The organism is Flavobacterium sp. KKT103 (genome assembly GCF_055640565.1).
Genome location: NZ_CM145766.1, coordinates 2,595,215 through 2,652,885, shown reverse-complemented (window position 1 = coordinate 2,652,885; position 57,671 = coordinate 2,595,215). Strand labels below are relative to the sequence as shown.

Below are 57,671 nucleotides of genomic sequence, written 5' to 3'. Positions count from 1 at the left end.
AAAATCCGAAGAGAATTGTTGAAAGGACATTAAAAACATTAAAGCAACATTATTGCAATAATAAAGATAATTCATATATTTACAATTGTATTATAATAAATGGGAGAAGTCGAAAACCCAAAAAAGAGTAGACATAACAATTAATACTTGAAAAGATGGTAATTTCAAAAAAAGCTTTAATTGCAGCAATTCTTTCTGCAAAAAGCGTTGGAGGAACACACTGTAGCAAATGCGGTCACTGTACGGCTACACTTTAATTCAAAGAACGGGAGTTGTAGTTCGAGCTGCTTCTCCCGTTTTGTTTTACCATTAATACTTGAAAAGAAATGGAGCAACAAAATTACAAAGAAATAGTTGATATTGACCAATCTCAACTTGATAATATGCTTTTATATGCGAATGAAAACATCATTTCCAGATTTATGGATATGTATAATGTGGATGAAGCTGAAGCTGAGGATTTATTTAAGGAGACCCGTAAATTTCTTTTCATTTGCCAATTAAAAGGAATATTTATTCCCGATGATTTGTTGATTCTTGACGAAATGTGGCACAACTTTATTTTGTTTACAAAAGAATACCACTCGTTTTGTGATAAATATTTTGGAAGATATTTTCATCATCTTCCTGCATCCAAAAAAGAAAAAGAAGATCACAAAATAAAAAACGAAATAGATCCTGATGTAGCAATGAATGAATATCTTCAGAAAATGGAACATCTTATGAGTACTACTTATGACAACCTGGGAGAAGAAACTGTAATAAAATGGTTTACTGAGTATCCTGTAAAATACAGCAAAGAAAGCATTAAAAAACTGAGAAAAGAATGAGCATTTTTCCTAAACGAACGCTCCCAAACAAAGGTGTAACTATTCATTGGAACTTCAACACTGCTCATTTAAAAGGGATTCATATATTTCCTTTTGTACGTATTGGTGTAAAAAGACCCGATGGAGAAGTTACAATGCTTTATGAAGGTAATATTCTTGCTTTACCTGACCCAAAAGAAGAAGTTTCAGAAAACAAAGCTACCAAATACAAATACCTGAATAAAAACACACCTCTTCTGGTTTTAGCAGATTATCTATCTGGACAATCTAAACGTGAAGTTTTAGTAGATATATTAAGTGCCATTCAATCTGGACGGCACTATTATTTTTATTATAACATTCCCGACGATGCGCCTATAGGAAAATATGAATTGATATCCGAAGTGCATAGTAATGGGGAAATTCGATATTCTAAAACAGCTTCCGATGATTTTTTCTTTGTCGAAAAATTAGAAATCAAAGAAGTCCATAGACAATCAGAAGGCTTTATCGCTATTGTTCAAAATCTTTCTACAGAACCTATTCCCGTAAAAATTGTGGAATGCGTAGAGGATGAAAAAGGCTTATCAACTCAATTACAAGTATTTGAAATACCTGCAAATACTGAATTTCCGATTATTTATCATTCTGAAAAAACATTTTTGCTTTATAATGAAGAGCGCGAAATTATTCCTTTGATAGAAGGTTCAGGAATAGTAAGCCTTCGAAATCAACAATTGCTTTCGCTGTCTAAAAAAGAAGTATCAGAAGAAGTCATTTATGTGATTCCAAAAGATACTGATGAAACTTTTAAGCTCAATACTATTTCAAAAGAAATATGGTTAAAAGCAGATGGTCTCAATACTAAAGAACTATTTGAAAACAATAATACATACAAGGAAGTTTATAAGGAATTAGTGCAAAGTGGTTTGATCCAAGAAGTAAAGCTATGAAAAAACCATTGGATATAAAAAATGATAATCTATGGAGGCTGATGTGGACTATGTCTCTGCCAGGTATTATTGCTACAATTGTAATTTCGCTCAACACTTTCATAGATTCCCTTTATATTGGTTATTTTATTGGAGCCGATGCACTTGCCGGAATTTCGTTGGTTATTCCTTTAACCATATTAATCACGGCGGTTATGGTTATGATTGCCTCTGGATCTGCATCGGTTTTGAGTCGGGCTATTGGATCTGATAATAAAGTTATTCAACAAAAAGTATTGAGTAATCTCTTTACAATGTCTGTTATTGCTTCAGCTTTGCTTATGCCAATCGGATTCTTGTTCTCTGATGAATTATTATCAATGATGGGAGGAACAGGAAAAGTGTTGCGATATGGGTCTGATTTTTATAAGATATGGTCTTTCGGTATTTTCTTTACTATTTTTGGTCTTTCTGCAAATGGCCTTATTCGAGCCGAAGGAAAAATAAAACAAGCGATGCGTTTTTCTATTATTTCGGTAGTATTGAATATTATTCTTGCTCCCATATTAATTCATTATGCAAATTTAGGAATACAAGGCGCTGCTGTTGCCAGTATTATAGCAATGATAGTATATGCATTTCTTACTCTACGCTATTTTTTATCTGGAAAAGCCTCTTTCGAAACAGGTAAAATCCGGTTTAAGATTGATACTGAAATGCTCAAAAATGTCTTTACAGTTGGGTTGTCTGCTTTTTTTATTCAGGGAACCAATTTTATTCGTCAGGTTTTTATTTTTAAAACTGTGGCACACTATGGCACTGATTGGGACTTGGCTTTTTTTTCAACTGTTTTCAGAATATTTACTTTCTCGGTTATGCCTGTTTTTGGACTATTGCAAGTATTACAGCCAGTTGTAGGTATTAATTATGGAGCTGGCAATTACGAAAGATGTGTAAAAGCCGTTGGGGTATTCCGGGCTGGGGGCATTTTATTTCTTTTGCTTATATGGATACCATTAATGCTATTTCCATCTTCAATTGTTTCTATAATGCTTCCTGACCAAGTTCTTTCTTTACAGGAAATTGAATACTTCCGTACCATATTATTTATTATCCCCTTTTTTCCTATTGGAACAAGTGGAATTATCTTTTTTCAGGCTATTGGAAAAGGCAAGAAGTCTAGTTTTATATCCATTGGAAGGGAATTGATTTTATTTATACCTCTTATACTTATTTTACCCTTTTATTATGGCACAAGCGGAATCTATTATAGTATCGTTATCGAAAACTTTTTATACCTGACTATACTATTCTTATTAACCTCTTATGAGTTTAAAAAATTAAAAGTTAATGCGCTCGCTACAGGATAATAAAATCTAGAAAAAATGAATAGTAGAATGAACAGTAGTTGGAATAAGCATTACCAAAAAATTAAGAAAAAAAAGCTATCAGCTTCTGCAACTCTTGTAAAAGCTATCGATTTATTTGATAAAGAAAAAGTAGATTTTCTAATTGCCTGCGATCTAGGCTCTGGTACAGGAATAGATACCATTGCACTTATCGAAAAGGGATGGGAAGTAATTGCTATTGATAACCAAACGCAGGCAATAGAAGAATTAAGAAATGGTATTCCAGTAGAATACAGTTCTAAATTGATTTTAATTAAAGGCAATTTTGAAGTCATTACACTTCCCAATGTTATGCTTGTAAATGCCTGTTTCTCGCTCCCTTTTTGTCATCCTGAAAATTTTAATATTTTGTGGCAAAAAATTGTACAATCTATTTTGCCGAATGGTCGGTTTGCAGGACATTTTTTTGGAGTTAATGATTCCTGGGCAAGTGATCCGGAGAAAACCTTTCATACTAAAGAACAAATTTTAAATCTTTTTACTGGATTTGAATTGGAGTATTTTGAAGAAGTAGAAAAAGCGGGCAAATCAATTGATGGTAAAGAAAAAAATTGGCACGTGTTTCATATTGTGTCAAAAAAAATATCTTAATAACGGTTTTATAAAATGAAAAACCCATCCCGGATTACCGTTGATGGGTTTTTATCAGATTAAATAAATTCTAAATTCTTCTTAACATTCTGTTGCTCAAAGCAAAAATAAAGGCAGATAATAATCCCAACAAGGCATAACATACAAGAATAGTTGTCGAAATCGAGGCAGTATTTTTATACTCAAAAACAGGAAAGGCATCATAATCTTTCTTGGTTAATGATCGGTCAAAAAATAATGCCGGATAATAAACAGCATTTAGGCTATCGTGCAGCGTTTTTGTCTGCCATACAAACGAGTGGTTGGCAAGCGCATCATTACTAGCCAGAGAGGTAAAAACACCATCTATTGCTGCAGTAGGATTAACTAAGCAACTAGAGTTTATTAATTCTTGCCTTTGCTCAATATTTTCAAAATAATCCTTGACTTTTATCGTGTTAGCATCATCCAAAAGTCTGTGATAACCCAAATAAACCGAAAACATAAATGCTGTTGTTTCTGGATTTATATTAGCATTTTTATACTCTGGATACACTTTTCCAAATTGTTTTATCAGTTTTATTCCATAAATAGGATCATCAAACTTCGAGCCTTGTGGTCTTCTGGACATTCTACTAATCGCGGTGTTATCTACAGGAATTATTTTCTCGATTAATGCAGTAGATAAAGTTGGAATAACGATGCAGGTCATAGTCCACATTATTCCACAATATAAAGCATTCGTACTCGTGGTTTTACCCATCGAATTGATACAATATACCACAGATAGCCAAAAGACAAAATATAAATTGGCTCCCACAAAAAACAGAAAATCGTTTATTGTCGGATTTTGATTGAAACAACAATAATTTACAATCAATCCTATAAAAACGATAAAAACAACCATCAATTCAATAATCAAGCCTACTAACAAAAATTTAGATTTTAGCCATTCTTTCTTCGAAATCCCCTGACTGTTTATCAACCGCCAGTTGCCATTGTCTAACTCGTTGGAAAGCGAATTAAAACAAAGGATGATTATCAGTAATGGCAATAAATAAATAATCCAAAAACTAGTATCAAAGTGTCCTGCTAATGACCGCAACGGATTGGCAATTTCTCCTTGTTTGAATAATTGCATAAAAAAACTCTCAACCTTTACCGTATAATAGTACGGAAACACATCGGCTTGACCAATACAAAATAGAGAAGTACTTGATGGGGTTTTGAATACTGGCAAAGTAATATTCCGATTGGAAGATAATAATCCTGTAACATTTTCATAGTCTTCTTTGCCCTTTGCTGTGGTGGTATCTGCATCAAAACCCCGAATAAGTACAGCTAAATCCTTTTCTTTTTCGGTTCTAAAGCTTTCAATTGTATCTATTTGTTTGCTCTTGAAAACAAAACCCTGGTACAAACCATACATTCCTACTGCTAAAAACGCAAAAAGAATCACACTATTTATGGAGTGTTTTTTGAAAAGCCAAAATTGGGTTTTTAATGAAATTTTCGAGTACACTGTATTACTATTTTTCATCTTTATTTTAACTATAAATTAAATTAATTCGGCTTCTGAACATTAAAATAAGTAATGAAATACTCCAAACGAGCAACCAAATATTTTCTATAATTACCGATTGCAGCAACCAAATAAGCGATTTGTTTTCAATATGTAAATCTGTAATAGCTTCATATTTTCCTTTTTTTACCCGATACGTATCGAACGAATTGTAGGCAGAATTGTCTTTCATATCATTGTTCATATTTTGAACAAATGACCTGCGGTAATTTTCGGATTGGGTCTGAAAATCAATTTCAGATTCCAGTCCTGCATTACAGGTCGTCATCGATAAGTTCCGTATCAAGATATATGGGCTTGCAATCCCCATCCAGGTCTGTACCTTTTTTTGATTTTCGAGTGTCGAAAATATTTCTTTGAAATGCAAATCGTACGCTTTACTAGAGTATTCTTCACTTTGTTGCATAATAAAACCTTCAAAATTAAAAGGCAACTGTTGCACACTATCTACTTTGTATTTTACTAATAAATCCTTTTCAATCTTTAAAGCTCTATCACTTTTGGGGTCGTGTCCGTCCAGACCGTTGTCTATCGATTCCTTTATTCCTTTTTTTAATTCATAATTAGTAATCAAAGGATAAATGTTTTCGGCTAAATTGGCCGACATTCTAGGCATAATAATATTGGTAAACATCCAAATGAGCAATAAAAGGGCAATAGAAGTTCCAATTTTTTTAATATTTGCCGAAACCAAAACCCCCAACAAACACCAAATAAGGCAATAAATAGAATAAACCGCAAGAAGATAAAGCAGTGCTACTCCATTTAAATCTCCATCAAACAATTGATAAGATAAGAATGCGGTAAGCAAAAAATATGGAATAAGGAAACTTTGGAAAAGGATAAAAGTCGCCAGCACTTTTGAGAAAAGTACTTTTCTAAAGGATACCCCCTGAGCCAACAGCAATTGCAATGTCCCTTTTTCAAACTCTCCGTTTACGCTATTGAAAGTAAATAAAATGATGAACAATGGCAAAATCAATTGACAAATCAAGGCAGGACTTAACCAGCCAAAACGCAATCCCGTATCGCTTTCCTGGCTTTTGCTAAACAAAAAATCATTTTGCCTATGCGGTTCCATATACACGGATGTTCCCGTGTATATGGTTAAACCTGGATCCAGACATTGTAGCGACGTGGGCTTTTTATAGGCATAATTACCAAAATGGGCCGCCATATGAGGGTGCTTTAACTCCTGACTCAGCCACTCTTTTCTGGAATCTTCCTGCGCTTTTAATCGTGTATCCAACAAATGCGATTGATAGCTTAACTGATGCACAAGAGCGATTATACTAATGAGGATTAAAAACAGCGTAAGCCATCTTACTTGCCTATTTCGTCGCCATTGCAGCCATTCATTTTGGATTAAATTAGATATCATTACTTTTTTATTTCTAATTTATTTTTGTAAAACCATTACAAACTCCTGAACTTAAATCAAATTCTTTAGCAACTGCACCACCATTAATTTTATAAGAATAAACAGAATTACTGTTTGCGGCAGAAACGTTGAAATATATTTTATCATCATCCCATTTGGTCATAAATGTGTTGTTTCCAAATATTTTTGGTAAAGTAGATGATATGTTTCCAGCTGAAGTTTTTGCGGTCAAATCAATTTTATAAATTTCTCCTGCTGCATAAGAATCATAATTTGCATCCGTATCAAAAGGATATGCCACAGGATCTGAATATCGGATGGTAAAGGTCAATCCGTTAGCAAAATGATACAATCCCAAGCAAGATTTTCCAGTTGCGGTATCAAGGTTGAAGAAATAACTAGGATCGAATTCAGTTGTACCACTTTTAATTTTCAATACACCGCTTGGTTTTCCATTATTAGCAAATCCTAATACATAAATGTCGTTATTGGTATCTTTAATCATTGTATTGGGACTAAAAGAGGAAGCCGTTCCTCCAACCCACATTTCGCTACTACGGTCATCTTCAATTAATTTTTCGACCTTGTTAGTTGTGCGATTAATGATACCCACAAAAACTTTATCCTCTAGGTTCATAAAGCCTGCATCTTGATAATTAATCCCCATATAAATAAAATTATCTCGAATAATCATCCCTTGATAGTAAACTTCAGTTGCTCCCGTTTTTTGCAATCCAGTTAAATCTACTGTGGTAATTATCTGCATATTGGTTGGATTGAATTTTATTAATTTCGGTACTCCTCCAAATCCATTGGCAGCCGCATAGGCTTCGGTAGCACTTACAAATTCTACTGCTCCAAAAGTTTTTAAACCCAGTACAGAAAAATTGGCCGTTTCTCTCGGTACGCCATTTTCATCAAAAACATACTTTCGCAAAGTAGCTGGTGCACCAAATGTGGTCATATAAATATCCGAACCATATTTATACATCATTCCTGAACTGGCTAACTCGGCGGCCATTGAAGTGCCCAGCGTTCCTACAGGAAACTGATTAGTACCAAATAAATAGGTGGTTTGATTGGGATAAATTCCACCCGTAGTAGATAACGCATAATTTACTTTATTGGGGTTTGCTGGTTCCGAGTCTTTTTCGCAAGAGGATAGACTAACTAATGCAACAGCGGCTACAAATAGCATTGATAAATTTTTCATTTTAATTTTTGTTTAGTATTAGATTTATAGATTCGTATTTTAAAGCTGAAGGCTCTTCCAGGCAATTGTACCCGAAAGTTGTCGTAGGTTTTTGAGTTAGTCAAGTTGGTTACTTCAAAGGAAAACGAGAGTCCTTTATCAGCAATAGCATAAGAAACCCCTGTATTTTGCAAAAACTGTGTGGGAATTCTGTTTTTTAATTCTATGGCACCATCTACTTCCCAGTACAGGAAGTATTCGTGGGTGTAAGTTGCATTGAGCCAAACGTGCAGTGGATTTTTTTTGTTAAACATCGATTCATTTTTATACAAAATTCCTGCATTTGCAAAAAGATAAGGGATGTTTGGAAGCCTTGCATTTTTATAGCGTTCGTTATTGATACCGCTATTCTCTATGACAGATTGGTTTCTTAAATCCTGATAAGTAATGTTGGCGTTTAAATGGATATCGTCAACAGGAATATATTTTATACTGCCTTCTGTACCCAATACCCTTGCACTCAAAAGATTTTGATATTGACCACCAAATTGGGAGGTACGCAGGTAAATGATATTGTCAACGTCCCTATAAAAACCGGTTAACTCCGATTCAATTTTATTGGAATGGTACAAGAAATTCACATTTATGTTTTTGCTTGTCTCAATATTTATATTTGGATTGGCTTTTATCAACATTAAATCTCCAAAAGCTTCCTCTACTTCGGGTAGGCGTGCAGCGTGTTCATAGGAGGTTTTAATTTGAGCATTGTCATTGAGATTGTAGGCTAATGCTAGGTTGTAGGCTGAAGCGTGAAGTGATTGCTTAATGATTGTTTGAGTTGTCCACTCTATTGTATAGCCCGATAAGTTTGCGTAATAATCTTTGAAAGCTGTCGAAAATTTTAATCTTGAATTTAATAAATTCCCTTCAAATCCTATTCCCGCAATGTTTTTCAGCATTGCAGAAGGAGTGTCAAAATAATCGATTCCTCCATAAAAATTTTGCGCAACAGTATCCTTTCCTGTTCGTTTATAATCTTGCAAGGTGTTACTAAAAACGAATTTCAAATTGGGAGCAACTGCATAAATACTTGTAATCTTCCCGTTAAAAACATTGGTGTAAATATTTAATAAATTGCCAGAAGAAGATATTTCGCCACCGCCCATTTTTTTATCAACAACAACGCCTTCCCAATTGTACACATTTTGGGATGTATCTGTAAAAAGTCCGTTCAATTTATTGTAAGACAGCAATCCCGAAAGATGAATGTTTTTGAAAATATTATTTTTTTGGTATTTAAGAATACCACTTAATAAATTTTCTTTGTAAAATGCTTGACCGTAAGGCTGTGTTTGTGTTAGGTTGTTTTGTATTTCGTCATAAGTTCCCGTTTGTATTATACTCAAATTCAATTGGTCTGCAAAACGAATATCGGTAACTCCTGTTTGTAGTTTTAGGTTATAATTTTTGTATAAATCGTGAAAACGTTTTACATTTTTTTTCTCATTATTACCAAACTCGTTAGGAACATCGGCATCAATACGGTAATCATTTTGCGCATAGTTGGCATTGGCTTGAATAGCGGCAAAAAAGTGATTGGACAGCTGTTTTTTTGCCGAAAAATTCAGTCGGTTAGTATTGAAAGAACCTATGGAATAGGACGCATCATAATAGTCTTCTTTTTCTTTTCGAGTTATAATATTTATTGCGGCACCAAGAGCATCTGCACCCAAATCTACAGGCAGAACCCCTTTATAAACTTCTATTCTTTCTATTTGTTCTACAGGATAAATGTTCAGTAGTTGTGTTTCGCCCATATTATCCTGTGGCAGACCGTCAATAAAATATTTAATCTGTTTTCCTGTACTGCCATTAATAAAAATTTCAGTTTTTGCTCCAAAACCACCGTCTTGTTTTATTTTTATTCCAGAAACCTGCCTCATTAAATCTAATCCTGTGGCATTGGTATTATAAAATGGTTTTGCCTCAATGATAGAAACATTAACAGGTCGTTGCTTTATAACTTTACTTTTGCTAGCCGTTATTTGTACCGCTTTAAGAATATTTGTTGTTTCTTTCGGTTTTGTTTTTAAAGAATCTGTTTGGGAAAATACGTTGAAACATAAAAAGCAAAATCCTATTATAACTGTATATATTTTCATAGTTTATTCTTCGAAAAAGGAGATTCAAAAATTGTTTTTTTAGATAGTTTCCAGATACAATTTTTGTAATTCATTGGCATTTATATCACTTGTATTTAGAGTATGAATCAATGTTCCTTCTTTCATAATACCAATTTTAGTTCCCACATTTACAGCATTAAAAATATCGTGTGTGGTCATAAAAATGGTCTTACCATCGGCAGCCAATTCTTTGCAGATTTTGGTAAATTCTTCCGTGGCTTTGGGATCAAGTCCAGAAGTGGGTTCATCCATCAGAATAACCTTTGCTTCTTTGGCAACGGCAATGGCAATACCTACTTTTTGCCTCATCCCTTTTGAATAGTTGCCTAATTTTAAATTATGAGACCCAACTTGCAGATTGGCTCTAGTTAAAAAAACACTTAACTCTTCAGCTGAATAATTAAACCCTGCCAAACGACTAAAAAAAGCTAAATTCTCTATTCCAGTTAAGCTACCGTAGAGCTGAACGACTTCGGGTATATAAGCCACATTTTTTTTTGTGGCTGTATCATTTGGTTTTACCTCCTCATCATCAATGCTTGCCACACCACTCGTAGCATTTGTGAACCCTAAAAACAAATTAATAGTTGTAGTCTTACCAGCTCCATTCTGACCCAACAGACAAAATATTTCGCCTTTTTCAATAGATAAATTCAAATCTTTTAAGGCATAAGTACCATTGTAAACTTTGCTTAATTTTTTTGCTTGTAATACAGCCATATAGAAACAGTTTTATAGTTTGAGAATCTGAAGAGTACAATTTTTATTTTTGAACTAATGCAATAATGTTGCAAATATAGAAAAATATTTAATAAAGCAACATTGTTGCGTTAATTAATAAAAACCTAATTTTGAAAAAATTTTCAAACGAAATAAAATATACAGTCACAAACCATAAAACAGAAATGAAAACACTATTTATCAATGTATTAATTGTTTTATCTATAAATGCATCTGCTCAAATAATAACAAAAGACACTGTAAAACAGGATACAAAACAAATATCGATTTATACCAAAAAAACTAATGGAACTATAAATATAGATGGAAACCTTACGGAAAGTGATTGGGCAGAAGCTCCTGCAATTTCAGATTTTATACAAGTAGAGCCCAACCAAGGCGAAAAACCAAAATTCAAAACCATAGTAAAAATACTCTATGATAAAAAGAACCTTTATATAGGCGCGATTTGTTTAGATACTTTAGGAAAGAAAGGGATTCGGGTACAGGATTTCAGAAGAGATTTTGATTATTATCAAAACGATCTTTTTGGTATTGCACTTGACACCTATAACAATAAGAGAAATGCAACCGCATTCCAGACTAACCCATATAGTGCCCAACGAGATTTACAAGTATTCGATGATAATGTTTATGATGTTGATTGGGATGCGTTATGGCAAACCCGAAGTGTTATCAACGAAAATGGATGGTCTTGCGAAATAGCAATTCCCTGGAAAACGTTACGCTATCCTAAAAATGTAAAAGATACTATTAGTTGGGGAATCAATTTTGTTAGAGTTGCCCGTCGTGAAAATGAAACTACAGCATACCCCGGTTTTCCTAGAAGTTTTGATACCTACAGGATGAATTATGCAGTAGAGCTAAAAGGAATTGAACCGCCAAAATCAAATACCAACATTCAAATAAATCCATACTTGATTTCACAAATGGATCGCAATACGCAAAACGGAAATCCATCTGAAAGTGAATATAAAACCAAATTTGGGGGAGAAATAAAATGGAGTCCAAATGCCCAAAGCACGCTCGATTTGACATTTAACACTGATTTTGCTCAAGCTGATGCTGATAGACAAGTAAATAATTTAAGCCGATTTTCGGTTTTTTTTCCAGAAAGAAGACAATTTTTTTTAGAAAATGCAGGTTTGTTTACTGCGGGAAATCAGAATATTTATATCCCGTTTTTTAGTCGAAAAATTGGATTAGATGATTTCGGAAATCCAATCCCCATTGATGCAGGTGCTCGATTTACACAAAAAACTAATAGCTATAGTTTAGGAGCAATTTACGTACATCAGCAAGAGACTGAAACTGCTGCAGCATCTAGTAATTCGGTATTACTATTTAAAAAAAATTATGGAAAACAAAACAATTTAGGGTTTTTAGTAACCAATAAATACAGTGAAATCAATGGCGTTTTAAATTCATTCTCTAATTCATCGGCAACAATTACTGGGTTTAATAGAATAACGGATAAATTAAGTTTAGATTTCAGTATCAGTGGGACAAAAACCAATGGAGAAAACAAAGATGATGGTTATGCCGCAAACACGAGTTTAAATTACACTTCTAATGATTTGGGTGTGGTTTGGAACACAGGTTTGATTTCCGAAAAATACAATCCACAACTGGGATTTTTGAGCCGTAATGATTTTTTTAAAAATTACTTGGATGTTTATTTAAACAAAAGAAAATTATCTTGGTTTCCAAAATTTATTCGCAGTTGGGAACCAGGAGTTAGTTTTGATTTCTATCAGAATCGAAATGATTTTAAACTTCAAGAAGGTTACATCGGAATTTACCCCATTTTTTTTCAATTCAATAATGGCAGTAAAATTGTAGGCACTTATCAACTTAATTGGCAAGCACTTACCGAGAATTTCAGTCCACTGAATATAGAAATCGAAGCAGGAAATTACAAATATCAGGCTGTAAATGTCAATTATCGTTCTGATCAAAGCAGTAAATTATCCATAACTGCCGATTTTACTTATGGCGGATATTATAATGGAAAAATTACAACTTATGTTGCAGGAATCAGATATGCACCCATTCCATATTTTGCCACAACTTTGAGTTATGAACAAAATGAAATTGTCGATTTAGGAATTAATAAACAAGATTTGACTACCAGATTAGTTACTCCCAATATTCGCCTAGCATTAAATCCTCGTTTACAACTCAATGTTTTCTATCAGTATAATACTGTTGATAATCGCAGCCGATGGAATTCAAGATTAAGTTGGGAATATAAACCACAATCTTTTGTGTATTTGGTTTTTAATGAAAACAAAACCAATGATTTTAAACAGGACCAAACCATTGCAAAAATTAGTTTCCTGAAACAATTTTAATTTAACGCAACTATGTTGCGTTATTTAAGTATTGTTTTATATTTGCAACAAAATTGCATTAACAAAAATTCATTTTATATGAAAACATTCTTACTCCTTTCGCTTCTTCTAAATTCATTAATCGCATCAAGTCAAAACGTCCCTGAAGACATTATTAGAATAATGAAATCAGGAAATGGTCGCTCTATTGATACTGCCTTTGAAGTCTATACCGTCGATGAAGAATATAAAATGCTTCGTTTCCTGAAATTGACTCCAATTATGCAAAAGTTGGATATAAAGGATGGTGTTTTTTATGATAGTTTCAAAATAGATTCTAGAACTGTTTATTTTAAAGTGCTATCAAAAACCAGAAAAAATGTTCCAAAGACACAACATTTAAATACTTAAAAAAATGAAAAAACTCCCCGTAACCGTATTATCAGGATTTCTTGGCGCAGGAAAAACCACTTTGCTCAACCACATTCTGCACAACAAAGAAGGGTTGAAAGTTGCTGTAATCGTCAATGATATGAGCGAAGTAAACGTAGATGCACAATTGGTCAAAAACGAAATGACACTTTCTCGCACCGAAGAAAAATTGGTCGAAATGAGTAATGGCTGTATTTGTTGCACCTTGCGTGAAGATTTGATGATTGAAGTAGAAAAATTAGCTAAAGAAAACCGTTTTGATTATTTGCTAATCGAAAGTACCGGAATTAGTGAACCCATTCCTGTAGCACAAACTTTTACGTTTGTTAACGAAGACGAAAATATCGATCTATCTCGCTTTAGTTATATTGATACGATGGTTACAGTGGTCGATGCTTTTAACTTTTTTAAAGATTTTAGTTCTGCCAAAACGCTCGAAGATATCAAAGCTACCAACATTGAAAATGACAATAGAACTATTGTAAATTTATTGGTCGATCAGGTAGAATTTGCCAATGTTATTATTCTGAATAAAACCGACTTGGTTACCGAAAGCCAATTAGAAACCCTAAAAGCCTCCATTCATAAACTAAATCCTGTTGCAAAAATTGTTTGTTCAGAATTAGGAAAAGTCAATCCAAACGAAATCATTAATACTGGGTTATTCAATTACGAAGAAGCCGAAAATTCCGCAGGATGGATACGAGAACTCGAAGGAATCCATATGCCCGAAACCGAAGAATACGGCATTAGTTCGTTTGTTTTTCGAGATCCAAGACCGTTTCATCCACATCGATTTTGGGAATTTATTTCAGACCATTTTCCGCCCACCATTATTCGGAGTAAAGGATTGTTTTGGATAGCATCACGCCCAGAGCAAGCTATCAATTGGAGCCAAGCAGGCGGATCGATGAAAGCCGAAAGTGCCGGCGTTTGGTGGGCAAGTATGTCATTGGGCGAAAGAATGGCTTTTCAAAATTTCGTAGAAAATCAAGAAATTATAGAAGAACGCTGGACATTGGATTATGGCGATAGATTAAACGAGTTGGTATTTATCGGCATTTCTTTCAACGAAAAAGAAGTACGTGAAGAATTAGAAAACTGCCTCTGTACTACTGATGAAATTATGGATTTACAAGATGGTTTTTTCTCGAACAAAGATTCGTTTCCTATTCCTAGAAGCACGGCTATAAAAGGAGAAACGGCTTTTTTGCACGATTAAATTTTATTAAATCATAGTTTTGTTTTAGTTGGTAGAACGGTTCATTATTGTAATGAGCCGTTTTTTTAAGTTAAAAAGCAAACTAAAATACTTTAATATTTACTAATACAATTTGTTATAGATAATTGATTATAATGAAACAAAAATACATTCTAGAAAACTATGATCGAATTCTAAAAGAAATCAAAAATCCAAAGATTATTTTTGGTAACGATTTAACTCCTTTTTTAGAAAATTTTACTTCCGAAAGTTTCCTTATTTACCAAGTAGATTTTATAAAAAAGAATGGTAAAACAAAATACATTTTCAAAAAACCAATCCACAATCCACAATCTACATCCAAAATTCGCAAAATTAGATTTTAAAGAAGCGGATACTGTCGAAGAATTTGAATCTTTTATTCCAAAAATCCTTAATGAGTTAAATATTTCAGGGAATCAAATTAATTTACGTTGGTGTACCAAAAACGAGAATACTTTATATATTTTACAAGAATGTGAAATCGAGAATCTGTCACAAGAAGAACGTTTCTTTTTATACTGTTATCGTTGCCTTAAAAATGAAAATAATAACATCAAGAAAACAAACAAAGAACGGGTTTTTAAACTCAAATCTAAAGAACAAATAGAACAATATATTCATCGAAAACAATATGCGCTTGAGAATTTAGCCCACAGGTTAATCAAGGAAATCAATCCTGTAAACTCATCAGATTTATATCAGTTTTCGAATAACTATGATAGAATTGATTGTCTAAAAATTACTTATATACATCTCGAAAAATTATTTCGTTTTATCGAAAAAGAATACCCTAATTACCTCAACGTAAATATTCAAATCCCTTATCGTTCAACGCTAGTCAAAGAATTTGAAATTACGATTTAGACAAAGCTAGAATTGAAGCAAAAAGTAAAGAACGTTTAGGAGCAATTGAAATCTGGAATTTGATTAAAGCACTTATTCCAGTTTCTTTTTTTAAAAAAGAACAAATTATTACAGGCGATCCGTGTATAGATATTGATATTATAAAAACCATTTATAATGTTAATAATCTTGATGAATTAGCAACTATTCGAGTTCAAAACACTTATGAGAGATTTAAAAAATCAACAAAACTAAAAACCGATGTTGTAAATATTATGGGGTGGGTAAAATTAGTTCAGTTTAAAGCAAAAACCCTTACTGTTGTTCCTTTCAATCACGAAAATAAAGACACACTTATCAAGGAATTAAGAAAAATAATTTTAGAAAATAAAGACGTACTAAATCGGGTACAAGAAGTTTTACACGACAACGGTATAAAATTAATTTATCAATCTAAAGGAGAAAAAACACCTGTTGATGGAGTTTGCTTTTGGAGTGATGGTAATCCAGCAATTAGAATGACTTTGCGCCACAAAAGATTAGATAATTTTGCCTTTACACTATTTCACGAGTTAGGACATATTTACAAACATTTAATCAATAATGACAAAGCAGAATTTATTGATCTTGAAATTAAAAATGAAGAAGAAGAATATAAAAATTCTAACGAAGAGAAAGAAGCAAATCTCTTTTCTCAAAACAGTTTAATTGATAGTGAAGATTGGAATAAATTCAGTGCAAACATAGTGTATAACAACAACGATGAAACTATTAGAGCTTTTGCTAGAAAGGTAAAAATTCATCCTAGCATTGTTAGAGGAAGAGTATGTTTTACATTACATAATTTTAGAACATTTACTGATATAAACCACAATATCAATTAACAAATTATGCTGCTTCAGAAACGACCTAATTTAGTGAAATAGAATAACCAAAATAGTTCAAAAATGGAGAATGAAGATGAAATAGAAACAATGGATCCAGCAATCGAAGAGGGATGGAATGAGTATAGAAATGCGGTAACAGAAAATAAAAATAAAAGTCAAGATGATTTTGAAAAATACATTAATCTTTTGGCTTCCGGAGGCATAATTCTATCTCTAACTTTTTTAGAAAAAATTGCAACAATTGTAAAAATTTAATTTATTTGGTTTTACATTATTGGATTAATTTTATTAGTATCAACACTACTTTCAAATTTATATTCTCATTATAAATCAATTTAAGATGCTGATTTAATAATCAAAGAAATTGATGATAAAAAATACGAATCTATTTTTAAGAATAGTGATAGCCGAAACGAAAAAATAACGCTTTTGAATAAAACTTCAATTTGGAGTTTAATTATCGGAGCCTTTTTTATATTAACCCAAGTTACAACTAATCACTCCTTACGCCTTTATTTACCTCACAAAAAGATTCGTTGCTTTTCATTTTGTGTACTACGGACTTTTTAGAGAAGGCTTGTTTTTTTATTTTCAAGGCATCGTATATACTTTTCAATTTATCCGAGGGTTCGCTGCATTTTTTAATTTCGGTTTGCTCTCCATTCCTATTTTTGGCGGTAGTGTAAACCACTTTTTGGGTGTTGGCAATGCGAATAATTTCGCGCCATTCATAGTTTATTTTTTGACTTTTTAATTGATGCCGAACCGTATTGACTAACCAATAGGCTAAAATTGCAAGATGCAAATGTGCCATCGAAGCATCATCGTTTTTGTGATATATTGGGCGTAAATCCACATCCGTTTTCAGGCATCGAAAACTGCTTTCAGTCTCTCTGATGTTGTTGTAAATCTGCCAAAGTGTTTTTTCATCTCTCGCCTCAAGGCTGGTTTTTATAAAATAAGTACCCGCATTTTCTTGGGCTTCTTGGTCTTGATTTTCTTTTTTTTGATAAGTCAAATCTGTTGCGTTTTCGCCCGATATTCCTACGACTTCTATTTGATAATATTTATTTACCGATGGGTATTTTTCAATTGCTCGCCCAATACGCTGATTGACTTTGTCGTATTTTTTTACGCCATTTTTTTTTGTCAAACTGCTTTTTATTTTTTCGAGTTCCTGCTCAAATCGGGTTTCAAATTGCTTGCGCATAGCATCTTCTTTGCGTTTCTTACCAGGGCTTTTTATACGCAGAATATAATCGGTTTCATTGGTTACTTGTACCCTCACAAGGCTAATCTCTTCCTTGTTTTGGGTTTTTATGCTCTGCAAAACAGCTCCTTGGACAAGGGTATATTCCTTGATTTTAGAGCGGCTAACACAATGTAAGGAAGTTTATTGTAGCTAGCAACGACAAAGCTTTGTTGTTTGTGAACGGCACTTTCGTTAAAGAATTGGCTGCGGGAACCCATTATTTTTGGAACAACAGCATTACAATCGAGGTGAAAACGGTAGATAAAAGACAACAACAATTGGAAATTTCAGGTCAGGAATTATTAACTAAAGATAAGGCAGTACTAAGAATTAACTTTTTTGTGAGATATCAAGTAACCGATATCAAGAGAGCCTTAGTTGACAACAAAGAGTCCGAAAAACAATTGTACATTTTGATGCAATTAGCCTTAAGAGCTTTTAGTGGCAGTCTTACCTTAGATGAGTTATTGAATAAAAAAGATTCTATTACCAACGAAATTTTAGAAGAGACAAAAATTAAGGTTAGTACCTTAGGCTTACTTATTTCTGACGCAGGAATTAGAGATGTTATATTGCCAGGAGATATGAAAGATATTATGAACCAAGTTTTGGTTGCTGAGAAAAAAGCACAAGCCAATAGCATCATGAGAAGGGAAGAAACTGCAGCAACTAGAAGTTTGTTGAATACCGCCAAATTGATGGAGGAAAACGAAATGTTATGGAAATTGAAAGAGATGGAATATGTTGAAAAAATCGCCGATAAAATTGGTGAAATTACCATTTCGGGAGGCGGAAACGTCATCAATCAGTTGAAAGAGATTTTTGTGAAGTAAGTTAAAACCACGGGTAGTAATCTATTCGTGGTTTTTTGAGTTACATCCGAATAAGAGAAAAATAGGTTTATTATTTTAAGGTTTCAATGAACCCTTTTTTAGTATATTTAATTTATATTATTCAAACAATGAAAAAATATCTTGTAATTATAGGAGCGTTTCTTATTATTTTTTCTTGTAAACGTGCTGAAATGCCTGCTGGTCTTTCTTTCTATTTTGAAACGCCACAGCCCATCAATGATTCGGAATTATCTAAAATCCCAAATAGATTTAGAGGTTTGTATGTAAATACCGACTCGACTTATTTGAGGATCAATGAAAATATCATTTTATCAGAAATTAATAGGGAATATAGAATTCATAAAACAACAATGGATTCGCTAAAGCAAGAGTTTGTCTTTGTCGACGGAAAATATATATGGAAATTGGATCATAAAAAATATGATTTTAAAACAATTGGAGATTCGATAGCATTATCGACCAAAGATATCGATACCGTTTTTATGTTTTCAAACACTCAAAAAGCAAAACTGCTTCACGGACAAATTGTTTTAAACACAAGAGATTCTATTTTTTGGACTGCTAAAATTTTGTCGATTCATAAAACAACACTCACTTTAAAACACCTGTATTCTGCAACCGATTTAAAACAAATGGATTCGATAACCAAGACAAAATCAACCATGCTTGATTCTACTTCTTTTAGTCTTAAACCAAGTCGCCGAGAATTCATCAAATTTATCGGTTTAAAGCATTTTGGATTTGATCAAGAATATATGAAAATTACAAAATAACTCTAAAAACAAGAAGAAAGTAGATAGTAAGAGCAACTAGCGTGACAGGTTCTTTGTAGAAATATCAAAATAGATACAGTTTTCAAGAAAATAGAAGCTTATTCCGTTCCCATTACGGAGCATCATTTTTTTTAATAAAAAAAATTTTTAATAAAAAAAACACAAGGAAAAATACGTATATTTATAAGAAAATTATTTTATTTGTTAAACTTTAAAAAAGTGCAAAAAGTAAGCTTTCAATGTTTTTTTATTTTTTTAATTAATGAGAAGTAATCCAATTTTATATTTTTCAATCGCGATAGTAATTCTAATTTTAATAGGAGGTCTTTCTCTTGATACTACAATTAAGTTGCTGAAGCTAGAGAATAGAACTAGCAAGACTTTTGAGCTTTCGCAAGTTTTCGAGCAAACACTAACTTCTACTCAAAAAGCGCAGTTAGCAATTAGGAATTATATTATTAGTGGTAATGTGATGGATTTGAAGAATAGAGATTTAGCACTAAAACAATATGATGCGGCAAATAAAAAATTAGAAAAAGAACTAACTGATCCTTATTTGTTAGCCTATTTAAATACTTTAAACGGATTGCGTAAAAATCGTATCGATGAATATAAAGTAAATTATTCAAAAATGCGAGCAGAGAAAGGTGTAGCTTATTCGCTTTCTTATTTTACAAGGCTTGTAAATTATAAAGTATATGTAACCGAAATACCTAAATTAGTTTTAAAATACAAAACAAGACAAACAGAATTAGAAGATAAATATAAAACTCAAATAGAATCTGATGCTAATACTGTTGTATTTATTATCATTTTTGGAAGTTTAATTTCGATTATAATTGCTATTTATGCTGTTTTTATAATTAGGAAAGATATTGTAATTAGGAAAAAAAATGAATTACAATTAATCGATTTTACTAAAAAATTAAAGAATAGAAACACCCAATTATTTGATTTTTCTAGTATTGTTTCGCATAATTTAAGGGCGCCACTTGTAAATATTTTTATGTTGTCTGAGTTTTTAGAAGATGCAGAAGACGAAGAGGAAAGGAGAGAAGTGTTGGCTAAAATGAAAAAAGTAACCAGTCATATAAATGAAATCTTTACGGAATTGGTTGATACCCTTCAAATTTTAGAAGATATTGACGTGAAGTCGGATACCATAGAGCTTGATTCTTGCTTAAATGCTATTATTTTAGATCTTGAAATTTTGATTAAATCGGAAGAGGCTACCGTAGAGGTTGATTTTTCTGAGGCTCCAGCACTCTATTTTCCAAAAAAATATATAGAAAGTATATTTTTAAATTTATTAACAAATGCTATCAGATACAAGTATCCAGACCGAAAACCGATTATTAAATTTAAAACACAAAAATTAAATTCGAGTATTTTATTATCTGTTTCGGATAATGGTTTAGGTATAGATTTAGAACTGCATAAGGAGCGTCTTTTTAAATTAAGGCAGGTTTTTCATAATCATTCTGAAGCAAAAGGCTTGGGATTATTTATGACCAAAACCCAAGTGACCTCTATGGGAGGCGAAATATGGTTGGAGAGCGAAATAAATAAAGGAAGCACATTTTACGTTGAATTTAAAAATCAAATCAATGAAACAACATAATAGTATAGCGGTGATAGATGATGATGTTATCTATGTTTACATGACCAAAAGAATCATCGAAAAAACACAAACATTCAAAAAAGTGCTGGTTTTTAAAAATGGCTTAGAGGGGTTGAATTTTATTAAAGAGAATTTTAACGATTATAGTTTTTTACCAGAATTAATATTGCTAGATCTTTCTATGCCTATAATGAATGGTTGGCAATTTCTGGATGAATTTATAAAATTGTATCCAAACAACGAAAGCCAGATAAAAATTTACCTAAGTACTTCATCAATTTCGCCTACAGATTTAGAAAGAGCAAAAAAAATAAGTGTAGTGTCAAATTATTTAGTAAAACCAATTTCGAAAGAACATTTTATTGAAATGATAAACAATATTTAAATTGATTTGTAAATTACAATCAAGATACATTTGTTGTAGAGTATGTATTAAATTATTGTCAAACGTAATTAAATAAAAAAATTATGAAAATCATCGCATTTGCAGGGAGCAACAGCAAAAACTCCATCAATAAAAAATTAGCTACATATGCAGTGGTTTTCATTCCAAACTAAATAGAAAGTCGTGGTTGTGACAACGAAAAACCTCCCTTATTGATAATCATCAAGGGAGGTTTAGATTTTTAGGAATAAGATAACTGTTTCTCAATAATTTCATTCAGATTTACAATTTTATTTTGATTCCAGCATTGACTACAAATCCATCTAAAGGAGCATAAATATCTTTAAAAACAGGATTGTTTAGTGGTCCCGTGTAAATAGTTCCAAAGTTGGTTTGTCGAGTATCGGTGAAGTTTTCGAAATTAGCATAGATTGAAAAGTTCTCCCACAATTTCTCGATCATCACTCCAAAAATCCAATAATCGCGACCAATGGTGTTGTCATTTAATGTTTGCTTACTGTAATAATAAGCTTCTAGACCTATTTTCCATTTTTCTTCGACCTCATACATTAAAACATTATTTAAGCGGTGTTTTGCTGTCAAAGGATTTGTGAATTTCAATCCGTCTTTTTCGATCGAAGCGTCTGTAAAAGTATAGCCTATAAACAATTTAAAATCTTTATATTCTAACTTCAAATTAGTTTCAGCTCCTTTTGTATCTAAATAGCCATTGATATTGATAAATTGCAAATCAGTACTTGATATTGGAGTCAAAATTAGCGGTTTATCTACATTGGTGAAAAAGAACAGCTGATTTAGGGATAACGACAAATCATGGGTTAGATTCGTTTTATAATTAACATCAAAATTAAAACCATAGCTTTTTTCTAGTGTATTGCTTTCGCTATCAATTGGTCTGACATTACGGTATTGAATACGCTCACTTTCCTCTGTAAATATAGTTGGTGTTTTGTATCCTAATCCACCGCCAACTCTAGAATTTAGCTTATCTGATATTTTAAACAAAGCGGAGATTCTTGGTAAAAAGGAGAATCCGTAATCACGTACATAATCAGTACGAATACCGGTTTCTACGTCAAGCCATTTAGCAGCTTCTACTGTATTTTGTACAAATGCTCCGTAGGTAATTTGATTGTAATTTCGTAGCAGAGAACTAGTTGTACTATTTTCTGTAAAACTATCCGTGTACAAGTTAGCTCCCGTGACCCATTGAGATTGGTCTCCATTATGGGAATAGGTTATTTCAGAAAATGTACTGTTTTGCAAACCATCAAAAACATAGTTTGGGATAGTAACAACACGGCTAAAATTATTGAAACTATTTTTGAATGTTAAACTTTCTCTTTCGTTAAACGCGTGATTAAGGTTAAACTGAGTGCTAATTCGTTGCGTTTTATTTCTTTCAAAGTAACTGTTAGGATTGGCACTTTCATTTTTGATGAAATTGATATTTCCACCAATTCTATTTTCAAAAACGGTATTTATTCCCAGATTCAAATTAGTCTTTTCATTTAAGTATAAAAATAATTTAGGGTTAAAATTAAAGCGCTCGAATTTTGGTATGGCTGTCAATTGTATATCTGCTGGATCGTATGGCGCATTGCGATCATGTGAGGCAAAAACAGTTAAACCAAACTTTTTGAAACGCTGTGAGTAAAATCCATTTACATCCAAACCCAGCGCAGAGGTTCCGTTTAAAATAAAACGAAGTTCTCGCTCTTCAGTAGGTGTTTTAGAAATAAGGTTCACCAAACCAGCTATTGCACCACCTCCAAATAGGGTAGAAGCGGATCCCTTAATGATTTCGACTTGTTTTAAGTCTAATGGCGGCGTTTGTAATAATCCTAAGCCGCTAGAAGCTCCCGAAAAAACGGGAAAACCATCTTTTAATATTTGGGTATATCTTCCGTCTAATCCTTGGATTCTAATGGACGAATTCCCTGAAGTTGCCGATGTTTGTTGTGTTTGTATTCCGGTACTTTCGTTAAGCATCATTCGGATGTCGCCAGGCTTCATATTCGCTTTTTCTTCTAATTCTTCTCCAGCAATAAATTCAACTCTAGTTGGATTGTTCCGTATTGTTCTTGTTCCTCTAGTCGAAGTAATGATAATCTCCTCCATTTCCTCGGCTTCACTTTCTAAAAAAATAGCAATAAATTCATTAGAAAATGGAATTATAATTGTTTGATTAATTGACTTATATCCTTCAGCACTAAAAGTAAAAACATAAGTGCCTTTAGGCAGGTTTTCGAAAATGGCGGACCCTTGATTATCCGTTAAAGTAATTAGATTGACTTCTTTAATTTTTACTTGCGCGCCTAGTATAGGTTGATTAGATACCAAATCGTTTATGACGATTTTGGTTTTATTTTGTGCTTGCGCCATGCTAACAAAAGCTATGGCCAAAAGCAGGTAGCTGTTTTTGAACATTTTAATTCGTTTCAATTAGTTTATGAGATAGATACACGATCTCCTGACCGTATTTAATAAAAGAGTAAAAACTAATTTACTGCGGCGGTTGCCAGATTTCGTAACGAAACGATTCCTTACCATGAAACTGGTAATAAAAGTTTTGATGATTACTTTGGGTTACTACTTTATTTCTAAAAAGGGTAGCATCAATTTGGAAATGAATTGGAAAACACAAACAACTACCACACGAATAAAAAGGAGTGCATTTACTATCACAATTAGAGTCGCAAGGAGAATCATGATGATCACCAATTCCTTGCTCCGTTGCACAGTCATCAATTACAGGAAGTAATTCAGGAGATACAGACAAGGATAAAATAAAAAGAGATATTAAAGTGACCATTATTTTCATACTACAAATTTAAAGACAAAATTTAGGATTGTACGTTTTCCAATGTTTCTTTTTTAATTTAACTATCAATTAGTATGGATAGTTTCTTTGTGAGTGGAGCAATCCGTATTTTTGCAGTCTGATACAATTAAAATATAATGAACACAAATAGACTTTCACAAACCCATATATCCATCTTAGATTTAGCGATAGTACGTGATGGAGGTACGGCATCGCAAACCTTTAAAAATAGTTTAAATCTTGCTCAAGAGGCAGAAAAATGGGGATACAGTAGATATTGGCTAGCAGAACATCATAATATGCCCGGTATAGCAAGCAGTGCAACTGTTATCTTAATAGGTCATATAGCCGCTGGAACAAACACCATACGCGTTGGCTCAGGAGGAATTATGCTTCCTAATCACGCGCCACTTGTGGTAGCAGAGCAGTTTGGAACGCTAGCAACCTTATTTCCGGATCGTATTGATTTAGGATTAGGTCGTGCTCCAGGAACTGATCAATTTACTGCTGCAGCTTTAAAGAGAGATGACCATGCCGCAATGGAGTTCCCAAGTAATATTGAAGAATTGCAACTTTATTTTTCACAAGGCAATAAAAACGGCCGAGTTCGTGCTATACCGGGTGAAGGACTTGATATCCCCATTTATATTTTAGGCTCTAGTACTGATAGTGCTTATTTGGCTGCTGCCAAAGGGTTGCCTTATGCTTTTGCTAGCCATTTCGCACCAGCTCAGTTAAAGATGGCTATAGCTATTTATAGAAATAATTTTAAACCTTCGGCACAATTGAGTGCGCCACGTGTTATAGCCTGTGTCAATGTTATTTCAGCTGATACTGATGATGAAGCCGCAAGATTAGCTACTTCATTTAAAAAACTTTTTTTAGGAATAATAACAGGCAACAGACAACAATTGCAACCACCTTTTGAGTCGGATGCTGATTTCATGGGGCCCGTTGAAGAAGATGCTTTACAGCAAATGATTGCCTATACTTTTATTGGAGGACCTCAGAAAGTGCAGAAAGAATTGAACCTGTTTTTAGATGAAACGCAAGTTGACGAACTAATGATTGCTACAGCTGTATACGATCATGAAGCTCGACTCAATTCCTACAGAATCCTCTCTGAGATTAAGAATTCTTAGTTTAAGGTTAATGCTCCAAGTATCTCTTCGGACATAAAAGGTCCACCGGGATACTTGGCTGTATAATCTAAATTCAACCAAATTTGATTGCGTTCATCTATGTGATAATGCAATTGTTTCCCCTTGCTTTCTTTAGGAAAAAGAATGTTTTTAATCAAATAATTCACTGTTTCCAAATCATTTCTTGTTCCTATTAATATTTCAGGATAGATATGTCCTTTGGTGTGAATTAGTCGTGGTGTTCCGCCAATCGCGCGAACGGCAGCAGCCATTAAGATAGAGTGATCATCACAATCGCCAGAGAAGTAATCTAATGATTCACTAGCAGTAGCTATATAATCACCATCTTTAGGATCGCTAACGTAGTTCCAACGTTCATTAATTTCCTTAAATACTGCAAAACATTGAATTATTGTTCTGTAATCCGCATAGCCACGAACGTTTTTAAAATTCTGAGTTGTTGCCATTACGGCAAAATTTCTGACTTTGGGATTTTTATATTCAATTGCTCGAAGTATTTTTGATTTGTTTGGAAAAGGAAGTAGTTTAGAAATGATGATATCCTGCGGATTAGGATTGTCCGACATGGTGTAGATCATTGAATCGTAATCTTCGTAAACGCTGTTAAAACCATAATTACCTATAACAGTTCCATACAATAGGACCAGCAAATAAACTACCATACAAATAATGATAATAGTTCTTAATAGTCTTAAAACAAGCTGAATAACTATGATTAAAACAATAAAAAGCAGAATCCGATCTAAATTAAAGGGCCAGTTTAGCTCAATTAAGTTTTGATGAGCAATTATAATAAGCGGAATAGCGATTAAAATATTCAAAACAAAAATAATCACATCGTCCCAAGGTTTTTTTACCTGTAACGTTTGTTTTATTTTTTGAAAAGAAAGGTTTTTAATGGCTATCATACTGTTTTAAAAAATCGCACCGATTAGATCGTTTTTACAATTTCTTCAAAAGTACTTTTTTTATCAATGATTTTGAGGTCAAATAACTGATTTTGGACATTGTTTAACAAATTTTTAGACAATGGTTTTTGTGACCAGTCCGTTAACGAAAGCCATTCTTGAATATCTACCGTTTTTTGCTGGTATTTTTCAGCCAAAATTTGATCAATATTTGGGATATTTTTAAAGCTTTTTGTTTTTTTATTAATGGTATCTAAAATTGTTTTGATGACCTCTGGATGTTGCTCTAAAATTTCCTCACGAACAGCAATCACAAAGCAAGGCCATGGAGTAGGGCAGTCACCCACACGTCTAAAAACGCCTTTATCAACCAATGGTTTGGTCATAAAACGTTCCCACATAAAATAATCAGCAGTTCCCGCAGTCAAAGCTTCTACAGCGCCATCAATGGTATTGATGATTTCAAATTGTAAACGATCAGTATTCCAATTTTGATTCCCTGCATTGACGTAAGCCATTAATTGCGATCCAGAACCAACTCTTGAAATCGCACATTTCGTATTTTCTAAATCAGCGATCGTTTTATAAGAGGAATTTGCAGCTACGTGAATTCCCCATATCAGTGGCGAATCAACATAAACTTGCACAATTTTAGAAGGATTACCAGCAACAATATCTTTTACAATTCCTTCGGTTAGGATTACAGCAATATCCGTTTCTCCAGAGCGTAACATTTGACACATTTTACCGGTTCCCTCAGGAACATCAGTCCATTGTATATCGATGTTTTTTGCTTCGAATTCGTTATTTTCAAATGCTAAATGCCAAGGTAAATTAAAGTGTTCTGGAACTCCAGCTATTTTTATAGTCGTCATTTTAGGTTTGGATTTTTTAGTTCATACCAATTCCAAGTAATATCATCTTCCATATATTGATCCGTCATTTTAAGTCCAATGTTTTGTAAAATTTTGTTAGATGCAATATTATCTTTATGTGCAGCTGCTTCCATTATTGGAATTTTCATGATATTAAAGCCATAGTCCAGCCATGCAAAACTTGCTTCGGTAGCGTAACCATTTCCCCAAAATTTTTCGTTTAACCGATAGCCAATATCATAAAAATTAATTTTATTATTCACCATTTCTCTATTAAGCTTTAAACCTGCCCAACCAATTACTTCATTTGTTTCCTTCAAAACAACCACAAATCGTCCGATATTAGTTTCTTGATATTGTTTTCTAACTGATTCAATAGTGTTGTAAACGTCATTTATATCTAATACAGGTTTATTCCAGAGGTATCTGTGAACATTGGGATTATGATCCATTTCAAATAAAGAGGCAGCATCAGAAAGTTTCATCTCTCTTAAATATAGTCTTTCGGTTTCCAAAATTAGATTCATAATAATAGATTTGTTTTGTAAAGACTTAAATAGCCCTGATAGGAGCGGCATCTCCCGATTTAGAAAAACAAGGCTTTTTTAAGCCGTAGTTTTTATTTATCGGGAATACAGGGGATAGCAGGATTAAGCTCCTAAAATTAATTAGTAGCCAATTTATCTAACGTATAAGCGATTAATTCATCGACTGCTTTGTAGGGATCAGCACTAAATGTTCCATTGGCACGGTTAGCAATTATTGCATTCAACGACAAAGCGTGGTGTCCTAAAAGCCCCGAAAGTCCATATATTGCAGCCGTTTCCATTTCGAGATTGGTGATTCTATTACCTTCAAAAGCGAAATTATCCATTTTAGAATTCAGTTTTTCATCTTGAATGTTCAAGCGCAAAACGCGTCCTTGTGGTCCGTAAAAACCTCCAGCTGTTGCCGTGATTCCTTTGTGCATTTTATCGCTTTCGATAACTTTTTCTAATTTCTCTGAACAAGCAATAACATACGGTTTTCCTTTGCGCAAATCCCAATTAGTATGGCTCACAAAAGCATCTTCGATCGCTACATTGGAGACTTCGTCGATTAAGTAGGAGCGAAGCATATTATCGAGTCCTAATCCAAACTTAGACATCACAAAACTATCTACAGGAATATCTTCATGCAAAGAACCCGAAGTTCCAATACGAATAATGTTTAAGCTCGTTAAATCCTTTTTAGGTTGGCGCGTCTCTAAATCGATATTCACTAAGGCGTCTAGTTCGTTGATTACGATATCAATATTGTCAGGACCGATACCAGTTGACATCACAGTGATACGTTTTCCTTTAAAAATTCCGGTTTGGGTTTTAAACTCTCTTTTTTGAGTGGAAAACTCCACGTTGTCAAAGAATTGTGTGATTTTCTCCACACGGTTTTGGTCACCCACAAATATGATATCATGTGCAATGTTTTCTGGTTTTAAGTTTAAGTGATAAACACTTCCGTCTGGATTCAATATTAATTCTGATGATTGTATCATTTGTTTTTTTGTTTATGGTTTGAAGTTTCAAATTGGTTTAACATTGAGGTTATCCACCCACACGTTTAACTTTGAAACCTTTTAATTTTAATATTTCCATTATTTTGTCTCGGTAATCGCCTTGAATAATAATAGAATCGTCTTTGAAGGTACCGCCAACACTTAGTTTGGTTTTGATTTCTTTGGCTAAGATTTTAAAATCTTCGTCAGATCCTTCGTAGCCTTCAATTATAGTCGTAGCTTTTCCTTTTCTTTTTTCGAATTTACAAATCATAGGCTCTTTTTGAACGTATAATTCATGAGGTACTTCCTCGGTTTTTTCCTCTGGAAGTGGTTCGTGATCTGGAAAAAGGTTTTTTAGTTGGTCTTGTAAGTCCATAATTTATATTTTGTTTCCTCCTTAGTTTATTTAGCTTAAATGGAACGCGGATGACACGGATTTAAACGAATTACCACGGATTTTTTTATTAATTTTTTCTTCATCTATCATCTATCACTTAGATAGTGATTTTTTTTAGTTCGTCGTGTCTTAGTTTAAATGTAACGTGGATTACACGGGTTAAAGCGGATTATTACGGTTTTTTTTATTTGATTTCTTGTTTACTTCTTGTCTTTCAATTTAAGAGTGAATTTTATTAGTTATATCCTTCTTAATTTAGGTGGAACACGGATTTAAACGAATTGTCACGGATATTTTTATAATTTCTTATTATTTTTCATTCCTGCTTCTTATCTTTTTATTAAAGAGTGGATTTTATTAGTTCGTCCTGTCTTAGTCTAAATAATAGACGGATCGATGACGCGGATTTTTTACTTTTTAATAGTATGTCTAGTTTTATTTATAATTGTTTTGAAATACTTTTCTAATAAATTCGGGTTTTTTGTCAAAATTTAAAAGTAAACCAACTTCGCAATTAGTGGATTTTAAATAATTTAATAATTGAAATTCATTTTCTTCTACTAAATAATCTTGTGCTTTTAACTCTAAAATTACTAAATCATTTACTACGATATCTGCGTAATATTCTCCAACTTCAACTTTTTTGTAATATACCTTTATCCTTTTTTGAGCTTCTACTTTAAACCCGTTCTCTTTCAATTCATAATACAACGCATTTTGATACACTCTTTCCAGAAATCCATACCCTAATTCGTTGTAAACATCATAAAAATGTTTTAAAACTGACTGAGTTAACTCGCGATGTAAAATACTACTCATACCATATGCTAATAAATTAATAAAAAACCTTTTCTAAATAATTAATCAGCGAAAATCTGCATGAATCCGTGTCATCCGCGTTCCATTTTTATATTTCAGTACTTATTCGCAATAGTAATCAAAAATAAAAAAGACATCAAGTAAACTCAATGTCTTTTATTACTAGAAGTAAAATTAGGAATTATTTTTTGATTAAACCTAAATCTACTAATCGTTCGTATAGGTAATCACCAGCGGTAATATCTTCAAATTGCTTCGGATTTTCGGCATCAATACAGTTCTCTAAACAATTTAATGGCATATCACTAACTGGGTGCATGAAAAACGGCACTGAGTATCTTGAAGTTCCCCATAATTCCCTTGGTGGATTAACCACTTGGTGTATAGTTGATTTCAATTTATTGTTAGTATGTCTTGACAACATATCTCCCACGTTAATTACTAATTCGTCCGGCTCGGCAATGGCATCAATCCATTCTCCATTGTGGTTTTGAACTTGTAATCCCTTTCCTTGCGCTCCCATTAATAAGGTAATCAAGTTGATGTCACCATGAGCAGCTGCACGAATAGCGTTGGCTGGCTCTGATGTAATTGGAGGGTAGTGAATAGGTCTTAAAATAGAATTTCCGTCTTTGGCATAATTGTCAAAGTAAAATTCATCTAAACCTAAACGCAATGCTAAGGCTCTCAAAACGTAAACACCAGTTTTTTCTAGCATTTGGTACGCTTCTTTACCTACGGCATTGAATTTTGGTAATTCATTTACCGTTACATTTTCAGGATATTCCGAAGCGTATTTGGAATCTTCGCTCACATACTGACCGAAATGCCAAAACTCTTTCAAGTCTCCTTCTTTTCTTCCTTTGGCATGTTCAGTACCAAATGAAACATAACCGCGCTGACCTCCAATACCTGGAATCTCATAACTACGTTTTGTTTCTAGGGGTAAAGCGAAAAAATTTCTGATTTCACCATACAATTCTTCTACCAATTGATCATCTAAAAAATGACCTTTTAGTGCTACGAAGCCAATATCTTCAAATGCACTTCCGATTTCATTTACAAATTTTTGTTTACGTGCCGGGTCATCCGACAGGAAATCACGCAAGTCAACACTAGGAATCTTTTGCATACTTTAAATATTTTTTAATAATTTGCTGACCTTTAAAAACCAGCAAATACAAAGATATTGATTATTTTTAGATATTTTTTTCAAAACTTATAAACACTATAAAATAATATAACATTTTTAATCAAAAGTGTTATATTTTTTTATCTTTGAAATGCGAATTAAAGCCAAACCAATGAACTTTGAAAGAAAAAATCTCAGTAACGAAATCCTATTGGATTTATATAAAAGAATACTAAAACCAAGACTTATCGAGGAAAAAATGTTGATTCTTATCCGTCAAGGAAAGGTTTCCAAATGGTTTTCAGGAATTGGTCAAGAAGCTATTTCAGTGGGAGTTACCGCTGTTTTAGATCAGGATGAATACATATTACCGATGCATCGTAATTTAGGGGTTTTTACCGGTAGGGGTATTCCTTTATACCGCTTATTCTCGCAATGGCAAGGAAAAGCTAATGGTTTCACTAAAGGTCGAGATCGAAGTTTTCACTTTGGAACACAAGAATACAAAATAATTGGGATGATTTCGCATCTAGGACCACAGTTAGGTGTGGCAGACGGAATCGCTTTGGCAAATAAATTAAAGAGAAACGGAAAAATAACCGCCGTTTTTACGGGTGAAGGCGCTACATCCGAAGGGGATTTTCATGAAGCGTTAAATATTGCTTCGGTTTGGGAGTTACCCGTTATGTTCGTCATAGAAAATAATGGTTACGGACTTTCAACTCCTACCAACGAGCAATACCGATGCGAAAACTTGGCCGATAAAGGCAAAGGTTATGGAATGGAAAGTCATATCGTAGACGGAAATAATATTTTGGAAGTATATAATTTACTATCTGATTTAAAAGCTTCAATGAAAGTCAATCCGCGACCTATTTTACTGGAATTCAAAACGTTTAGAATGCGTGGTCATGAAGAGGCGAGTGGTACTAAATATGTTCCGCAAGAGTTAATGGAGCAGTGGGCCGTTAAAGATCCCGTTGAAAATTATAGGAATTTCTTAATAGAAAATAAAATCTTAACAGAGGAGTTTGACGAAAGTCTGCGAGCTGAAATAAAAGCTGAAATCGATGAAAGTTTGGCTTTAGCCAATGCAGAACCTGAAATAGAATCTTCTTTAAGTGAAGAATTAAATGATGTATACAAACCATTTATTTATGAGGAAATTAAACCATCAGATGCTAAAGAAAAAATTCGTTTAATTGATGCTATTTCAAGTAGTTTAAGGCAGTCAATGGAACGCCACAGTAACTTGGTTATCATGGGTCAAGATATTGCTGAATATGGTGGTGCATTTAAAATCACTGACGGTTTTGTAGCACAATTTGGTAAAGAACGCGTGATCAATACACCTATTTGTGAAAGTGCAGTGGTTTCGACAGGAATGGGATTATCAATAAACGGTTACAAAGCGATTGTCGAAATGCAGTTTGCTGATTTTGTGTCCACTGGTTTTAATCCAATTGTGAATTTATTAGCCAAATCGCATTACCGCTGGTTAGAAAAAGCCGATGTAGTGGTGCGCATGCCTTGCGGTGGTGGAACCCAAGCTGGGCCTTTTCATTCCCAAACAAATGAAGCTTGGTTTACAAAAACTCCTGGTTTAAAGGTGGTTTATCCCGCTTTTCCGTACGATGCTAAAGGATTGCTCAACGCATCCATTAACGATCCAAATCCAGTATTATTTTTTGAGCACAAACAGTTGTATCGCTCTGTTTACCAAGAAGTACCTATAGATTATTATACATTACCATTGGGGAAAGCTGCTTTAATTAAAGAAGGAACCGATGTAACTATTATTGCTTTTGGCGCTGCAGTGCATTGGGCTTTGGATACTTTAGAGAAAAATCCAACTGTTTCAGCAGATGTTTTAGATTTAAGAACGTTACAACCGCTAGATACCGAAGCAATTTTTAAATCAGTTAAAAAGACGGGTAGAGCGATTATCTATCAAGAGGATTCATTATTTGGAGGAATAGCAAGTGATATTTCCGCTTTAATCATGGAGGAATGCTTTAAATACTTGGACGCGCCGGTGCAAAGGGTAGCGAGCTTAGATTCGCCAATTCCGTTTACAAAAGCGCTAGAAGATCAATATTTGCCGAAAGGCCGATTTGAAAAAACATTATTAGAACTATTAGCATACTAAAAATCGTACTTTAAAACAACACATTTAAGCCGTAATTCATCATTACGGCTTTTTTACGTTTATATGCTAAACTCATTCTTAATTATTCCAACAGATTTTTTACCTTTAAATTCTGAAAAAAGCATTTATGAAAAAAATAATAGTATCGGCCGTACTTCTCACTTTCTTAATTTCTTGCAATAAGAAAGCAGAAACTGTAGTTCCAAAAGACATTAATTTAGCTTTCGAAAATTATAAGGAAGGATTTGTCAGTTCACTTTGGGACGTATATCCAGATTGGGCCGCATATCAAGGTTTTCACAAAGGAGATAGCATTTTGGTGATTTCTGACTCGGTTTTTAAAAAGAAACAACTTGATTTTGCACATGCACAACTTGATTCTTTGGAGCACTATCCTATTAAAAGTCTTTCGGACAACAATATAATTGATTTCTACATTATTCAAAATCAATTAAAAACAGTAATTTTTTCTATCGATAAGTTAAAATCAAATGAATGGAATCCTGCAGAATACAATGTAGGTGGCGCATTTGCTGAAATTTTAAACGGAAAGTACGATTCGTTGGACGCACGCTTGCACAGTTTCAATGTAAAAATGACCAATATTCCCGCTTATTATACAGCTGCAAAGCAGAACTTAAAAAATCCTACTTTAGAACATACGGCATTGGCTATTGCCCAAAATTTAGGAGGTATTGGTATTTTTGAGCAGGATTTGAATGCGGCTTTAAGCAAAAGTAAATTAAGTGTAGCTGAGAAAAAAGAAATGAGTGCTAAGGCAAAAATTGCCGTAGCAGCGATTAAAGACTATGCTAATTGGTTAAAAGAGCTAGATAACAAGACTCCACGTTCCTTTAGATTAGGTAAGGAGTTGTACGATACAAAATTTGATCTAGAAATTCAATCGAGCTATAGTGCTGATTCTGTTTTCGCAAAAGCAGTAGCACATAAAGCAGATTTGCACGAAAAAATGTTTCGCCTTGCAGATACTCTATGGACCAAGTACCTAAAAAAGGAGCCGAAACCAACGGATAAATTGCAATTGATTAAAAAGGTTATTGACAAAATTTCGCTTCAGCATACCACTCCTGCTAAATTTCAATCTGAAATCGAAAAGCAAATTCCTGAACTTGCTGCCTATGTTAAAGAAAAAGATTTGTTGTATATCGATCCATCTAAACCACTAGTTGTTCGCAAGGAACCAGCTTACATGGCAGGTGTTGCGGGAGCTTCGATATCCGCTCCTGGTCCTTACGATAAAAATGCAAATACTTATTACAATGTTGGTAGTTTAAACGGTTGGTCAGCAGAAAAGGCAGAAAGTTATTTGAGAGAATATAATGATTATGTCCTACGAATTTTAAATATTCACGAAGCAATTCCGGGTCATTACACCCAATTAGTGTACAGCAACCAAGCGCCTAGTATTATAAAAGCACTATTTGGAAACGGCGCTATGATCGAAGGTTGGGCTGTTTATGCCGAAAGAATGATGCTGGAAAGTGGTTATAAAAATTCACCTGAAATGTGGTTGATGTATTATAAATGGAACCTAAGAACGACTTGTAACACGATTTTAGATTATAGTGTTCACAGCAAAAACATGAGCAAAGAGGAAGCGATGTCTTTACTAATCAATGAAGCGTTTCAACAACAGGCTGAAGCCGAAGGCAAATGGACTCGTGTTAGTGTATCGCAAGTACAGCTATGTTCTTATTTTGCAGGCTATACAGAAATTTATGACTTTAGGGAATTACTTAAAAAAGAAAAAGGAGCTGATTTTAACTTGAAACAGTTCCATGAAAAGTTCTTGAGTTACGGTAGTGCTCCTGTGAAATACATTAAAGAATTAATGGTAAAGGAAAGCAAGAATAAAAAGTCCTAAAAGAAAAAACCAATTAAAAATTTAATTGGTTTTTTTTAGTCTAAAATTGTCCTAGAAGCCAATAAAGAATAATAAAAAGTATAATAGTTCCAAAGCAACCACCACCTAATTTTTTGGCTCCCCAGCCTGCGAGTATTGTTTTAAAGAATCCGTTCATGATGTAAAGTATTAGTTTATTAATTGATTTATTGTTAAAAATAAATAAAAAAAAGCTACAACCTTTAGTTACATTATAATGTTGATATATAATCTATTAATATTAAAAGAATGTGCTCGTTTACTACAACTGCAAGAGAAAGTCTAAGTTTTAAAACTTTCCTTTATTAGTTCAAAACCAAATTTTGCTACCTGAAATTTTTTAGTAATTAAATTGTATATCGTAAATTTGACAAAAATAATTTGATCAATTAAATGAAGCCTTTAAAAGAAAATCTGCTGATAAAAGACGCCACCTTGCATAAAGTTCAATTTGATACTGAGTGGTTTTTTAATTTGGATGAAATGGCTTTTTATTTAAAAGAGGATTTATCCGAAGTCGAGTTTATCTATCTCCCAATGATAATCGATGGCGAGGAGGAATATGTGAAATGCAGTTCTTTTGAAGACATTATCCGAGGCCGAAAAGAATTTATAGAAAATAAAAGAGGAGCTTGATGTAAGCTCCTCTTTTGGTTCAACTATCGATTGGTTAATTTTGCTTTCTCTTTTCTGATGTCACTGATTTTTCGATTTTCGATTTTGCTTTCGAGCCAAGAAATAATATCAAGATATAAAAAGGCTCTTTTTTCATAGGTATTCTTATCGAGTTCTATAAAACGAAGGCGCATTTTAATGAATTCCTTCTTAATATCGCTCGGATAAATTGAATTTAGGTTTTTCAAAAACTTAATAATCTCCTTTTGAACCTCATGTAAGTCGTTCATTTTAAGTAAAAACTTATAGGTATTCTTTAATTGGTTTTCTAAATAATAATCTTTACCGAGTTCATAATGAGCAATTAAACACAGTAGACGAGCAAAGCACATTAAATCTTCGCGCATGCTTAGATTTTTGTTGTTGATTATTTTTTCAAGATATAAAATACAATCCGCATACTTTTCATTGCCAAAATAAATGCTCGCAATTTTGTAAAAAAACATCATTTCGTGATGTTCATCTAGATGATCATTATGGATTTTAAGTTTATGTAAAATTTCAGGAATTAAGTATTCTGCTTCCGCAAAAGTGCCTTCTAGAATATGAAAATTCAGCTTGTTGTTATAAACGTATAGAAAGGATAATGAAGCAATATTGTCGTTTACAGGAAATCGAGGATCAGCAATCGTTTCTTCTAATCGACTTAGGTTTTCTTTAAACTTCGACATGTATTTTAGCATATACAACGACTCCAATAAATAATGGTTTCCTTTTAGAAAGAAAACCGGATTTAGGAAAATCATGTGCTCATTGTCATAAAACAAAGTCACCCATTTATAGGCATATTTATAACTAGATAAAAAATCTTGCACAAGGAAACTGCGCCACAGATTGGCATTATAAAACCAGTATTTTTCTCTAAAACCAAATTTAGTTTCATCAAATTTAGCGATGTGTTTGTTAAAATAATCATCAATATATTTATACTCCTCATCTGTTTTTACGTATCCAGTTTTAAGCATGATACCATAAAGCTGCAAAGAAAGGTTGGAGAGTTTACTCGATATTGTGTTTCTATAATTAAGCTCCTTGGCTTGAATTACCAATTCATCGGCACGACCTTGGATACTTCGAGTGATATACTGCGATTCTATCAATTTTTCGAACTCTACTATTTCGTATGCCATCAATTTTTCATCGTTTTCTAAAGCGGTGATTTTGGTTTTATCCAAGAGTTTTAAGCTTTGCTTATAGAGTCCTTTATTGTATAAAATGGTAGCAAAATCGATTTGCTCTCGCAGTTGATAACGCACATTTTGACTTGGAATATTAAGTCTAATACTAACCAGTATTTGCTTGTATAGATATGATTTTAAGTTAGATAGCTGTACTTTTTTAATTACACCGCTTTTTAAAATCAGTTTTTCGTCATAGGTATCTGACTTGTCTAAAGTATTAAACAACTCAATGAATTTAGTATTTGAACTGGTCTCTAACCGACTCGCAAAAATTTTAAACTGTCTTTTTTCCGATTTGGACAGTGATTTTATTAAGACAAATAAGAAATCTTTTTGATGGTTAGCCATTGTAAAATAAAGTGGTTTATTTTATTGATTATTAAGTGTTTAGCTAATTAAAAATTAGCTTATAAGCAGTATATTTAGTATAAATTCGTTTTATATTCACTATATGGAAATCTACTTTTGCTATGAAGATGTGAAATTACATTAAATAAATGAAAATGAATAGAGAGAAAGTTCAAATTTTTGATACCACTTTGAGAGATGGAGAACAAGTCCCGGGATGTAAATTAGACACGGCTCAAAAGTTAGTCATTGCAAAACGATTGGATGAGATGGGTGTTGATATCATTGAAGCTGGATTCCCTGTTTCAAGTCCAGGAGATTTTTTATCTGTTTCAGAAATTAGTAAAGTAGTTAAAAACGCTACGGTTTGCGGATTAACGAGAGCGGTAAAAAATGATATCGATGTGGCAGCCGCAGCGCTTAAAAACGCAAAGTTTCCGCGTATTCATACTGGTATAGGAACTTCTGATTCTCATATCATACACAAATTAAATACAACCAAAGAAGATATTATTGAGCGTGCTAAAGCTGCCGTAAAACTAGCCAAATCATACGTCGAAGATGTAGAGTTTTATGCTGAAGATGCAGGACGCACGGATAATGAATTTTTAGCACGAGTCTGTGAAGAAGTTATAAAAGCAGGTGCTACAGTATTAAATATTCCTGATACTACAGGATATTGCTTGCCAGAAGAATATGGAGCAAAAATTAAATACCTGATAGAGAATGTAAAAGGTATTGAAAACGTGGTTTTGTCTTGCCATTGTCACAATGATCTTGGAATGGCTACAGCAAATTCAATTTCGGGTGCCATCAATGGAGCTAGACAAATAGAATGTACAATAAATGGAATAGGAGAAAGAGCGGGAAATACTGCACTCGAGGAAGTAGTAATGATATTCAAACAACATCCTTATTTGAATCTATACACCGATATTGATACAAAGCAATTGAATGAAATGAGCAGATTAGTTTCTGAAAGTATGGGAATGATTGTTCAACCCAATAAAGCAATCGTAGGTGCCAATGCCTTTGCTCACAGTTCAGGAATTCATCAAGATGGTGTAATAAAAAACAGAGCAACTTACGAAATAATGGATCCTTTAGAAGTTGGTGTAAATGAATCCTCAATAGTCTTAACAGCGAGAAGCGGAAGAGCTGCACTGGCGTATCGAGCTAAAAAAGTAGGATACGAACTAACCAAAGTACAATTAGATATCGTTTACACCGAGTTTTTGAAATTTGCAGATATTAAGAAAGAAGTCGTAGATGCAGACATTCATCAAATTATTGAAGTCAGTAAATTGCAAGAAGAATTGATCAGAAATTAGTAGTTAAAAAGAACGTTAGAAAGCAACACAACATTATAGTCATAAATCGTATGAATCTAAAAATAGCAGTATTAGCAGGTGACGGAATTGGTCCAGAAGTTATTTTACAAGCCAAAAAAGCGTTGTACGCCATTGGTGTAATTTACCATCACGAATTTATTTTTGAAGATGCGCTAGTAGGGGCAACGGCAATAGATAAAACAGGGACGTCCTTACCACAACAAACATTAAATCTGTGCCTAAATACCGATGCTGTTTTATTTGGTGCGGTTGGAGATCCTGTGCATGATATAAATCCTGACACAGTAATGCGACCAGCTCATGGTGTTTTAAAATTAAGAAAAGAATTAGGTCTATTTACAAATGTTCGTCCTATTAAAACCTATCCCACTTTATTAAACTCCTCTCCTTTGAAACAGGAAATAATCGATGGTATCGATTTTGTTGTTTTCAGAGAATTGACAGGTGGCGCTTATTTCAGTGAGAAAAAAATAAATCCAGAGGGTACTATTGCCTCTGATTTACTAGAATATTCAGAAGAAGAAATTACTAGAATTGCACATTTGGCTTTTCAATCCGCAGAAAAAAGAAAACAAAAAGTAACCTTGGTTGATAAAGCCAATGTTTTAGAAACGTCCCGCTTATGGAGAAAAGTCGTTTCAAACGTAGCCGAAACCTATCCGGACGTAACTTTGAATTTTTTATATGCTGATACGGCAGCCATGCAAGTCATTTTAAACCCTAAACAATTTGACGTTATTCTTACTGAAAATTTATTTGGAGATATTTTATCCGATGAAGCGAGTGCTATAACCGGTTCTATCGGATTATTGGCATCAGCATCCTACGGAACTTCTAATGCTTTATTTGAGCCTGTACACGGTTCGCATCCATTGGCTAAAGGTAAAAACATTGCTAATCCAATCGCTTCAATCGTTTCAGCTGCTATGCTTTTAGAGCATTTTGGACTATACGAAGAAGCGCAAAAAGTACACGAAGCAGTTTTGAAATCGATAGAATACAATGTTGTTACGATCGATCTAAATCCCGGAACAAGCTTTGGAACTAATGAGGTTGGAGAATTCGTTTCCAATTTTATTTTGAACAAAGATGATTTACTATACTTCAATAATGACAACGTCCATATTGGTCAGTCTACAATTGTTTAAAATAGAAAAACATAATTAAAAAATCAGCTAGAATTACATATAATGGAATTAAATAAATACAGTAAAACCATCACCCAAGACGAAACCCAACCCGCTGCGCAAGCCATGTTGTACGGAATAGGATTAACCGAAGAAGATCTAAACAAGGCGCAAGTTGGAATCGTAAGTATGGGTTACGAAGGAAATACGTGTAACATGCACTTGAACGACCTTGCTAAAGATATTAAGAAGGGTGTGTGGAAGGAAGATCTTGTAGGTCTAATTTTTAACACAGTAGGAGTGAGTGATGGAATCTCAAACGGTACTGACGGAATGCGTTTTTCACTAGTTTCTAGAGACGTAATCGCAGATTCTATCGAGACAGTAATGGGAGCACAATGGTATGATGCATTAATTGCTGTTCCAGGTTGCGATAAAAATATGCCAGGATCTGTTATTGCAATGGGTAGAGTTAATCGTCCATCGATTATGGTTTATGGTGGTACCATTCACTCTGGAAAATGGAAAGGTGAATCACTAAATATTGTCTCTGCTTTTGAAGCATTAGGAAAAAAATTCAGCAATACTATCGAATCAGAAGATTTTAAAGGAGTAATAAAAAATGCTTGTCCTGGTGCTGGAGCTTGTGGCGGAATGTACACGGCGAACACCATGTCATCAGCAATTGAAGCCTTGGGAATGAGTTTGCCTTACAGCTCTTCTAATCCGGCTTTAAGCCAAGAAAAAAAACAAGAATGTATTGACGCTGGTAAAGCCATCCGAATATTATTAGAAAAAGACATTAAACCTAGAGACATCATGACACGTGAAGCATTTGAAAATGCGATCACGATGGTGGCAGTTCTAGGTGGTTCAACAAATGCGGTGATGCACTTAATTGCAATGGCACATTCTGTTGATATCGAAATCACACTAAAAGATTTCCAAGACATTAGTGATAAAACTCCTTTGCTGGCTGATTTAAAACCAAGCGGGAAATACCTGATGGAAGACTTACACGAAGTAGGTGGTGTTCCAGCGGTAATGAAATATTTATTAAAAGAAGGATTGCTACACGGAAATTGCTTGACAGTTACCGGAAAAACGCTAGCTGAAAACTTAGCAGCTGTTCCCGATTTAAATGACGGACAAGAAGTAATTCACGAAATACAAAAAGCTTTAAAAGCAACAGGAAATATTCAAATTCTATATGGTAATCTAGCCGAAGAGGGATGTGTTGCTAAAATTAGTGGTAACGAAGGAGAATATTTTGAAGGTGATGCTATTGTTTATGAGAATGAACATGATGTAATAAAAGGAGTTCGAGCGGGAGAGGTTAAACCCGGAAATGTAGTCGTCATCAGGTACTGTGGACCTAAAGGTGGGCCAGGAATGCCTGAAATGCTAAAACCAACATCCGCAATTATGGGTGCCGGTTTAGGAAAAAGTGTCGCTTTGATTACTGATGGTAGATTCTCTGGTGGTTCACATGGTTTTGTTGTAGGACACGTAACGCCCGAAGCTTTTGATGGAGGTGGAATTGCACTGGTTGAAAATGGTGATATTATTACTATTGATGCCGTGAAAAACACCATCAATTTAAAAATTTCTGACGAAGAGTTTGCAGCAAGAAAAGCAAAATGGGTTCAACCCGAATCGAGTATCAAAAAAGGAGTTTTACTAAAATACATTAGATCAGTTTCAAGCGCATCAACAGGTTGTGTAACTGACAAATAAATCAATGAGCCACAAGCTTGTTGCTATTAAATTATAACCCATGGGAACAAACAAAATATCAGGTGCAGAAGCCGTTATTAGATGCCTTTTAGCAGAAGGAGTAGACTTGGTATACGGTTATCCTGGTGGAGCCATTATGCCAGTTTATGATGAATTATACAAATTTAAAGAACAATTGCATCATGTGCTTGTTCGTCATGAGCAAGGAGCAACACATGCCGCGCAAGGATACGCCAGAGCAACCGGAAAAGTAGGTGTAGCCATCGCTACTTCAGGTCCTGGAGCAACTAATCTTGTAACCGGAATCGCTGATGCACAAATAGACTCGACGCCTATGGTGTGCATAACAGGACAAGTAGGGAAACATTTACTTGGATCAGATGCCTTTCAAGAAACCGATATCATCGGAATTTCGACCCCTGTGACAAAGTGGAATTACCAAATTACGGAAGCCTCTGAAATTCCTGAAATTATGGCAAAAGCTTTCTACATTGCTAAAAGTGGTAGGCCAGGCCCTGTTTTGATTGATATTACTAAAAATGCTCAATTTGATGAATTTGACTTCAGTTATGAAAAATGCACGGGAATAAGAAGTTATGTAGCCGTTCCAAAATTAAAATTAGATAAAGTTGCAGCAGCCGCAGCTTTAATTAACCAAGCTAAAAAGCCTTTAATTGTTTTTGGACAAGGAATTATACTTGGACAAGCTGAGGCATTATTCAAAGAATTTGTAGAAAAGTCAGGTATACCAGCAGCATGGACCATTTTAGGTCTTTCCGCTTTACCAACGAATCACGATTTAAATGTAGGAATGTTGGGCATGCATGGAAACTATGGGCCAAATGTTTTAACAAACGAATGTGATGTTTTAATTGCACTAGGAATGCGTTTTGATGACCGCGTTACTGGAAATTTAGCAACTTACGCTAAACAAGCCAAAGTGATTCATTTTGAGATTGATCCAGCCGAAGTGGACAAAAATGTTAAAACTGACGTAGCTGTAATTGGAGATGTTAAAGAAGCACTTTCCGCGCTGTTACCATTAATTGAGAAAAAATCGCATGTCGAATGGCACAATGAATTTAAAGAAAAATACAAAATCGAACTAGAAACTGTTATTAATGAAGAATTAAAACCGACTAATAACAAAGGAATTTCAATGGGAGAAACTATTGAAATGATAAATAAACATTCAAAAGGGGATGCTATTTTAGTTTCAGACGTTGGCCAACACCAAATGTTTACGTGTAGATACGCTAAATTCAATACAACCAAAAGTAATGTAACTTCAGGAGGTCTGGGTACCATGGGATTTGCGCTTCCCGCAGCAATAGGTGCTAAAATGGGAAGACCAGATCGCGAAGTGGTAGCCATTATTGGTGATGGAGGTTTCCAAATGACCATTCAAGAATTAGGAACCATTTTTCAAACAAAAGTACCCGTAAAAATTGTAGTTCTTAACAATGAATTCTTAGGTATGGTAAGACAATGGCAAGAATTATTTTTTGACCATAGATACGCTTCAACAGAAATGATTAATCCCAATTTTGTTGCAATTGCAGAAGGGTATTATATCAAAGCCAAAAAAGTAACCAAACGAGAGGATTTAGATGGAGTAGTAGCCGAAATGTTAGCTTCAAAAGAGTCGTACTTTTTGGAGGTAATGGTAGAAAAAGAGAATAATGTATTCCCTATGATACCTACGGGAGCCTCAGTTTCAGACATTCGTTTGTCATAAAATAGTTTAAAGTTTAGGGTTTAAAGTTAGTACCAATTGATGAAAGATACTACACTTTAAATTTTAAACATAAGACTTTAAACCTAAAAAATAAAATGGAAAATCAAACATTCACCATTTCTGTTTATTCAGAAAACAACGTGGGATTACTAAATAGGATTTCAGGAATATTCTTGAAGCGTCACATTAACATACTAAGCTTAAATGTTTCTGAATCAGAGATTGAAAACGTTTCCCGATTTATTATTGTAGTCAATACAACTGAAAAATGGGTGCAAAATATCGTTGGTCAAATAGAAAAGCAAGTTGAAGTAATAAAAGCCTTTTATCATGTAGATGATGAGACTATATTTTTAGAAAATGCTTTATTTAAAATTGAATCAAGTCTTTTATTTGATGAAAAACAAATTCAAAATATCATCAAAGAAAGTAATTCGGAAATAGTTACCGTGGCACGAGATTTTTTCGTGATTTCTAAATCAGGCCGACGATCAGAGATATCGGAACTGTATGATAAATTGAAGCCTTTTGGAATTATGCAATTTGTACGATCAGGAAGAATATCAGTTTCAAAAGAAAAAATGGAAATTTCAACATTATTAGAAGAACTAAAACAAAAATAAAAAAAGCAATGGCAAATTATTTCAATACATTACCACTACGATTACAACTAGAACAATTAGGCGTTTGCGAATTCATGGACCAATCTGAATTTGCAGATGGCATCGCCGCTTTAAAAGGAAAAAAAGTAGTGATTGTAGGTTGTGGGGCGCAAGGGTTAAACCAAGGATTAAACATGAGAGATTCTGGTTTAGACATCTCTTATACCTTAAGGCAAGAGGCAATAGACCAAAAAAGAGCGTCTTTTATGAATGCCGCAGATAATGGTTTTAAAGTAGGAACGTATGAAGAGTTGATTCCTACGGCCGACTTAGTTTGTAATCTAACTCCCGATAAGCAGCACACCGCAGTAGTAACTGCTATCATGCCACTAATGAAAAAAGGTGCTACTTTGTCGTACTCACATGGTTTTAATATTGTGGAAGAAGGTATGCAAATTCGCAAGGATATCACAGTCATTATGTGTGCTCCAAAATGTCCAGGTTCAGAAGTTCGTGAGGAATACAAAAGAGGTTTTGGCGTACCTACGCTTATTGCCGTTCATCCTGAAAATGATCCTAATGGCATTGGTTTAGCTCAGGCAAAAGCGTATGCGGTTGCAACAGGAGGACATAAAGCAGGTGTATTAAGATCTTCGTTTGTTGCGGAAGTGAAGTCGGATTTGATGGGGGAACAAACCATACTATGCGGATTATTACAAACAGGATCAATTCTTTGCTTTGATAAAATGGTAGCAGAAGGTATTGATGCGGGTTATGCTTCTAAGTTGATTCAATACGGTTGGGAAACCATTACCGAAGGATTAAAATACGGTGGAATTACCAATATGATGGACCGTTTATCCAACCCAGCTAAAATTGCAGCCTTTAAAGTTGCAGATGAATTAAAAGATATCATGCGTCCTTTATTTCAAAAACACATGGATGACATCATTTCGGGTCACTTTTCAAAAACAATGATGGAGGACTGGAACAATGATGACAAAAATCTATTAACCTGGAGATCAGCGACTGGAGATACAAACTTTGAAAAAACAGCTGCAGGAGATTTCGAAATTACAGAGCAAGAATATTATGACAATGGTGTTTTAATGGTTGCTATGGTAAAAGCGGGAGTAGAATTGGCTTTTGAAGCCATGACGCAATCCGGTATTATTGAGGAGTCAGCTTATTACGAGTCGCTACACGAAACGCCACTTATTGCAAATACCATCGCTAGAAAAAAATTGTTCGAAATGAACCGTGTTATCTCTGATACTGCTGAATATGGCTGTTATTTATTTGATCATGCTTGTAAACCGTTGATAGCTGATTATGTTAAAAACGCGCCAAGCAATTTAATAGGTCGTCCATTTAATAACGGAGAAAACGGTGTAGATAATAAAGTATTAATTGAGGTTAATAGCATCATCAGAAATCATCCGGTTGAAGAAGTAGGAGCATGGCTAAGAGAATCTATGACCGCAATGAAAAAAATAGTTTAAAAAATAAATTAGATAGGAATTACCATAAGGGAGCGCGTTTTAAAGGTTTATAATACTATCAAAAGTTGCTTGTTGTTTTTGAATTAGTTTCAATAAAAGACTTTAAAATGATAATTATGATGCGTTTTACTATCACGTAACTGGCTTAAAGCGATTCGGTTAAGTGAGGTAATTCCTTATTTTTAGTACTATTTCTATTTTAAACAATCACAAGAATAATCCCTTTTATTGTACTCAAAATTGCAGTCCTATCTTTTTTAAATAGCGCTGTTATTTATTGAAACCTCTTTGTACGCCAAATTTCAATCTGTTTGTCCTAAAACGGTTGTAAATTGTAGTATTCTAAAAAATACAGACCTTACTTTTGATAAAATGTATTTTTTTGTTCAAATTAATGATTTTAATTGTTTTTACTTTCAAGCCTTATTTAATACATTTATAAAAAAATAAATAAGCATGAGTTATTATAAAATCGAAAATTTAGAACAATACTTTAAACACTATAATAAATCAGTTCGTGAACCAAGAAAATTTTGGGGAAAAATTGCTGAAGAAAATTTTACTTGGTACCAACAATGGGACAAAGTTGTTGAATTCAACATGGCCGAAGGTGACATCCAATGGTTTACTGAGGCTAAACTTAACATTACAAAAAACTGTATTGACAGACATCTAAATAAAAGAGGAGATAAAACAGCAATTATTTTCGAACCTAACAATCCTAATGAGGAGGCGTTGCATATCACTTATACTGATTTGCACCAACGCGTTTGCAAAATGGCTAACGTTTTAAAAGAACAAGGAATTTCCAAGGGGGATCGTGTTTGTATTTATTTACCCATGATTCCGGAACTTGCAGTTGCAACCTTAGCTTGTGCTAGGATAGGAGCAATTCATTCAGTGGTATTTGCAGGATTTTCAGCTACAGCAGTAGCAACGAGAATAAATGATAGCGATTGTAAAATGGTAATAACCTCTGATGGAGGCTACCGCGGAAACAAAACCATAGAACTAAAAGAAATTATTGATGAAGCTTTAGAGAAATGTCCTTCGGTAGGTTCAGTATTGGTTGTGAAAAGAACCAATACTAGTGTAACTATGAAGGAAGGTAGAGATCTTTGGTTACAACCTTTATTGGATGAGGCTTCAGACAATAGTATTGCTGAAATAATGGATTCAGAAGACCCTTTATTTATTTTATATACTTCGGGTTCGACCGGTAAACCAAAAGGAATGGTTCATACCACTGCAGGTTACATGGTGCAAACGGCATACACATTTAAAAATGTTTTCAATTACGAAGAAACTGATGTTTTTTGGTGCACCGCCGATATTGGTTGGATCACCGGACATTCTTATATTCTATACGGTCCACTTTTAAATGGTGCTACAACAGTAATCTTTGAAGGAGTGCCGTCATATCCTGATTTTAGCCGTTTTTGGCAAATTATTGAAAAGCATAAAGTGAGTCAGTTTTATACGGCCCCAACTGCTATTCGTTCGTTAGCCAAAGAAAGTATAGAATATGTTCAAAAGTACAAATTAGAATCGCTTAAAGTAATTGGATCCGTTGGTGAGCCCATTAACGAAGAGGCTTGGCATTGGTTCAATGATCATGTAGGCGCTAAGCGTTGCCCGGTTGTGGATACGTGGTGGCAAACAGAAACAGGCGGAATCATGATTTCTCCAATCGCATTTGTTACTCCTACGAAACCAACATATGCTACATTGCCTTTACCTGGTATTCAAGCGGTTTTAATGGACGAAAAACGAAATGAAATTGAGGGTAATCAAGTAGTTGGAAGCTTGTGCATCAAATTTCCGTGGCCTGGAATAGCTCGTACTATTTGGGGAGATCATCAACGCTATAAAGACACTTATTTTTCACAGTTTCCAGGTAAATTCTTTACGGGAGATGGCGCTTTAAGAGATGAAGTAGGTTATTATAGAATTACAGGTCGAGTAGATGACGTAGTTATTGTTTCAGGTCACAATCTTGGAACAGCGCCTATCGAAGACTCAATAAATGAACATCCAGCAGTGGCCGAAAGTGCTATTGTAGGCTTTCCTCATGATGTGAAAGGAAATGCATTGTACGGTTTTGTAATTCTGAAAGAAACAGGCGAAATCAGAAATAAAGAAAACCTGTTTAAAGAAATTAACCAACAAATCTCAGATCATGTTGGTCCAATTGCCAAACTAGATAAAATTCAGTTTGTATCTGGTTTACCCAAAACAAGATCAGGCAAAATTATGAGAAGAATTCTAAGAAAAATAGCCGAAGGTGATTTTTCAAATTTTGGTGACATCACTACATTGTTGAATCCAGAAATAGTGGAGGAAATAAAAAATAGTAGAGTCTAATACTCTACAAATACTATTTTAAAGGTTGGTTATCTGTTTCTAAGATGCCAACCTTTTTTTGTTATCTCAAGCCTGAAGCGATCCGTTTCAAATGGTGTTAGTTTTTAAGCTTGCAGTCCATCATTATCACTAGAAAACAAGCTAAAATATATTTCGTTTTAAAGCAATTTATTGAACTAAATCAGTAAATTTACGAGATATGACAAACGATGCAATAGTTATAATTGGTGGTGGTTTAGCAGGACTTATTGCTGCTATACACTTAAAAAATCACAATTATGATGTTGTCGTTATCGAAAAAAATGAATTCCCAAAGCATAAGGTTTGTGGTGAATACATTAGTAATGAAGTCTTACCTTATTTGAGCCTTCTTGGTTTAGATATTCCCTCTTTAAATCCCAAACAGATCGACAAACTATCTTTTTCATTAGTTTCTGGAAAAGCGATTAATATTCCCCTTCCTTTAGGCGGTTTTGGTATTAGTAGGTATGAGTTAGATAAATACTTATTCGATCAAGCCAGTAAAAGAGGTTGTATTGTCGTGCAAGAGACTGTAGAACAGGTCAATTTTATAAATGATTCTTTCACGGTAAGTACTAATTTAAATTCATATTCCGCTTCCATTGTTTTAGGCGCCTTTGGCAAAAGATCAAATCTTGATGTGCAACTAAAGCGAAGTTTTATGCAGCACCAATCCAATTGGTTGGGAGTTAAAGCACATTATCAGTTGGACTTTCCAGATGATTTAGTAGGCTTGCATCACTTTAAAGGTGGATATTGTGGTATTTCTAAAATAGAAAACAACCAAGTAAATATTTGCTATCTTGCTAATTATGAAACTTTTAAAAAATACAAATCTACTTCAGAATATCAAAATAACGTACTCGGTCAGAATCCAAACTTAAATGCTATTTTTAAACATGCTATCCTTCAATTTGAAAAACCTTTAACCATAAGTCAAATATCATTTGAAGAAAAAAACTGTGTAGAGGATCATATTTTAATGATTGGAGACACTGCTGGTTTAATTCATCCTTTATGTGGCAACGGAATGGCCATGGCGATTCACAGTGCTAAAATTGCTTCAGACTTAGTCATAGCTTTTAAATCTGGCCAAATTAAAACAAGGGAAGTACTCGAAACTAAATACGAACAACAATGGAAGTATAATTTTAAGAAACGACTTGAAACAGGCCGATTCTTGTCTCGATTATTAGAGAGAGAAAAACTGGCATCAATGGTATTGCGTATATTGATTGTATTCCCATTCCTCCTTCCATTAATTATAAAAAAAACGCATGGTAAAGCAATTTTATAGCCCTAATTTATGTTTATAAATACAAAATACAGGACAGAGGAACCCGAGATCATGGATGATTTTGCTTTAGAGGGCGAAGTCTTGCGTGACGCTTTAGATAAAATAGCAAAAATTAACCAACTGCTGGGTGGAAACAAGTTAACTTTACATGGAGTTAAAAAACTAATTAGAAAAATTCCAGAGGCCACTGAAATAACGATTGTTGATATTGGTTGCGGCAACGGAGATATGTTGCGAGCATTAGCTGATTATGGCTTGAAGCACAACCGAAAGTTTAATTTAATTGGAATCGATGCAAATAATTTCACTATTAAGCATGCTACTACTTTATCAGTAGCTTATAAAAATATAAGTTACCGCTGCGAGGATATTTTTGAGCAAGCTTTTGATGATTTGAAATATGACATTGTATTATGCACATTAACCTTACATCATTTTAAAGATGCCGAGATTCTTTCAATCATGAGTATTTTTTATAAAAATGCAAAACACGGCATCATAATTAATGATTTGGTTCGAAGTGCACTGGCTTACCGCTTATTTCAAGGATTATGCTTCGTTTTCAAATTAAATGACATGTCGAGAGAAGATGGACTAATTTCCATTTTAAGAGGTTTTAAAAAAGAGGAATTAAGCGCTTTTTCGAAACAATTACTATTTAAAAACTATACCATTCATTGGAAATGGGCTTTTCGATACCAATGGATAATATCAAAAATATGAGCGTAAAAATAAATACAGTTACGAAACAATTACCAATATATTCTAGGACAACTGCTGAAATCATTCCTTTTCTTGATGCTTGGCTTTCAGGTCAAGACGAACGGTTTATTCGGAAAGTAAAAAAAATATTTGAAGGCGCGGCAGTAGATAAACGGTATTCAATAATGGATCCACTTGAAGTATTCACGAATACCTCTTTTGAAGAACGCAATGATATTTACACTAGAGAAGTAATTGATTTAGGCGAAAAAGTATTGCAAAAAGCCTTGGATAAATCAGGTTGGGATCCTAAAAGTTTGGATTATATCATTACCGTGAGTTGCACTGGAATAATGATACCATCTTTAGATGCATATCTTATTAATAAATTACAACTTCGTCAAGACATCGTACGATTACCTGTAACGGAGATGGGCTGTGCCGCAGGAATTTCCGGAATCATCTATGCTAAGAATTTTCTAAAAGCAAATCCGGGTAAACGTGCCGCCGTTATTGCAGTTGAAAGTCCTACAGCCACATTTCAGCTAAATGATTATTCGATGTCAAATATTGTAAGCGCTGCGATTTTTGGTGATGGTGCAGCTTGTGCGTTGTTGTCGTCTCATCCGGATGATAACGGACCTGAAATTCTTGCCGAAGAGATGTATCATTTTTATGACAACGAGCACATGATGGGTTTTAAACTCACTAATTCTGGCTTGCAAATGGTTTTAGATATCGAAGTTCCAGACACTATTGCTTCTCATTTTCCGATGATCATTCATCCTTTTTTAGAAAAAAGTAACTTGAAAATTACTGATATTGATCATTTGATTTTTCATCCTGGCGGAAAAAAAATCGTACAGACGGTGGAAGATTTATTTGCCGATTTAGGCAAAAATATTGACGATACGAAAGAAGTGCTTCGATTATACGGAAATATGTCTAGTGCTACCGTTTTATATGTCTTAGAGCGGTTTATGGACAAGAGCGATTTAAAAGGGTCTAAAGGATTGATGCTTAGTTTTGGACCTGGTTTCTCTGCTCAAAGGGTTTTACTACAGTTTTAAACGAAATGAATAAGTAATAGTAGAAAATAAGTTTTATGACTAGCGAACAAATTCTTTCAAAGTTACCGTATTCTAAGCCGTTTCTCTTTGTTGATGAAATTTTAGAAATCAGCGAGGAGGGTGTAAAAGGTTCTTATGTTTTTGATCCGAATCTTGACTTTTACCAAGGCCATTTCAAAGATAATCCGGTAACTCCCGGAGTGATTCTAACCGAAGTTATGGCGCAAATTGGAGTCGTAAGTCTGGGGATTTATCTGCTAAATAATACAATTAATAAAAAGGTTGCAATTGCTTTAACATCAAATAGTATTGATTTTTTAAAACCAGTATTCCCTGCTGAAAAAGTTATAGTTACCTCCGAAAAAATTTACTTTAGATTCAATAAATTGAAATGTAAAGTAGAAATGAAAAATGAAGCAGGAAATGTGGTGTGTAAGGGAGAAATTGCAGGTATGTTGGTGTCAAAATAAAAATATAAAGCATAATATTATTTTATAAAAAATGAAAAAGCGAGTTGTTATAACGGGCTTAGGTATTGTTGCTCCAAATGGAGTAGGGCTAGATGCGTTTACAGCAGCCATAAAAAAAGGGGAATCAGGCATAAAGCATAATGCCGAATTAGAGCGATTGCAATTTTCGTGTCAAATTTCAGGAACACCTGAAGTAACAACAGAAATGGCTTTGAATTATTTGACCGAATTAGAACTGAGAAATTTTAATTCATCAGGAATTTTATATGGTTTGATAGCTGGTCTGGATGCTTGGAAAGATGCTAATCTACCAATCCATCACAATGAAGAACCTGATTGGGATAGCGGAGCTATTTTTGGGACTGGAACATCCGGAATTGATAAATTTAGAGAAAGTATTTATAAAATTGATGATTTTCAAACGCGTAGGCTAGGAAGCACAGCGGTAGCGCAGACCATGAACAGCGGTATAAGTGCTTATTTGGGTGGGAAACTAGGACTAGGAAATCAAGTATCAACCAATTCCTCTGCCTGTACAACAGGAGTCGAGAGTATCATGATGGCCTATGACCGAATCGTTTCTGGTCAAGCCAAAAGAATGCTTGCAGGCAGTACGAGCGATAGTGGACCTTATATTTGGGGTGGTTTTGACGCTATGCGCGTATGTACGTTCAAGCACAATGCTACCCCTGAAACTGGCTCAAGGCCAATGAGTGCCACGGCATCTGGATTTGTTCCTGGTAGCGGTGCTGGAGCAATGGTTCTTGAGGACTTGGAAACAGCATTGGCAAGAGGAGCAAAAATTTACGGAGAAATACTGGGTGGAAATATCAATTCAGGTGGTCAGAGAGGACTAGGAACAATGACTGCGCCCAACCCCGAAGCTGTTATTCAATGTATTAAAAAAGCAATTGAAAATGCTGGTATAATCGCTGAATCCATCGATGCTATCAACGGTCATCTAACTGCAACGTCCAAGGATAGCCTAGAAATTACAAATTGGTCCAAAGCATTAGGACGCAGCGGTACCGATTTTCCTTATATTAATTCTTTAAAATCAATGGTTGGACATTGCTTATCAGGAGCTGGTAGCGTTGAGAGTGTGGCTACAGTTTTACAATTGCATCATGGTTTTATCTTTCCCAATAGCAATTGCGAGGATCTACACCCTGAAATCACTACTGTTATTGATGCATCAAGAATTCCGAAAGAACTGATTGAAATGAATTTGAATGTCATTGCTAAAGCTAGTTTTGGTTTTGGAGATGTTAATGGATGTGTTATTTTTAAAAAATATAAAGAGTAAAAAATATAAAAATGAATAAAGAAGCAATAATTGAAAAATTAAAAAGTATTGTTAAGCCGTATGTAAGCAATCAAGAAGCTTATGAAAACTTTACGGAAGACACTGACTTTATAACTGATTTGAATATCAACTCAGCAAATTTAGTAGACATTATTTTAGATGTAGAGGATGCATTTCAAATACATATCGACAATGTATCCATGGAAAAAATGTTAGATGTAAAATCGACTTTACTAATCATCGAAACCAAATTAGCGGAGAAATGATTGGCAATGACGTGATTGATTTGGCTTTAGCTAGAAATCAAAGTAACTGGCAAAGATCGGGTTTTCTTGAAAAAATTTTCACGGATAGTGAGCAGCTTTTAATAAAGTCTAGCGCTAATCCTGAATTAGTAGTTTGGAATTTATGGAGCAGAAAAGAAGCGGCTTATAAAATTTTTAATCGTTTAACAGGAACAAGAGCCTTTATTCCTAGAGAGTTGGAATGCGCTTATACCAATAAAAATGAAGGACTAGTAATGTGTCGAGGCAATTGCTTTTTTACCAAAACGAGTATCGAAGATGACTTATTATATACCATTGCAGTAACTAAGCTTTCACAATTTGAAACTATTATGCCTATACTAAATAAAGATTTGATTATAAAATTAGATGGCGTTCCATTTGTCTCCAATCCGGATGCTACACAGCTTCATGTGGCTTCTGTGTCACATCACGGTCGGTATTATAAGGCTATTACAATCCAATAAATTAGGATTTAAAAAAATCTATTTTAATCCTAATCTAGATTTTAATTTCAAAAAAAGCAACGCTATGGTATAGGCAGCTTCGGAAGAGGTGTTTCTTTCACTTTTTGCAACCTTGTAGGTTTCACCTAATTCATCTAAGGTAAATTGCTTATCCGTAATATCATTTAATTTTCGGTGCATGATATCGATATCTAGAGCTTCATTTTTCAAACGTCCACAATCTAATCTTTCTAAGGTAGCATTGATCATATCTACATCAAAATCAATATGATGACCTACTAATGTTGCATTTCCTATATAATCAATAAAAGACTTAATAGCATCAACCTCTCCAAATTTGGGTAATGTACTTTCGATAATAAATTCATTAGACAAATGATTGTCATGTAGAAATTTATATTGCAATAGTACTGCTTCAAAGCTATCCTTTAGATAAATAGCATCGTCAATGATCGCAAAGGCGCCAATAGATAAGATCACATCTTTGCTGAGATTCATTCCTGAAGTTTCAGTAGAAAGCACCACGTAACGATTGGATTTCTTTCCAAATTTAGCCAAGTATTCTTTCCAAAAATCAGGTGATTCTTTATTTATCTGTTTTAACCAGTCTAACATATCTACGAAAATTGAGTTAGTTGAAATTTACTTTTAATCAGTTCTTCTAATTCCCTCATTGGCGCTAAAGCATTTTTCAATTTCTCTTTATCCAATTTGGAAAGTTCCTCTAAGTTGATGTATTGGCCCGAGTTTTCATTTTTCAATCCTTCAAGAGTTCTGAATTTAGATAAAGTTAAAAAAGCCTCAGCGCAATCTAAAAAGATTTCAGCATGTTTAGGGTCATTAATTGCCAATTGTTTAAAACGAACATACGTATTGTTGATACCGCGTATTCCATCACTCAATACAAACAATCGTGCACCATCTACCAAAGGCATAATGGCTCTAGTTTTAATGTCGAATTTGTCTTCATTGGGACCATCTTCTTCAACGATAAACTTTTTGAAAAAGCTCAAAGGAGAATTTTTTCTCAACGCATCGTTTCCTAAAAAATCATAAAATAGCGTGTTATTCTTTGCGTTTTTATAGATCACATCAGTAAGTGCGTCTTCTATTTTTTGTTCTCCAAAAACAAGTTCATATTCAAAGAATATACTACTAATATCATTACTATTTTCACCTGGAGTATTCATCCAGTTGTTGTATTGCTTTATCCAATCAGTCAATGATTTACACCAAGAAATAGTGCTTCCCATATGACCATTCGGGCACAATTCATATCCTACTTTTTCAAGTGTAGCACTAGTCTTTTTACCTAATCGTAGAAAGTAATCTTTAACCTCCCGATATTTATCTGGAGCCACATCCTCAAAGATCAAAATACTGTCCTGATCGGTCAATAACAACTGCTCTTTACGACCTTGACTACCAATGCTTAACCAAGCAAATCGAGCAGGAGGGGAGCCTAAGTCTAAAATAGCCAATTCTACCGCCCTTTTTAGAATAGCAAAATTAATTTCGCTTGCAATATTATTGATATGCGGTAAGGGTATATTTTTTTGAATCGAAGATTGAATTAAATTGGTCAATCGAATGCGAATTTGTTTCAAATCTTTTGACGCATGTGACTTTTTTATTTCTTTAATCAGTACTCCAGGATTACTTGCTTGAGCAGCAATTAAATTTTGCTCCGCAACAACTCCTTTGACCATCGTTGTGTCCGTACCATCTTCAGTAACACACAAATGACTAACATTGTTTTTCAACATGACCAATTGTGCTTCGGCTAAAGAAACATTTTCAATAACACAAACCACTGGCTTCGACATTATTTTTGAAATTGAATCGGTAATTACAAAACGTCCCGTTGCAATTTTAGAGCGCATATCAGTGTCAGTCACAATACCAATCGGTAAATTTTGATCACAAATAATTGCACTATTGATGCGAGTTTCCGACATTAATTGAGCGACTTCCTTAACAGAATTAGTAGCAGTAATTTTTAGAGGAGCCGTATTATACGATAAGGATTGAAAAAACTGAATTTCAGACTGTTGATCAGTGTAGCGAATAGAATCAGTACTTAAATGACCGTTATTATTAGTGGTGCTAGTGGCAGGGTTATTAGCCGCAAAACTTTCTAACAAATAATTCATTACGGCAGCATTGTTGTTCACAAACGATTTAAACACATCGATAGGAATAGCATAAACAATGCTTTCTTCGCGTGCCTTAGCGGTCATTTGGTAATTGTTTTTTGCGAAAAAAGCTCTTAAACCAAATATCGCGCCTTCATGACATTTATTTATAATAGTTTCTTCTGCGTCAACAATAACTGATAAATGAATCACACCAGAGGCAACAACGTAAAAACAATCATGTAAACTATCGTTTATTTGGAATAACGTTTTGTTTTTCTCCAAATTCAGAACACGTATGTTGCTAGCAATGGCACCTAATTCTTCGAAATTTAGGTGGTCAAAAGGTGTGAATTCTTTTAAAAAATCAGCAATTTGAGTAGCGATAGTATTCATAATGTTGGTGCGTCTTTAGAATGTAAAAATAGTAAAATTTACATGTTTTTAATAATTATAGCGAACCTTTGGTACTACTTTTGTCAATATAGTAAGGTTAGCTCGCAATTAGTTAATTTTTTATACTTGTTTCGATTGTAGAGGAGCCTTAGATAACTAAAATTTAGTATTGTGGTTCATTATGATCTAACACCTTAACTTTTTCTATTTTACATAATATAAATTATAGTTCATTTATATCTGATGCATTTTAGAGTATAATCATGTTATTTGTTCTGTATTTCATATCATAAACAATTAACAATGTTTAATCAAAAAATTAGCTGTTGGATTCTAACATCGCAACAGCTAATTTATATTTACAATTTAATTGAATTATTACAACCAAGTAACAATATCATCAAAATTACGTCTGATTTTGGCTTTCGCAGGATCAGCTTTACGATAACCAAACGCTAACATAAATGACAATCCATACTTTGTTGTATCAACACCAAATTTTTCGTTCAATAAAGTTTCTGCTTTTTCTTGGTGAAATCCTTCAATCGGACAACTATCTATACCTGTTAAAGCTGCAGCCGTCATCATGTTACCTAATGCAATATACGTTTGCTTTGAAGACCAATCAAATAATTTTTTATCAGTATCTAAATCAAAATCACGCTCTTGAAATTCTCTGTAAAATTTAGAATACATTTCAACTACGTCTTCTGGCATTTTTTTCACATCTTTCATCATCATTTCAATGTATTCAGAATCATGCTTAACCATGGGTGCTTTCATGGATAAACCAAGAACAAAATGACTTGCAGTATCTAATTTTAATGGCGCTCCCCAGGAAACAGGTTTTAATAATTCCCTTAATTCCTTATCTTGAACTACGATAAAATGCCATGGTTCAAAACCAAATGAACTTGGTGATAAATGAGCTGTTTCTAAAATGAATTGCATATCAGCATCAGAAATCGTTTTTGTTGCATCAAATTCTTTTGTTGCATGTCTAAAGTTAAAAGCGTTTATAATGTCTGCTTTCGCTATGTTTGGTGTGTTCATCAATTTTTGTTTTACTTTTTAATAGTGCAAATTTACAATACTATTACTACATCTTTATTGATCCATATCAAGTAGACTAAGATTGCACTGCCGAATCCTAAAAAGCTTATCGTGCTGTTAATCAATCCAAATTGTTTTAGTATTCACAAATTCCCTAATACCATAAGCGGCTAATTCTCTACCGTATCCGCTATTTTTTACACCACCAAAAGGCAATCTCGGATCAGAAACAACAAGCTTATTCACAAAGCTACTTCCGGCTTCTAACTGTAAAGCAATTTTTTCCCCTCGCGCTGCGTTTACTGTCAAAACCCCCGAACCTAATCCAAATTGAGAATTATTAGCTAATACAATCGCTTCCTGATCATCCTTAGCGCGAATTACTGATGCAACTGGACCAAAAAGTTCATTATCAAAACCTTCCATTCCTGGTTTTAAATCAGCAAGAATCGTTGCTGGATAATAAGCTCCTTTTAATTCAGGTATTGTTCCTCCAAGCACTAGCTTCCCTCCTTGCGCGACGGTTTTCATCACTTGCTCATGCAATTCATTGCGCAAATCAACTCGCGCCATGGGACCATAATAAGCCGCTTCATCAGTTGGTTCACCCATTTTTGCCGCTTCCATTTTTTGGGTGTACAACGCTAAGAATTCATCATAAATAGCATCCAGAACAACAAAACGCTTGGCTGCA

General features: G+C 34.0%; 52 protein-coding genes (1 of these 52 cut by a window edge). 32 read left to right on the top strand and 20 right to left on the bottom strand.

Translation table 11 applies throughout. The features are described from left to right. The first annotated feature begins 326 nt into the window (after positions 1–326). From ACZ2G0_RS11355 to ACZ2G0_RS11340, 4 genes are read left to right on the top strand one after another with little or no spacing between them, the layout of a single operon-like run. A complete protein-coding gene (locus ACZ2G0_RS11355; protein WP_470307753.1) occupies positions 327–830 on the top strand; it encodes a glycine-rich domain-containing protein in 504 nt (167 codons plus the stop codon). Further along, a complete protein-coding gene (locus tag ACZ2G0_RS11350; protein ID WP_470307752.1) occupies positions 827–1,762 on the top strand; it encodes a hypothetical protein in 936 nt (311 codons plus the stop codon). Before ACZ2G0_RS11355 ends, ACZ2G0_RS11350 begins: the two co-directional genes overlap by 4 nt. Continuing rightward, positions 1,759–3,111 (top strand): MATE family efflux transporter, encoded by a 1,353-nt coding sequence (locus ACZ2G0_RS11345; protein WP_470307751.1) that lies wholly within the window; start codon positions 1,759–1,761, stop codon positions 3,109–3,111. Before ACZ2G0_RS11350 ends, ACZ2G0_RS11345 begins: the two co-directional genes overlap by 4 nt. A gap of 15 nt (positions 3,112–3,126) precedes the next feature. Then, a complete protein-coding gene (locus ACZ2G0_RS11340; RefSeq protein WP_470307750.1) occupies positions 3,127–3,741 on the top strand; it encodes a methyltransferase domain-containing protein in 615 nt (204 codons plus the stop codon). A 70-nt stretch (positions 3,742–3,811) separates the two neighbouring features. On the opposite strand, the gene ACZ2G0_RS11335 is transcribed toward ACZ2G0_RS11340, so the two are convergent. The 5 genes from ACZ2G0_RS11335 to ACZ2G0_RS11315 are packed head-to-tail and all read right to left on the bottom strand — an operon-like array spanning position 3,812 to position 10,778. After that, a complete protein-coding gene (locus ACZ2G0_RS11335) occupies positions 3,812–5,260 on the bottom strand; it encodes a DUF3526 domain-containing protein (protein ID WP_470307749.1) in 1,449 nt (482 codons plus the stop codon). Positions 5,261–5,267: 7 nt separating this feature from the next. Further along, on the bottom strand, positions 5,268–6,683 hold the full coding sequence (locus tag ACZ2G0_RS11330) for a DUF3526 domain-containing protein (RefSeq protein WP_470307748.1): 1,416 nt from the start codon (positions 6,681–6,683) through the stop codon (positions 5,268–5,270). A 13-nt stretch (positions 6,684–6,696) separates the two neighbouring features. Next, complete coding sequence (locus ACZ2G0_RS11325; protein WP_470307747.1) at positions 6,697–7,896, bottom strand: hypothetical protein; 1,200 nt, start codon at positions 7,894–7,896, stop codon at positions 6,697–6,699. Next, a complete protein-coding gene (locus tag ACZ2G0_RS11320; RefSeq protein WP_470307746.1) occupies positions 7,893–10,037 on the bottom strand; it encodes a TonB-dependent receptor domain-containing protein in 2,145 nt (714 codons plus the stop codon). Before ACZ2G0_RS11320 ends, ACZ2G0_RS11325 begins: the two co-directional genes overlap by 4 nt. 39 nt (positions 10,038–10,076) lie before the next feature. Continuing rightward, positions 10,077–10,778, bottom strand: a complete 702-nt coding sequence (locus ACZ2G0_RS11315) for an ABC transporter ATP-binding protein (protein ID WP_470307745.1) — start codon at positions 10,776–10,778, stop codon at positions 10,077–10,079. A gap of 185 nt (positions 10,779–10,963) precedes the next feature. Between ACZ2G0_RS11315 and ACZ2G0_RS11310 the strand changes: the two genes are divergently transcribed. The 6 genes from ACZ2G0_RS11310 to ACZ2G0_RS11285 all read left to right on the top strand — a co-directional run bounded on the left by ACZ2G0_RS11310 (position 10,964) and on the right by ACZ2G0_RS11285 (position 16,792). Then, entirely contained in the window at positions 10,964–13,153 is a 2,190-nt protein-coding gene (locus ACZ2G0_RS11310) for a carbohydrate binding family 9 domain-containing protein (RefSeq protein WP_470307744.1), read from the top strand. A gap of 78 nt (positions 13,154–13,231) precedes the next feature. Further along, on the top strand, positions 13,232–13,543 hold the full coding sequence (locus tag ACZ2G0_RS11305) for a hypothetical protein (protein WP_470307743.1): 312 nt from the start codon (positions 13,232–13,234) through the stop codon (positions 13,541–13,543). Positions 13,544–13,547: 4 nt separating this feature from the next. Beyond that, positions 13,548–14,786 carry a GTP-binding protein gene (locus ACZ2G0_RS11300; RefSeq protein WP_470307742.1) on the top strand — a complete coding sequence of 413 codons (1,239 nt, stop codon included), beginning with the start codon at positions 13,548–13,550 and terminating at the stop codon, positions 14,784–14,786. Between the two features lie 285 nt (positions 14,787–15,071). After that, positions 15,072–15,671: a hypothetical protein gene (locus tag ACZ2G0_RS11295; protein ID WP_470307741.1), complete on the top strand. Its 600-nt coding sequence runs from the start codon at positions 15,072–15,074 to the stop codon at positions 15,669–15,671. A gap of 59 nt (positions 15,672–15,730) precedes the next feature. Beyond that, positions 15,731–16,534: an ImmA/IrrE family metallo-endopeptidase gene (locus ACZ2G0_RS11290; protein ID WP_470307740.1), complete on the top strand. Its 804-nt coding sequence runs from the start codon at positions 15,731–15,733 to the stop codon at positions 16,532–16,534. A gap of 63 nt (positions 16,535–16,597) precedes the next feature. Next, on the top strand, positions 16,598–16,792 hold the full coding sequence (locus tag ACZ2G0_RS11285) for a hypothetical protein (RefSeq protein WP_470307739.1): 195 nt from the start codon (positions 16,598–16,600) through the stop codon (positions 16,790–16,792). Between the two features lie 238 nt (positions 16,793–17,030). Here the strand turns inward: ACZ2G0_RS11285 and ACZ2G0_RS11280 are convergent, their stop codons facing one another. Then, positions 17,031–17,825 carry a transposase gene (locus ACZ2G0_RS11280; protein WP_470307738.1) on the bottom strand — a complete coding sequence of 265 codons (795 nt, stop codon included), beginning with the start codon at positions 17,823–17,825 and terminating at the stop codon, positions 17,031–17,033. Between the two features lie 140 nt (positions 17,826–17,965). Between ACZ2G0_RS11280 and ACZ2G0_RS11275 the strand changes: the two genes are divergently transcribed. The 4 genes from ACZ2G0_RS11275 to ACZ2G0_RS11260 all read left to right on the top strand — a co-directional run bounded on the left by ACZ2G0_RS11275 (position 17,966) and on the right by ACZ2G0_RS11260 (position 21,422). Then, positions 17,966–18,622, top strand: coding sequence for a slipin family protein (locus tag ACZ2G0_RS11275; RefSeq protein ID WP_470307737.1), 657 nt, complete (start codon positions 17,966–17,968; stop codon positions 18,620–18,622). A gap of 128 nt (positions 18,623–18,750) precedes the next feature. Beyond that, on the top strand, positions 18,751–19,416 hold the full coding sequence (locus ACZ2G0_RS11270) for a hypothetical protein (protein ID WP_470307736.1): 666 nt from the start codon (positions 18,751–18,753) through the stop codon (positions 19,414–19,416). A gap of 472 nt (positions 19,417–19,888) precedes the next feature. After that, positions 19,889–21,037: a sensor histidine kinase gene (locus tag ACZ2G0_RS11265; RefSeq protein ID WP_470307735.1), complete on the top strand. Its 1,149-nt coding sequence runs from the start codon at positions 19,889–19,891 to the stop codon at positions 21,035–21,037. Continuing rightward, positions 21,024–21,422, top strand: coding sequence for a response regulator (locus tag ACZ2G0_RS11260; protein WP_470307734.1), 399 nt, complete (start codon positions 21,024–21,026; stop codon positions 21,420–21,422). The genes ACZ2G0_RS11265 and ACZ2G0_RS11260 overlap by 14 nt, the downstream gene beginning before the upstream one ends. Before the next feature lie 282 nt (positions 21,423–21,704). On the opposite strand, the gene ACZ2G0_RS11255 is transcribed toward ACZ2G0_RS11260, so the two are convergent. Both ACZ2G0_RS11255 and ACZ2G0_RS11250 read right to left on the bottom strand, forming a co-directional pair. Beyond that, on the bottom strand, positions 21,705–23,873 hold the full coding sequence (locus tag ACZ2G0_RS11255; protein ID WP_470307733.1) for a TonB-dependent receptor: 2,169 nt from the start codon (positions 23,871–23,873) through the stop codon (positions 21,705–21,707). A gap of 76 nt (positions 23,874–23,949) precedes the next feature. Next, entirely contained in the window at positions 23,950–24,267 is a 318-nt protein-coding gene (locus ACZ2G0_RS11250) for a hypothetical protein (RefSeq protein ID WP_470307732.1), read from the bottom strand. Between the two features lie 137 nt (positions 24,268–24,404). Here ACZ2G0_RS11250 and ACZ2G0_RS11245 point away from each other — a divergent pair, with 137 nt between their 5' ends. Next, on the top strand, positions 24,405–25,409 hold the full coding sequence (locus ACZ2G0_RS11245) for an LLM class flavin-dependent oxidoreductase (RefSeq protein WP_470307731.1): 1,005 nt from the start codon (positions 24,405–24,407) through the stop codon (positions 25,407–25,409). On the opposite strand, the gene ACZ2G0_RS11240 is transcribed toward ACZ2G0_RS11245, so the two are convergent. From ACZ2G0_RS11240 to ACZ2G0_RS11210, 7 genes are all read right to left on the bottom strand, one after another. Beyond that, positions 25,406–26,338: a transglutaminase-like domain-containing protein gene (locus ACZ2G0_RS11240; protein WP_470307730.1), complete on the bottom strand. Its 933-nt coding sequence runs from the start codon at positions 26,336–26,338 to the stop codon at positions 25,406–25,408. The genes ACZ2G0_RS11245 and ACZ2G0_RS11240 overlap by 4 nt on opposite strands. Before the next feature lie 23 nt (positions 26,339–26,361). Next, the gene (locus ACZ2G0_RS11235) at positions 26,362–27,213 is read right to left on the bottom strand and encodes a substrate-binding domain-containing protein (protein WP_470307729.1); all 852 of its coding nucleotides are present in this window, start codon (positions 27,211–27,213) and stop codon (positions 26,362–26,364) included. Beyond that, positions 27,210–27,740: a GNAT family N-acetyltransferase gene (locus ACZ2G0_RS11230; protein ID WP_470307728.1), complete on the bottom strand. Its 531-nt coding sequence runs from the start codon at positions 27,738–27,740 to the stop codon at positions 27,210–27,212. The genes ACZ2G0_RS11235 and ACZ2G0_RS11230 overlap by 4 nt, the downstream gene beginning before the upstream one ends. Before the next feature lie 137 nt (positions 27,741–27,877). Next, positions 27,878–28,747, bottom strand: coding sequence for a nucleoside phosphorylase (locus ACZ2G0_RS11225; protein ID WP_470307727.1), 870 nt, complete (start codon positions 28,745–28,747; stop codon positions 27,878–27,880). A gap of 49 nt (positions 28,748–28,796) precedes the next feature. Next, positions 28,797–29,126, bottom strand: coding sequence for a translation initiation factor (locus ACZ2G0_RS11220; protein WP_300283655.1), 330 nt, complete (start codon positions 29,124–29,126; stop codon positions 28,797–28,799). Between the two features lie 456 nt (positions 29,127–29,582). After that, positions 29,583–29,966, bottom strand: a complete 384-nt coding sequence (locus ACZ2G0_RS11215; RefSeq protein ID WP_470307726.1) for a GxxExxY protein — start codon at positions 29,964–29,966, stop codon at positions 29,583–29,585. Positions 29,967–30,147: 181 nt separating this feature from the next. Continuing rightward, positions 30,148–31,098: an isopenicillin N synthase family dioxygenase gene (locus ACZ2G0_RS11210; protein ID WP_470307725.1), complete on the bottom strand. Its 951-nt coding sequence runs from the start codon at positions 31,096–31,098 to the stop codon at positions 30,148–30,150. Between the two features lie 172 nt (positions 31,099–31,270). On the opposite strand from ACZ2G0_RS11210, the gene ACZ2G0_RS11205 reads away from it, so the two are divergent. The 3 genes from ACZ2G0_RS11205 (at position 31,271) to ACZ2G0_RS11195 (ending at position 35,786) form a co-directional block, all read left to right on the top strand. Continuing rightward, a complete protein-coding gene (locus ACZ2G0_RS11205; RefSeq protein WP_470307724.1) occupies positions 31,271–33,247 on the top strand; it encodes an alpha-ketoacid dehydrogenase subunit alpha/beta in 1,977 nt (658 codons plus the stop codon). 127 nt (positions 33,248–33,374) lie between these two features. After that, entirely contained in the window at positions 33,375–35,132 is a 1,758-nt protein-coding gene (locus ACZ2G0_RS11200; RefSeq protein WP_470307723.1) for a DUF885 domain-containing protein, read from the top strand. Positions 35,133–35,543: 411 nt separating this feature from the next. After that, positions 35,544–35,786, top strand: a complete 243-nt coding sequence (locus ACZ2G0_RS11195) for a hypothetical protein (protein ID WP_300285526.1) — start codon at positions 35,544–35,546, stop codon at positions 35,784–35,786. Between the two features lie 23 nt (positions 35,787–35,809). Here ACZ2G0_RS11195 and ACZ2G0_RS11190 read toward each other — a convergent pair whose 3' ends face one another. Further along, complete coding sequence (locus tag ACZ2G0_RS11190) at positions 35,810–37,354, bottom strand: hypothetical protein (protein WP_470307722.1); 1,545 nt, start codon at positions 37,352–37,354, stop codon at positions 35,810–35,812. 155 nt (positions 37,355–37,509) lie between these two features. Here ACZ2G0_RS11190 and ACZ2G0_RS11185 point away from each other — a divergent pair, with 155 nt between their 5' ends. The 14 genes from ACZ2G0_RS11185 (at position 37,510) to ACZ2G0_RS11120 (ending at position 53,393) form a co-directional block, all read left to right on the top strand. Further along, entirely contained in the window at positions 37,510–38,685 is a 1,176-nt protein-coding gene (locus ACZ2G0_RS11185; RefSeq protein ID WP_470307721.1) for a 2-isopropylmalate synthase, read from the top strand. Between the two features lie 50 nt (positions 38,686–38,735). Then, complete coding sequence (gene leuB, locus ACZ2G0_RS11180; RefSeq protein ID WP_470307720.1) at positions 38,736–39,854, top strand: 3-isopropylmalate dehydrogenase; 1,119 nt, start codon at positions 38,736–38,738, stop codon at positions 39,852–39,854. Positions 39,855–39,896: 42 nt separating this feature from the next. Continuing rightward, on the top strand, positions 39,897–41,570 hold the full coding sequence (ilvD, locus tag ACZ2G0_RS11175) for a dihydroxy-acid dehydratase (RefSeq protein WP_470307719.1): 1,674 nt from the start codon (positions 39,897–39,899) through the stop codon (positions 41,568–41,570). Between the two features lie 40 nt (positions 41,571–41,610). After that, complete coding sequence (gene ilvB, locus ACZ2G0_RS11170; protein WP_470307718.1) at positions 41,611–43,308, top strand: biosynthetic-type acetolactate synthase large subunit; 1,698 nt, start codon at positions 41,611–41,613, stop codon at positions 43,306–43,308. Positions 43,309–43,403: 95 nt separating this feature from the next. Then, entirely contained in the window at positions 43,404–43,931 is a 528-nt protein-coding gene (gene ilvN / locus ACZ2G0_RS11165; RefSeq protein WP_300286870.1) for an acetolactate synthase small subunit, read from the top strand. An 8-nt stretch (positions 43,932–43,939) separates the two neighbouring features. Then, positions 43,940–45,412, top strand: coding sequence for a ketol-acid reductoisomerase (gene ilvC / locus ACZ2G0_RS11160; protein WP_470307717.1), 1,473 nt, complete (start codon positions 43,940–43,942; stop codon positions 45,410–45,412). A gap of 456 nt (positions 45,413–45,868) precedes the next feature. Then, positions 45,869–47,776: an acetate--CoA ligase gene (acs, locus tag ACZ2G0_RS11155; protein WP_470307716.1), complete on the top strand. Its 1,908-nt coding sequence runs from the start codon at positions 45,869–45,871 to the stop codon at positions 47,774–47,776. A 199-nt stretch (positions 47,777–47,975) separates the two neighbouring features. Next, positions 47,976–49,094: an NAD(P)/FAD-dependent oxidoreductase gene (locus ACZ2G0_RS11150; protein ID WP_470307715.1), complete on the top strand. Its 1,119-nt coding sequence runs from the start codon at positions 47,976–47,978 to the stop codon at positions 49,092–49,094. Between the two features lie 9 nt (positions 49,095–49,103). Continuing rightward, a complete protein-coding gene (locus tag ACZ2G0_RS11145) occupies positions 49,104–49,817 on the top strand; it encodes a methyltransferase domain-containing protein (RefSeq protein ID WP_470307714.1) in 714 nt (237 codons plus the stop codon). After that, positions 49,814–50,866 carry a type III polyketide synthase gene (locus ACZ2G0_RS11140; RefSeq protein ID WP_470307713.1) on the top strand — a complete coding sequence of 351 codons (1,053 nt, stop codon included), beginning with the start codon at positions 49,814–49,816 and terminating at the stop codon, positions 50,864–50,866. Before ACZ2G0_RS11145 ends, ACZ2G0_RS11140 begins: the two co-directional genes overlap by 4 nt. A gap of 35 nt (positions 50,867–50,901) precedes the next feature. Then, on the top strand, positions 50,902–51,336 hold the full coding sequence (locus ACZ2G0_RS11135) for a 3-hydroxyacyl-ACP dehydratase FabZ family protein (RefSeq protein ID WP_470307712.1): 435 nt from the start codon (positions 50,902–50,904) through the stop codon (positions 51,334–51,336). Between the two features lie 31 nt (positions 51,337–51,367). Beyond that, positions 51,368–52,642: a beta-ketoacyl-[acyl-carrier-protein] synthase family protein gene (locus ACZ2G0_RS11130; protein ID WP_470307711.1), complete on the top strand. Its 1,275-nt coding sequence runs from the start codon at positions 51,368–51,370 to the stop codon at positions 52,640–52,642. 11 nt (positions 52,643–52,653) lie between these two features. After that, the gene (locus tag ACZ2G0_RS11125; protein WP_470307710.1) at positions 52,654–52,908 is read left to right on the top strand and encodes an acyl carrier protein; all 255 of its coding nucleotides are present in this window, start codon (positions 52,654–52,656) and stop codon (positions 52,906–52,908) included. Beyond that, the gene (locus ACZ2G0_RS11120) at positions 52,905–53,393 is read left to right on the top strand and encodes a 4'-phosphopantetheinyl transferase family protein (protein WP_470307709.1); all 489 of its coding nucleotides are present in this window, start codon (positions 52,905–52,907) and stop codon (positions 53,391–53,393) included. Before ACZ2G0_RS11125 ends, ACZ2G0_RS11120 begins: the two co-directional genes overlap by 4 nt. Positions 53,394–53,411: 18 nt before the next feature. Here ACZ2G0_RS11120 and ACZ2G0_RS11115 read toward each other — a convergent pair whose 3' ends face one another. The 4 genes from ACZ2G0_RS11115 to ACZ2G0_RS11100 form a co-directional block, all read right to left on the bottom strand. Next, positions 53,412–54,008, bottom strand: a complete 597-nt coding sequence (locus tag ACZ2G0_RS11115; RefSeq protein ID WP_470307708.1) for a 3'-5' exonuclease — start codon at positions 54,006–54,008, stop codon at positions 53,412–53,414. A 2-nt stretch (positions 54,009–54,010) separates the two neighbouring features. After that, positions 54,011–55,924, bottom strand: a complete 1,914-nt coding sequence (locus tag ACZ2G0_RS11110) for a DUF294 nucleotidyltransferase-like domain-containing protein (RefSeq protein ID WP_470307707.1) — start codon at positions 55,922–55,924, stop codon at positions 54,011–54,013. Between the two features lie 378 nt (positions 55,925–56,302). Next, positions 56,303–56,977: an NAD(P)H-dependent oxidoreductase gene (locus ACZ2G0_RS11105; RefSeq protein ID WP_470307706.1), complete on the bottom strand. Its 675-nt coding sequence runs from the start codon at positions 56,975–56,977 to the stop codon at positions 56,303–56,305. A 117-nt stretch (positions 56,978–57,094) separates the two neighbouring features. Continuing rightward, positions 57,095–57,671 carry the final stretch of an NAD-dependent succinate-semialdehyde dehydrogenase gene (locus ACZ2G0_RS11100; RefSeq protein WP_470307705.1) on the bottom strand. It continues 791 nt past the right edge of the window, so the window shows 577 of its 1,368 coding nt (coding positions 792–1,368); the start codon falls outside the window, past its right edge — the gene reads right to left on this strand; it ends in the stop codon at positions 57,095–57,097.

Bases quoted from the DNA above. Each gene is read 5' to 3' on its own strand.
- ACZ2G0_RS11335 (WP_470307749.1), bottom strand. From the start codon at position 5,260: ATGAAAAATAGTAATACAGTGTACTCGAAAATTTCATTAAAAACCCAA.
- ACZ2G0_RS11355 (WP_470307753.1), top strand. From the start codon at position 327: ATGGAGCAACAAAATTACAAAGAAATAGTTGATATTGACCAATCTCAA.
- ACZ2G0_RS11145 (WP_470307714.1), top strand. From the start codon at position 49,104: ATGTTTATAAATACAAAATACAGGACAGAGGAACCCGAGATCATGGAT.
- ACZ2G0_RS11260 (WP_470307734.1), top strand. From the start codon at position 21,024: ATGAAACAACATAATAGTATAGCGGTGATAGATGATGATGTTATCTAT.
- ilvN (WP_300286870.1), top strand. From the start codon at position 43,404: ATGGAAAATCAAACATTCACCATTTCTGTTTATTCAGAAAACAACGTG.
- ACZ2G0_RS11185 (WP_470307721.1), top strand. From the start codon at position 37,510: ATGAATAGAGAGAAAGTTCAAATTTTTGATACCACTTTGAGAGATGGA.
- ilvC (WP_470307717.1), top strand. From the start codon at position 43,940: ATGGCAAATTATTTCAATACATTACCACTACGATTACAACTAGAACAA.
- ACZ2G0_RS11120 (WP_470307709.1), top strand. From the start codon at position 52,905: ATGATTGGCAATGACGTGATTGATTTGGCTTTAGCTAGAAATCAAAGT.
- ACZ2G0_RS11200 (WP_470307723.1), top strand. From the start codon at position 33,375: ATGAAAAAAATAATAGTATCGGCCGTACTTCTCACTTTCTTAATTTCT.
- ACZ2G0_RS11325 (WP_470307747.1), bottom strand. From the start codon at position 7,896: ATGAAAAATTTATCAATGCTATTTGTAGCCGCTGTTGCATTAGTTAGT.
- ACZ2G0_RS11350 (WP_470307752.1), top strand. From the start codon at position 827: ATGAGCATTTTTCCTAAACGAACGCTCCCAAACAAAGGTGTAACTATT.
- ACZ2G0_RS11330 (WP_470307748.1), bottom strand. From the start codon at position 6,683: ATGATATCTAATTTAATCCAAAATGAATGGCTGCAATGGCGACGAAAT.
- ACZ2G0_RS11340 (WP_470307750.1), top strand. From the start codon at position 3,127: ATGAATAGTAGAATGAACAGTAGTTGGAATAAGCATTACCAAAAAATT.
- ACZ2G0_RS11270 (WP_470307736.1), top strand. From the start codon at position 18,751: ATGAAAAAATATCTTGTAATTATAGGAGCGTTTCTTATTATTTTTTCT.
- ACZ2G0_RS11210 (WP_470307725.1), bottom strand. From the start codon at position 31,098: ATGCAAAAGATTCCTAGTGTTGACTTGCGTGATTTCCTGTCGGATGAC.
- ACZ2G0_RS11345 (WP_470307751.1), top strand. From the start codon at position 1,759: ATGAAAAAACCATTGGATATAAAAAATGATAATCTATGGAGGCTGATG.
- ACZ2G0_RS11250 (WP_470307732.1), bottom strand. From the start codon at position 24,267: ATGAAAATAATGGTCACTTTAATATCTCTTTTTATTTTATCCTTGTCT.
- ACZ2G0_RS11125 (WP_470307710.1), top strand. From the start codon at position 52,654: ATGAATAAAGAAGCAATAATTGAAAAATTAAAAAGTATTGTTAAGCCG.
- ilvD (WP_470307719.1), top strand. From the start codon at position 39,897: ATGGAATTAAATAAATACAGTAAAACCATCACCCAAGACGAAACCCAA.
- ACZ2G0_RS11235 (WP_470307729.1), bottom strand. From the start codon at position 27,213: ATGACGACTATAAAAATAGCTGGAGTTCCAGAACACTTTAATTTACCT.
- ACZ2G0_RS11230 (WP_470307728.1), bottom strand. From the start codon at position 27,740: ATGAATCTAATTTTGGAAACCGAAAGACTATATTTAAGAGAGATGAAA.
- ACZ2G0_RS11255 (WP_470307733.1), bottom strand. From the start codon at position 23,873: ATGTTCAAAAACAGCTACCTGCTTTTGGCCATAGCTTTTGTTAGCATG.
- ACZ2G0_RS11315 (WP_470307745.1), bottom strand. From the start codon at position 10,778: ATGGCTGTATTACAAGCAAAAAAATTAAGCAAAGTTTACAATGGTACT.
- ACZ2G0_RS11110 (WP_470307707.1), bottom strand. From the start codon at position 55,924: ATGAATACTATCGCTACTCAAATTGCTGATTTTTTAAAAGAATTCACA.
- ACZ2G0_RS11135 (WP_470307712.1), top strand. From the start codon at position 50,902: ATGACTAGCGAACAAATTCTTTCAAAGTTACCGTATTCTAAGCCGTTT.
- ACZ2G0_RS11150 (WP_470307715.1), top strand. From the start codon at position 47,976: ATGACAAACGATGCAATAGTTATAATTGGTGGTGGTTTAGCAGGACTT.
- ACZ2G0_RS11220 (WP_300283655.1), bottom strand. From the start codon at position 29,126: ATGGACTTACAAGACCAACTAAAAAACCTTTTTCCAGATCACGAACCA.
- ACZ2G0_RS11240 (WP_470307730.1), bottom strand. From the start codon at position 26,338: ATGATAGCCATTAAAAACCTTTCTTTTCAAAAAATAAAACAAACGTTA.
- ACZ2G0_RS11190 (WP_470307722.1), bottom strand. From the start codon at position 37,354: ATGGCTAACCATCAAAAAGATTTCTTATTTGTCTTAATAAAATCACTG.
- ACZ2G0_RS11105 (WP_470307706.1), bottom strand. From the start codon at position 56,977: ATGAACACACCAAACATAGCGAAAGCAGACATTATAAACGCTTTTAAC.
- ACZ2G0_RS11130 (WP_470307711.1), top strand. From the start codon at position 51,368: ATGAAAAAGCGAGTTGTTATAACGGGCTTAGGTATTGTTGCTCCAAAT.
- ACZ2G0_RS11320 (WP_470307746.1), bottom strand. From the start codon at position 10,037: ATGAAAATATATACAGTTATAATAGGATTTTGCTTTTTATGTTTCAAC.
- ACZ2G0_RS11215 (WP_470307726.1), bottom strand. From the start codon at position 29,966: ATGAGTAGTATTTTACATCGCGAGTTAACTCAGTCAGTTTTAAAACAT.
- ACZ2G0_RS11265 (WP_470307735.1), top strand. From the start codon at position 19,889: ATGGATTTGAAGAATAGAGATTTAGCACTAAAACAATATGATGCGGCA.
- leuB (WP_470307720.1), top strand. From the start codon at position 38,736: ATGAATCTAAAAATAGCAGTATTAGCAGGTGACGGAATTGGTCCAGAA.
- ACZ2G0_RS11245 (WP_470307731.1), top strand. From the start codon at position 24,405: ATGAACACAAATAGACTTTCACAAACCCATATATCCATCTTAGATTTA.
- ACZ2G0_RS11285 (WP_470307739.1), top strand. From the start codon at position 16,598: ATGGAGAATGAAGATGAAATAGAAACAATGGATCCAGCAATCGAAGAG.
- ACZ2G0_RS11295 (WP_470307741.1), top strand. From the start codon at position 15,072: ATGGTAAAACAAAATACATTTTCAAAAAACCAATCCACAATCCACAAT.
- ACZ2G0_RS11195 (WP_300285526.1), top strand. From the start codon at position 35,544: ATGAAGCCTTTAAAAGAAAATCTGCTGATAAAAGACGCCACCTTGCAT.
- ACZ2G0_RS11300 (WP_470307742.1), top strand. From the start codon at position 13,548: ATGAAAAAACTCCCCGTAACCGTATTATCAGGATTTCTTGGCGCAGGA.
- ACZ2G0_RS11115 (WP_470307708.1), bottom strand. From the start codon at position 54,008: ATGTTAGACTGGTTAAAACAGATAAATAAAGAATCACCTGATTTTTGG.
- ACZ2G0_RS11140 (WP_470307713.1), top strand. From the start codon at position 49,814: ATGAGCGTAAAAATAAATACAGTTACGAAACAATTACCAATATATTCT.
- ACZ2G0_RS11310 (WP_470307744.1), top strand. From the start codon at position 10,964: ATGAAAACACTATTTATCAATGTATTAATTGTTTTATCTATAAATGCA.
- ACZ2G0_RS11205 (WP_470307724.1), top strand. From the start codon at position 31,271: ATGAACTTTGAAAGAAAAAATCTCAGTAACGAAATCCTATTGGATTTA.
- acs (WP_470307716.1), top strand. From the start codon at position 45,869: ATGAGTTATTATAAAATCGAAAATTTAGAACAATACTTTAAACACTAT.
- ACZ2G0_RS11305 (WP_470307743.1), top strand. From the start codon at position 13,232: ATGAAAACATTCTTACTCCTTTCGCTTCTTCTAAATTCATTAATCGCA.
- ilvB (WP_470307718.1), top strand. From the start codon at position 41,611: ATGGGAACAAACAAAATATCAGGTGCAGAAGCCGTTATTAGATGCCTT.
- ACZ2G0_RS11225 (WP_470307727.1), bottom strand. From the start codon at position 28,747: ATGATACAATCATCAGAATTAATATTGAATCCAGACGGAAGTGTTTAT.